47 protein-coding genes, 3 pseudogenes and 2 riboswitches are annotated in these 57671 nt (G+C 46.9%); of the genes and pseudogenes, 29 read left to right on the forward strand and 21 right to left on the reverse strand.

The window, feature by feature from the left end:
- The 4 genes and pseudogenes from ABF86_RS10465 to ABF86_RS10480 all read right to left on the reverse strand — a co-directional run.
- Nucleotides 1–232, reverse strand: a pseudogene (locus ABF86_RS10465) (IS481 family transposase); the annotation flags it as partial.
- A gap of 213 nt (nucleotides 233–445) precedes the next feature.
- Nucleotides 446–1405, reverse strand: a complete 960-nt coding sequence (speE, locus tag ABF86_RS10470; RefSeq protein ID WP_074684983.1) for a polyamine aminopropyltransferase — start codon at nucleotides 1403–1405, stop codon at nucleotides 446–448.
- The gene (speD, locus tag ABF86_RS10475; protein WP_011635434.1) at nucleotides 1405–1812 is read right to left on the reverse strand and encodes an adenosylmethionine decarboxylase; all 408 of its coding nucleotides are present in this window, start codon (nucleotides 1810–1812) and stop codon (nucleotides 1405–1407) included. The genes speE and speD overlap by 1 nt, the downstream gene beginning before the upstream one ends.
- Before the next feature lie 393 nt (nucleotides 1813–2205).
- Nucleotides 2206–5646 carry an acyl-[ACP]--phospholipid O-acyltransferase gene (locus tag ABF86_RS10480; RefSeq protein ID WP_083341437.1) on the reverse strand — a complete coding sequence of 1147 codons (3441 nt, stop codon included), beginning with the start codon at nucleotides 5644–5646 and terminating at the stop codon, nucleotides 2206–2208.
- Between the two features lie 246 nt (nucleotides 5647–5892).
- Here ABF86_RS10480 and ABF86_RS10485 point away from each other — a divergent pair, with 246 nt between their 5' ends.
- The 3 genes from ABF86_RS10485 (at nucleotide 5893) to ABF86_RS10495 (ending at nucleotide 11463) form a co-directional block, all read left to right on the forward strand.
- The gene (locus ABF86_RS10485) at nucleotides 5893–8766 is read left to right on the forward strand and encodes a ribonucleoside-diphosphate reductase subunit alpha (protein WP_143032847.1); all 2874 of its coding nucleotides are present in this window, start codon (nucleotides 5893–5895) and stop codon (nucleotides 8764–8766) included.
- Between the two features lie 51 nt (nucleotides 8767–8817).
- Nucleotides 8818–9951, forward strand: a complete 1134-nt coding sequence (locus tag ABF86_RS10490) for a ribonucleotide-diphosphate reductase subunit beta (protein WP_011635437.1) — start codon at nucleotides 8818–8820, stop codon at nucleotides 9949–9951.
- A gap of 147 nt (nucleotides 9952–10098) precedes the next feature.
- The gene (locus ABF86_RS10495) at nucleotides 10099–11463 is read left to right on the forward strand and encodes a transglycosylase SLT domain-containing protein (RefSeq protein ID WP_011635438.1); all 1365 of its coding nucleotides are present in this window, start codon (nucleotides 10099–10101) and stop codon (nucleotides 11461–11463) included.
- Here the strand turns inward: ABF86_RS10495 and uca are convergent.
- Nucleotides 11451–15071, reverse strand: a complete 3621-nt coding sequence (uca, locus tag ABF86_RS10500; RefSeq protein WP_074684984.1) for an urea carboxylase — start codon at nucleotides 15069–15071, stop codon at nucleotides 11451–11453. The genes ABF86_RS10495 and uca overlap by 13 nt on opposite strands.
- 262 nt (nucleotides 15072–15333) lie before the next feature.
- A riboswitch (guanidine-I (ykkC/yxkD leader) is annotated at nucleotides 15334–15437 on the reverse strand.
- 212 nt (nucleotides 15438–15649) lie between these two features.
- A riboswitch (guanidine-I (ykkC/yxkD leader) is annotated at nucleotides 15650–15750 on the forward strand.
- Between the two features lie 266 nt (nucleotides 15751–16016).
- Here uca and ABF86_RS10505 point away from each other — a divergent pair.
- From ABF86_RS10505 to ABF86_RS10525, 5 genes and pseudogenes are all read left to right on the forward strand, one after another.
- A complete protein-coding gene (locus ABF86_RS10505; RefSeq protein WP_011635441.1) occupies nucleotides 16017–17555 on the forward strand; it encodes an APC family permease in 1539 nt (512 codons plus the stop codon).
- Nucleotides 17556–17569: 14 nt separating this feature from the next.
- Nucleotides 17570–18298 carry an urea amidolyase associated protein UAAP1 gene (locus ABF86_RS10510; protein WP_011635442.1) on the forward strand — a complete coding sequence of 243 codons (729 nt, stop codon included), beginning with the start codon at nucleotides 17570–17572 and terminating at the stop codon, nucleotides 18296–18298.
- A complete protein-coding gene (locus ABF86_RS10515) occupies nucleotides 18295–18960 on the forward strand; it encodes an urea amidolyase associated protein UAAP2 (protein ID WP_011635443.1) in 666 nt (221 codons plus the stop codon). Before ABF86_RS10510 ends, ABF86_RS10515 begins: the two co-directional genes overlap by 4 nt.
- 98 nt (nucleotides 18961–19058) lie before the next feature.
- Nucleotides 19059–21347 (forward strand): annotated as a pseudogene (locus tag ABF86_RS10520) (5-oxoprolinase/urea amidolyase family protein); the annotation flags it as partial.
- A gap of 131 nt (nucleotides 21348–21478) precedes the next feature.
- Complete coding sequence (locus tag ABF86_RS10525; RefSeq protein WP_011635445.1) at nucleotides 21479–21922, forward strand: universal stress protein; 444 nt, start codon at nucleotides 21479–21481, stop codon at nucleotides 21920–21922.
- 70 nt (nucleotides 21923–21992) lie between these two features.
- Here the strand turns inward: ABF86_RS10525 and mltB are convergent, their stop codons facing one another.
- Complete coding sequence (gene mltB / locus ABF86_RS10530; protein WP_074684985.1) at nucleotides 21993–23066, reverse strand: lytic murein transglycosylase B; 1074 nt, start codon at nucleotides 23064–23066, stop codon at nucleotides 21993–21995.
- A 143-nt stretch (nucleotides 23067–23209) separates the two neighbouring features.
- On the opposite strand from mltB, the gene ABF86_RS10535 reads away from it, so the two are divergent.
- From ABF86_RS10535 to rpmE, 4 genes are all read left to right on the forward strand, one after another.
- Nucleotides 23210–23356: a hypothetical protein gene (locus tag ABF86_RS10535; protein WP_160803592.1), complete on the forward strand. Its 147-nt coding sequence runs from the start codon at nucleotides 23210–23212 to the stop codon at nucleotides 23354–23356.
- A 281-nt stretch (nucleotides 23357–23637) separates the two neighbouring features.
- Nucleotides 23638–23964 (forward strand): thioredoxin TrxA, encoded by a 327-nt coding sequence (trxA, locus tag ABF86_RS10540; protein WP_011635447.1) that lies wholly within the window; start codon nucleotides 23638–23640, stop codon nucleotides 23962–23964.
- Between the two features lie 214 nt (nucleotides 23965–24178).
- Nucleotides 24179–25438 carry a transcription termination factor Rho gene (gene rho, locus ABF86_RS10545; protein WP_011635448.1) on the forward strand — a complete coding sequence of 420 codons (1260 nt, stop codon included), beginning with the start codon at nucleotides 24179–24181 and terminating at the stop codon, nucleotides 25436–25438.
- 173 nt (nucleotides 25439–25611) lie between these two features.
- On the forward strand, nucleotides 25612–25824 hold the full coding sequence (gene rpmE / locus ABF86_RS10550; RefSeq protein ID WP_041353600.1) for a 50S ribosomal protein L31: 213 nt from the start codon (nucleotides 25612–25614) through the stop codon (nucleotides 25822–25824).
- 192 nt (nucleotides 25825–26016) lie between these two features.
- Here the strand turns inward: rpmE and ABF86_RS13125 are convergent, their stop codons facing one another.
- From ABF86_RS13125 to ABF86_RS10565, 4 genes are all read right to left on the reverse strand, one after another.
- The gene (locus ABF86_RS13125; protein ID WP_074456064.1) at nucleotides 26017–26259 is read right to left on the reverse strand and encodes a PP0621 family protein; all 243 of its coding nucleotides are present in this window, start codon (nucleotides 26257–26259) and stop codon (nucleotides 26017–26019) included.
- Nucleotides 26260–26318: 59 nt separating this feature from the next.
- Nucleotides 26319–26600: a cell division protein FtsB gene (gene ftsB, locus ABF86_RS10555; RefSeq protein WP_011635449.1), complete on the reverse strand. Its 282-nt coding sequence runs from the start codon at nucleotides 26598–26600 to the stop codon at nucleotides 26319–26321.
- Nucleotides 26597–27883 carry a phosphopyruvate hydratase gene (gene eno, locus ABF86_RS10560; RefSeq protein ID WP_011635450.1) on the reverse strand — a complete coding sequence of 429 codons (1287 nt, stop codon included), beginning with the start codon at nucleotides 27881–27883 and terminating at the stop codon, nucleotides 26597–26599. Before eno ends, ftsB begins: the two co-directional genes overlap by 4 nt.
- Before the next feature lie 288 nt (nucleotides 27884–28171).
- The gene (locus tag ABF86_RS10565; protein WP_011635451.1) at nucleotides 28172–29866 is read right to left on the reverse strand and encodes a CTP synthase; all 1695 of its coding nucleotides are present in this window, start codon (nucleotides 29864–29866) and stop codon (nucleotides 28172–28174) included.
- Nucleotides 29867–30047: 181 nt separating this feature from the next.
- Between ABF86_RS10565 and sdhC the strand changes: the two genes are divergently transcribed.
- The 7 genes from sdhC to ABF86_RS10600 all read left to right on the forward strand — a co-directional run bounded on the left by sdhC (nucleotide 30048) and on the right by ABF86_RS10600 (nucleotide 38116).
- On the forward strand, nucleotides 30048–30440 hold the full coding sequence (sdhC, locus tag ABF86_RS10570; protein ID WP_011635452.1) for a succinate dehydrogenase, cytochrome b556 subunit: 393 nt from the start codon (nucleotides 30048–30050) through the stop codon (nucleotides 30438–30440).
- A complete protein-coding gene (gene sdhD, locus ABF86_RS10575; protein ID WP_011635453.1) occupies nucleotides 30434–30787 on the forward strand; it encodes a succinate dehydrogenase, hydrophobic membrane anchor protein in 354 nt (117 codons plus the stop codon). The genes sdhC and sdhD overlap by 7 nt, the downstream gene beginning before the upstream one ends.
- Nucleotide 30788: 1 nt before the next feature.
- Nucleotides 30789–32552 (forward strand): succinate dehydrogenase flavoprotein subunit, encoded by a 1764-nt coding sequence (gene sdhA, locus ABF86_RS10580; RefSeq protein WP_011635454.1) that lies wholly within the window; start codon nucleotides 30789–30791, stop codon nucleotides 32550–32552.
- A gap of 77 nt (nucleotides 32553–32629) precedes the next feature.
- Nucleotides 32630–33604, forward strand: coding sequence for an ankyrin repeat domain-containing protein (locus ABF86_RS10585; protein ID WP_011635455.1), 975 nt, complete (start codon nucleotides 32630–32632; stop codon nucleotides 33602–33604).
- A gap of 216 nt (nucleotides 33605–33820) precedes the next feature.
- On the forward strand, nucleotides 33821–36127 hold the full coding sequence (locus ABF86_RS10590) for a DNA translocase FtsK (protein WP_011635456.1): 2307 nt from the start codon (nucleotides 33821–33823) through the stop codon (nucleotides 36125–36127).
- A 59-nt stretch (nucleotides 36128–36186) separates the two neighbouring features.
- Nucleotides 36187–36807 carry an outer membrane lipoprotein chaperone LolA gene (gene lolA, locus ABF86_RS10595; protein ID WP_011635457.1) on the forward strand — a complete coding sequence of 207 codons (621 nt, stop codon included), beginning with the start codon at nucleotides 36187–36189 and terminating at the stop codon, nucleotides 36805–36807.
- A complete protein-coding gene (locus tag ABF86_RS10600) occupies nucleotides 36800–38116 on the forward strand; it encodes a replication-associated recombination protein A (RefSeq protein WP_074456066.1) in 1317 nt (438 codons plus the stop codon). The genes lolA and ABF86_RS10600 overlap by 8 nt, the downstream gene beginning before the upstream one ends.
- Before the next feature lie 27 nt (nucleotides 38117–38143).
- On the opposite strand, the gene lolD is transcribed toward ABF86_RS10600, so the two are convergent.
- The 3 genes from lolD to ABF86_RS10615 form a co-directional block, all read right to left on the reverse strand.
- Nucleotides 38144–38818, reverse strand: a complete 675-nt coding sequence (gene lolD, locus ABF86_RS10605) for a lipoprotein-releasing ABC transporter ATP-binding protein LolD (RefSeq protein ID WP_011635459.1) — start codon at nucleotides 38816–38818, stop codon at nucleotides 38144–38146.
- Nucleotides 38811–40058 (reverse strand): lipoprotein-releasing ABC transporter permease subunit, encoded by a 1248-nt coding sequence (locus tag ABF86_RS10610; protein WP_011635460.1) that lies wholly within the window; start codon nucleotides 40056–40058, stop codon nucleotides 38811–38813. Before ABF86_RS10610 ends, lolD begins: the two co-directional genes overlap by 8 nt.
- A 138-nt stretch (nucleotides 40059–40196) precedes the next feature.
- The gene (locus ABF86_RS10615; protein ID WP_107818407.1) at nucleotides 40197–41588 is read right to left on the reverse strand and encodes a PEP-CTERM sorting domain-containing protein; all 1392 of its coding nucleotides are present in this window, start codon (nucleotides 41586–41588) and stop codon (nucleotides 40197–40199) included.
- On the opposite strand from ABF86_RS10615, the pseudogene ABF86_RS10620 reads away from it, so the two are divergent.
- Nucleotides 41571–42268 (forward strand): annotated as a pseudogene (locus ABF86_RS10620) (transposase). The gene ABF86_RS10615 and the pseudogene ABF86_RS10620 overlap by 18 nt on opposite strands.
- A 14-nt stretch (nucleotides 42269–42282) precedes the next feature.
- Here the strand turns inward: ABF86_RS10620 and ABF86_RS10625 are convergent.
- A complete protein-coding gene (locus ABF86_RS10625) occupies nucleotides 42283–43158 on the reverse strand; it encodes an alpha/beta hydrolase (RefSeq protein WP_011635387.1) in 876 nt (291 codons plus the stop codon).
- A 367-nt stretch (nucleotides 43159–43525) separates the two neighbouring features.
- Here ABF86_RS10625 and ABF86_RS10630 point away from each other — a divergent pair, with 367 nt between their 5' ends.
- The 3 genes from ABF86_RS10630 to ABF86_RS10640 all read left to right on the forward strand — a co-directional run bounded on the left by ABF86_RS10630 (nucleotide 43526) and on the right by ABF86_RS10640 (nucleotide 46052).
- The gene (locus ABF86_RS10630; RefSeq protein ID WP_240142311.1) at nucleotides 43526–44197 is read left to right on the forward strand and encodes an SH3 domain-containing protein; all 672 of its coding nucleotides are present in this window, start codon (nucleotides 43526–43528) and stop codon (nucleotides 44195–44197) included.
- A 211-nt stretch (nucleotides 44198–44408) separates the two neighbouring features.
- On the forward strand, nucleotides 44409–45071 hold the full coding sequence (locus ABF86_RS10635; protein WP_011635384.1) for an OmpA family protein: 663 nt from the start codon (nucleotides 44409–44411) through the stop codon (nucleotides 45069–45071).
- Nucleotides 45072–45098: 27 nt separating this feature from the next.
- Entirely contained in the window at nucleotides 45099–46052 is a 954-nt protein-coding gene (locus ABF86_RS10640; RefSeq protein ID WP_011635383.1) for a S49 family peptidase, read from the forward strand.
- 9 nt (nucleotides 46053–46061) lie between these two features.
- On the opposite strand, the gene rfbD is transcribed toward ABF86_RS10640, so the two are convergent.
- From rfbD to ABF86_RS13190, 7 genes are all read right to left on the reverse strand, one after another.
- Nucleotides 46062–46958: a dTDP-4-dehydrorhamnose reductase gene (gene rfbD / locus ABF86_RS10645; RefSeq protein ID WP_041353591.1), complete on the reverse strand. Its 897-nt coding sequence runs from the start codon at nucleotides 46956–46958 to the stop codon at nucleotides 46062–46064.
- On the reverse strand, nucleotides 46955–48016 hold the full coding sequence (gene rfbB / locus ABF86_RS10650) for a dTDP-glucose 4,6-dehydratase (protein WP_011635381.1): 1062 nt from the start codon (nucleotides 48014–48016) through the stop codon (nucleotides 46955–46957). Before rfbB ends, rfbD begins: the two co-directional genes overlap by 4 nt.
- 3 nt (nucleotides 48017–48019) lie before the next feature.
- Nucleotides 48020–49399 (reverse strand): tRNA lysidine(34) synthetase TilS, encoded by a 1380-nt coding sequence (gene tilS, locus ABF86_RS10655; protein WP_041353590.1) that lies wholly within the window; start codon nucleotides 49397–49399, stop codon nucleotides 48020–48022.
- The gene (locus ABF86_RS10660; RefSeq protein ID WP_011635379.1) at nucleotides 49368–50336 is read right to left on the reverse strand and encodes an acetyl-CoA carboxylase carboxyltransferase subunit alpha; all 969 of its coding nucleotides are present in this window, start codon (nucleotides 50334–50336) and stop codon (nucleotides 49368–49370) included. Before ABF86_RS10660 ends, tilS begins: the two co-directional genes overlap by 32 nt.
- Nucleotides 50337–50459: 123 nt before the next feature.
- A complete protein-coding gene (locus tag ABF86_RS10665; protein ID WP_011635378.1) occupies nucleotides 50460–50678 on the reverse strand; it encodes a heavy metal-associated domain-containing protein in 219 nt (72 codons plus the stop codon).
- 227 nt (nucleotides 50679–50905) lie between these two features.
- Complete coding sequence (locus tag ABF86_RS13185; RefSeq protein WP_309147360.1) at nucleotides 50906–51217, reverse strand: Bax inhibitor-1 family protein; 312 nt, start codon at nucleotides 51215–51217, stop codon at nucleotides 50906–50908.
- Complete coding sequence (locus tag ABF86_RS13190) at nucleotides 51196–51618, reverse strand: Bax inhibitor-1 family protein (RefSeq protein WP_309147361.1); 423 nt, start codon at nucleotides 51616–51618, stop codon at nucleotides 51196–51198. Before ABF86_RS13190 ends, ABF86_RS13185 begins: the two co-directional genes overlap by 22 nt.
- A gap of 483 nt (nucleotides 51619–52101) precedes the next feature.
- On the opposite strand from ABF86_RS13190, the gene coxB reads away from it, so the two are divergent.
- The 6 genes from coxB to ABF86_RS12925 all read left to right on the forward strand — a co-directional run bounded on the left by coxB (nucleotide 52102) and on the right by ABF86_RS12925 (nucleotide 57640).
- Nucleotides 52102–52944 carry a cytochrome c oxidase subunit II gene (gene coxB / locus ABF86_RS10675; protein WP_074456126.1) on the forward strand — a complete coding sequence of 281 codons (843 nt, stop codon included), beginning with the start codon at nucleotides 52102–52104 and terminating at the stop codon, nucleotides 52942–52944.
- A gap of 59 nt (nucleotides 52945–53003) precedes the next feature.
- Entirely contained in the window at nucleotides 53004–54581 is a 1578-nt protein-coding gene (gene ctaD, locus ABF86_RS10680; protein WP_011635376.1) for a cytochrome c oxidase subunit I, read from the forward strand.
- Nucleotides 54582–54715: 134 nt separating this feature from the next.
- Entirely contained in the window at nucleotides 54716–55234 is a 519-nt protein-coding gene (locus ABF86_RS10685; protein ID WP_011635375.1) for a cytochrome c oxidase assembly protein, read from the forward strand.
- Between the two features lie 192 nt (nucleotides 55235–55426).
- Nucleotides 55427–56272 (forward strand): cytochrome c oxidase subunit 3, encoded by an 846-nt coding sequence (locus ABF86_RS10690; RefSeq protein WP_011635374.1) that lies wholly within the window; start codon nucleotides 55427–55429, stop codon nucleotides 56270–56272.
- Between the two features lie 92 nt (nucleotides 56273–56364).
- Nucleotides 56365–57084 carry an SURF1 family protein gene (locus ABF86_RS10695; protein ID WP_011635373.1) on the forward strand — a complete coding sequence of 240 codons (720 nt, stop codon included), beginning with the start codon at nucleotides 56365–56367 and terminating at the stop codon, nucleotides 57082–57084.
- Between the two features lie 256 nt (nucleotides 57085–57340).
- The gene (locus ABF86_RS12925; RefSeq protein ID WP_240142312.1) at nucleotides 57341–57640 is read left to right on the forward strand and encodes a hypothetical protein; all 300 of its coding nucleotides are present in this window, start codon (nucleotides 57341–57343) and stop codon (nucleotides 57638–57640) included.
- Nucleotides 57641–57671 lie beyond the last annotated feature (31 nt).

Here is a 57671-nt window from a genome sequence, read left to right on the forward strand (position 1 = left end):
GTTTGCGAAACGCCACAACAGCGGCTTCTTCTTCCAGACTTAAAACAGTCGAGTGCGACTCTTTGGGGCCCATCGGTGCATCGTGGGTGAATTCCCGCTTCCGCCACTTCGCTACCGTTTTTGGATTAATCCCATGCCGCTTGGCCAGAACATTCAGACTCTCTTGACTATTTTGTATCGCTCGACGCACCGCCGCTGTCGTGCGGGCGCTTCCGTGTAATATCTGTCCCATAAATCATCCCTCCGTAGCTGGTTATATGTTACACCAGCACACCGTGGGACTAAACAGCTAGCTGCAGAAATACCGGAGCGAGAGAAAGTTTTAGAAGAAATTATTGCTTACCTGACGACTATGCAGAGGGTGAAGCACACTCCGCCTGCGAAAAACAGCAAAAAATGATTCTGTTACTGCCGCTGGTAACGATATACAGCACATCCAGTATGTTCAGTCCGGGATGACGGTAACGCCAGGCAATGATTCGGGGTCGTTGATTCCCTCAAGTATTTCACCCCGGTGAATTAATTTAACCGGTCGCTGCAGGATCTCGCGTACAAAATTAGGTTGTGCGAGCAGGGCATGGTGAGTCGCTCCGTTGTAGAGCTGCAAATCCTGCAATCCCTGTTTATCTAGACGTGCATTAACTTCTTCTGAGCTCAGAAGAAGAGGATCAGTCGTGTCGGAAGCCATGGCCATACACCATAACGTGCCGTAGAGCGGGACATACTGCAAATAGGGCCGAACGATGGCAAACACTTTCCGTAACGAAGCGGCAATTCTTGCCATGGGTATCTGCAAATGAATGGGTGATCCGATATGCAGCGAAATTACCCCACCGGGATTCAACAGCTTTTGGCAGGCACGATAAAATTCAACTGTGTAAAGATCGGTTGCTGGCCCGAACGGGTCGGTCAAGTCGAGAATGATCTGATCGAAGCGTTCAACGCTACTTTCAATAAAAGGCAGCGCATCGCCCAGGAGCAGCTCCAGGCGCGGATCATCAAATGCCCCGCGATGAATAGTTGGCAACCATTCTCGCGCCATCCGGATCACCTCACCATCCAGTTCAGCCAGTACCAGGCGCTGCACCCCGGGATATTTGAGTAACTCTTCTGCCGCGCCGCCATCGCCACCACCAACAATCAGGGCGTGGCGCGGTGCACCATGGCTGATGGCAGGCAAATGCACCATGGGTTCATGATAAAAAAATTCATCACGCTCCGAGGTCATGAAACAGCCATCGATGCGCATCACCCGGCCAAACAGTGGATTCTCAAAAATCTCAATTTTTTGCCAGGCTGAGTTTACCTTTGCCAGTTGTCGGCTTGCACGCAGATAAAAACCAAAATCCGGGCTCAGACGCTCTGCTACATAACGCGCTTTATAAGCATTGCCGGATTCTTCCATCACGCACGCTCAACCCGGTGCAGATGCGGATCAGCCGGATTGAAGGCTTCCAGAATGCTGTCGAACAGTTGCTGTGCTTTGGGGCGATTGTCGGATGAATAGTTACAGACATACACATCCAGGGTCACATAACCGGATTCCGGCCAGGTGTGAATGGATAAATGGGATTCTGCCAGTACCACTACACCAGTCACACCGCCTCCTTCGCCAAAACTGTGGAAAAGACTGCCAACGATGGTTAAACCAGCTGCAGTTACGCATTGCTTGCAGAACGTTTCCAGAAAATCAGCATCCAGCATCAAGCGTTCATCGCATGAACAACCGTATAAATCACCAATCAAATGCAAACCCATTGCACTGCGCTTAACGGTAGATGGCATGGATGTAACGGTAATCATAGTATTCATGGATATAACTCCCTTTTCTTTTACTTGGTCAGCAGAACCAGCAAGCTTTTTGCAGCACGAAATTCGTTATCCGCTTGCTATGTAACTTTTGTAGCATGTAAATAGACAGGAAGGCGTGTCGCCGGTCAAGTTGCCAAGCCTTCATTTCGTTGCTGTACAGCACTGTAAGCAAGCAACGCTGGCTGCACTCTGTCCGGCCAGGATTTTTTCAAGCCGCTGATTATAGCGCTCAAACAAGCTGAAACAAATAGCACTTGCCGGAAGAGCAGGTAGTACGGCCATAATTGGCCAGATATCTGTTGTTCATAGCATGATTCGCTATAAAACAGCTATATTCCCGACGATCCGGGCGTACCGCATAATGAAAGGATGATCTGTTTTATCAATAAATCTCTAACCAGGGCTTGTGCCTGGCTGCTGCACCCATTCGTGCAACAGTACATAATCGATTTTACCCGTCGCCAGTAACGGCAGTTTGTCAATGTACAAAATGTTCTGTGGGATTCCCAGTTCGCCCAGATCATTTTTGCTGAAATAAGTGATGATTTCACTTCGATCTGCTTGCTGGCGGGTGGTAATCAGCACAATCTGCTCACCTTTTTTCGCATCAGGACGCTGGATTACGGCATGACCATAACCTGGCCACAGCCGATTGATGGCTTCCTCCACCGCTGTCAACGAGATCATTTCTCCACCAATTTTGGCAAACCGTTTGGCGCGCCCCTTAATGAAAACATAACCTTCCTCGTTGATTTCAACGATGTCGCCTGTATCATGCCAGCCTTCGGCGGGCGGTACGATCATGCCGGGATTGGCGGCCAGATAATAGCCCAGCATCACATTCGGGCCAGATACCAGCAATCTGCCACCCTGGCTGATTCCCGCAACCGGTTCCAGTCTGCTGTGAATACCTGGCAACAGGCGACCCACTGAGCCGGGATGGTTATGCATCGGCGTATTTAAACTGAGGATAGGGGCAGTCTCCGTCGTGCCGTAGCCTTCAAAAATACGTACACCAAAATTTTCCGACCATAGTCTGCGTGTGCTTTCCCGCAATTTTTCAGCACCGGCGAATACATAACGAATGCTGTAAAAATCGTAAGCATTGGCATAGCGCGCATAGCCAGCAAGAAAGGTATCTGTGCCAAACATCAGGGTGGCGTTGGTATCGTAGATCAGCTCGGGAATGATCCGGTAATGCAGCGGTGATGGATACAAAAAGACCCGGATACCGGACAACACTGGCAGCAATGTGCCACCCGTCAAGCCAAAAGAATGAAAGATCGGCAAGGCATTGAATACCAGATCGCTCGGGCCGAAATCAATCCGGGCAGATACCTGAAAGCGATTTGCCTGTAGATTGGTATGGCTGAGTACAACCCCCTTGGGCGTATCTTCGGAGCCGGAAGTAAACAGAACCACAGCCGGTGCATCCGGATCGCGCCGGGAATCCGTCAGACGATAACTTATTCCGGGTAGCCAGCCTGCCACCAGTCCCATCAGCTTGTGCCACCAGTGCACCTGGTGCGGCAGATCTTCCAGATAAATCAGATTGATCTGCTGTGCTTTCAGACTGTCGATCTGCCTGCTCAGTTTTGCCACTTCGATAAATTTGCGTGCAGTAATGACTGTCCGGATTTGTGCAATCCGGCAAGCCATCACCAGATTTCTGGAGCTGGCAGAAAAATTCAGCATAGCGGGCACACGCCCGAAAGCATGTAGTGAAAAAAAGCAAATCAGGTTGCTCACCATATTGGGCAGCATGATCCCCACGTTTTCTTGCGCATGCGTACGGTGGCGCAAAATAGCACCCAGTATGAAGCTGCGGGTGATCAGTTGCGAATAATTCAGCGGATGACGTTCAACATCTTCTGCGATGGTATGTTTTCCGCCATGTGTAGCAGCAGCGTCGAGCAGAGACTGAAATAGGGTTTGCTGCATGGCATTGCTCTGAAAGACAGTGGTGGCCATGATGTCGTATAGCTTTAGCCCGGCTGTTCGGCGGCGGCGCCTGCCACGGATTGAGTCCGGCAGATTAAAGTTTTCTGGCGGCATGACGGTGATGGTGATCCTGGGAAACCAGCGTATTCTCACTTTGCCTTTCAATCTGGAAAAAGGCGTGTATTGTGGGCCTGACAGGCTAACTGGAAGCAATTTTGCATCGACTTTATCTGCAATCATGGCTGGGCCTTCGTAGATTTTCATGAGCGCTCCAGTCATTGTCATTCGACCCTCCGGAAAAATCACCACTCTTTCACCGTTTCTGACTCGTTTGATCAGCAGGCGTGTGGAAAGGGGATTGATCGGATCCACCGTCACCGTATCCGCCAGAAACAGGAATGGCCGAACCCACCATTTCCGGGCAATATCAGAATTGATGGCAAAACACAGGCGCTCAGGAAAACATACGCTTAGCAGTGCGGCATCCAGGAATGACAGGTGATTGGCAACGATCAATACCCTTTCTCCCGCCTGCTGATAATGTTCCAGCCCATTGATCTTCAGACGGTAAAAGGTATGAAAGACCCAATGCAAAATGGATCTGGCCAATTCATACGGCAACAATTTTGCAATGTAGATTGCCACCAGACCATTGAGCAGCGCGATCGTCAGGAATACCTCGGGAACAGTAAAATCCAGTGCCAGCATCACACTGATTCCCAGTGCAGAAACCACCATGAATAGCGCATTCATGATGTTATTGGCAGCAATGGCGCGTGATCGGTGGGAGGCTTCCGCGTAGTTCTGCACAATGGCATACAACGGCACGATGTAAAGCCCGCCACTGATCGAGATGACCAGCAGATCCAGCAGGATTCGCCAATGAGCGAATGATTCCAGAAAACTCAGTGCGCCGATGAGTTCCCCGCTTGCCGCAGGTGCAAGTGACGTGCTGGCAAAATACAGATCAGTTGTGAAGAACGTCATGCCCAGCACACCCAAAGGCACATAAGTGGCAGCCACTTTCCCCTTGAGCAACTTGTCGCACAGCAGGGCACCGATGCCGATCCCCACCGAAAAGAGCGTTAAGAACAGCGTAACAACCTGTTCATTCCCGCCGATAATTTCCTTGGCGAAGGTGGGAAACTGCGACAAAAATGTAGCACCAAACAGCCAGAACCACGATATCCCGAGAATGGCGTGAAACACTGTGCTGTTCTGCCGAGCTTGCTGAATGATTGTGCGCGTGTCTTGGAGAAGATGCCAACTGACTGTTGTATCCACTGCAGCCGGTTGAACCGGGGGAATAAACAGGCTGAATAACCAGCCTGCCAATGCCGCGCCAATTACGATACCGGATACAATCCATCCCCCTTGTTCAGCCAGAATAAGTAATCCACCTATGATTGTACCGAGCAGGATGGCAATAAATGTTCCGGCACTAACCAGCGCATTGCCGCCGATCAACTCATCTTCTTGCAACTGATCCGGCAGGATGCTGTATTTCAGCGGCCCGAAAAAGGCCGAGTGTGTGCCCATTAAAAACAGGATCATCATCAGCAGCATGACGCTGTCCAGATAAAACCCGGCGGCAGCTCCGCCCATCAGAATGATTTCGACGAATTTGACATAGCGGATCAGCCGCGCCTTGTCCCATTTATCCGCCAGTTGACCGGCAAGCGCAGAAAAAACAAAAAATGGCAGGATGAAAATACCGGCCGCCAGCGTAACCATGATCTGTGGGCTCAGGCCCGCGTTGTCCATAGCGGCATAGGTAATCAGGATCACCAGTGCATTCTTGAAAACATTGTCATTGAATGCACCCAGAAACTGGGTAACAAAAAAGGGTAAAAAACGTCTGCTTGAAAGCAGTTTCCACTGACTTGAATGCATGGCAAACCTTCTCGGATAGTGATCTTTTGATTATAGGGAACTCTTCCCGGAAACCATAGCCTCTAATACGGCATCATCTGCTGTTGACAATCGGCATGCACAACAGGTACCATTATTTAACCATTCATACCACAATATATTGTGGTTCAAGCTATTTGACGGTTATCGTCATTTTCATTGCAATTACTTGTTTTTAGTCATTTTTTCAATCAGCAGTACGCCCGGATTGAACAGGAGAAATTGATCATGCAGCTCGCTACAGACGCCCCTTCATCCTCCTCTATTCTCCAGAAAAATTTTCTGGGAGAGATGACCGATTCGCCAGCAACCCGGCAGGATTATTCCCAATATAAAGTGATCCGCCGCAATGGTGCTGTAGTGGCATTTGAGCCGGGCAAAATTTCCATCGCGATGACCAAGGCGTTTATTGCGGTACGAGGCGGACAAAGTGCGGCTTCCTCCAGTATGCGTGAGATCGTGGCACAGCTGACCGGCGAAGTGGTGCATGCGCTGACTCGCCGCCGCCCGGGAGGAGGCACGTTTCATATCGAGGATATTCAGGATCAGGTAGAGCTGGCGCTGATGCGCTCGGGTGATCATGACGTTGCGCGCGCCTATGTGCTGTACCGTGAGGAGCGGGCGCGGGAACGGGCAAGGCAGCAGAAAGAGCAGCCGACTTCTACCCAGGCAGCGGTGTTGCATATTGTGGAAAATGGACAAAGAATTCCGCTGGATCCATCCCGACTGACAGCACGCATTGAATCGGCCTGCCAGCATCTGGGGAATGTCGTCAATGCAGGGTTGATCGTCAAGGCAATGCTGAGAGATTTATATGATGGCGTGCCTGCGGAAGAAGTCAGGAAATCCGCCATTTTATCTGCGCGCGCCTTGATCGAAAAAGAACCTGCCTATAGCTTTGTGACAGCCAGGCTGCTGCTGGACAACATTCGCCATGAAGTTCTGGGTGAAGATGTTTCCCATGAGGCCATGCAGTCACGCTATGCCGATTATTTTCCAGGTTTTATCCGACAGGGGATGGAGGCCGGGCTGCTGGATGAGCGTCTGGGCCAGTTTGATCTGGCACGGTTGTCAGAAACACTGATGGCAGATCGTGATCTGCAATTTGGCTACCTCGGCTTGCAAACCCTGTATGACCGGTATTTTTTGCATATTTCCGAACGGCGTATCGAGCTGCCCCAGGCATTCTTCATGCGTGTTGCCATGGGACTGGCGCTGAATGAAATTGATCGTGAGGCGCGTGCTATCGAGTTTTATCATCTGCTGTCGACATTTGATTTCATGAGTTCAACGCCAACATTGTTTAACTCTGGCACACGACGCTCGCAGCTATCCTCATGCTATCTGAGCACGGTGCCGGACAGTCTTGATGGTATCTACGAAGCCATCAAGGAGAATGCCTTGCTGTCCAAGTTCGCGGGCGGGCTGGGTAATGACTGGACACCGGTCCGGGCAATGGGAGCGCGCATCAAGGGCACTAACGGCAAATCGCAGGGCGTGGTACCTTTTCTCAAGGTGGTTTCGGATACAGCAGTGGCCGTTAACCAAGGCGGCAAGCGCAAAGGCGCAGTCTGTGCCTACCTGGAAACCTGGCATCTTGATATCGAAGAATTTCTGGAGTTACGCAAAAATACTGGTGATGATCGACGGCGGACGCATGACATGAATACCGCTGTCTGGGTACCGGATCTGTTCATGAAGCGTATGCTGGAAGATCAGGAATGGACGCTGTTTTCACCTTCCGACACACCGGATCTGCACGAGAAATATGGCAAGGCATTTGAAGAAGCCTATATTGCCTATGAAGAGCAGGCGACGCAGGGCAGATTGGCGCTGCATAAACGTATCCCGGCCCGGCAACTGTGGCGCAAGATGCTGACGATGCTGTTTGAAACCGGCCATCCGTGGATCACGTTCAAGGATCCATGCAATATCCGCTCGCCACAAAATCATGTTGGCGTCGTACACAGCTCCAACCTGTGTACCGAGATTACGCTGAATACCAATGAAAAGGAAATTGCCGTATGCAACCTGGGATCGATTAATTTGCCGGCACATATTGTGGATGGCAAACTGGATCTGACTAAGCTCAAGCAGACAGTCGCCACGGCCATGCGCATGCTGGACAATGTGATCGATATCAATTTTTACGCAGTAGCAAAAGCGCGCAATGCCAATTTACGCCATCGGCCGGTCGGGCTGGGCATCATGGGATTTCAGGATTGCCTGCATAAACTAGGGATTTCCTATGCATCCCGCGAAGCGGTTGAATTTGCTGATAGTTCAATGGAAGCAGTTGCCTATCACACCTACTGGGCATCTACTGAACTGGCTGAAGAGCGCGGCACCTATGCCACCTATCACGGCAGTTTGTGGGAGCGCGGCATCCTGCCACAGGATTCGCTGGCGTTGTTGCAGGAGGAACGTGGTGGCCATGTGGAGGTTGATACCTCATCCACGCTAGATTGGACCCCATTACGTGAGCGGATCAAGCAATACGGCATGCGCAATTCCAATTGCCTGGCGATTGCACCCACTGCGACAATCTCCAATATTATTGGTGTTTCGGCCAGCATCGAACCCACCTACCAGAATCTATATGTTAAATCCAATCTTTCCGGCGAATTTACGGTCGTCAATCAATCGCTGGTTAATGACCTCAAGAAGCAGGATTTATGGGATGAAGTCATGATCGCAGATCTCAAACACTACGATGGCGCTGCCAGCAAGATCGACCGGATTCCTGAAAATCTGCGTGCTCTTTACGCTACCGCATTTGAGATCGATCCCCGATGGCTGGTTGAAGCAGCTGCCAGAAGACAAAAATGGATTGATCAGGCGCAATCCCTCAATCTTTATATGTCAGGTGCTTCCGGTAAGAAAATGGATGATTTATATCGATTGGCTTGGTTGCGTGGTCTCAAGACAACCTATTATCTGCGCGCCATGGGGGCGACCACTGCAGAAAAATCAACAGTGCATACCGGCACGCTGAACGCGGTCCCTGCACAGCAAAATGGGCATACGGACAGCTCAGGGCAAATCCATTCCGCCACAAAACAGTGCGCGATCGACGATCCTGAATGTGAAGCGTGTCAGTAAGTATTGAAAAATTTCCCCAGATAATTCAAAAATATAAAGAGGAATAAAAGGATGTTGAATTTTGAAGATGAAGTATTTCAGCCGAGAAATATCCCAGCAAGCGTCCCCACACAAAAAACAACTGCTGAACAGCAAGGGCTGCACGAAGAAATATCAGCAGAAAATCATCGCCGGGTTTCCGTAGAAGACAAGCGCATTATTAATTGCAAGGCGGATGTTAATCAGCTGGTGCCATTTAAATACAAATGGGCATGGGAAAAATATCTGTCAGCCTGTGCCAACCACTGGATGCCGCAAGAAATCAACATGACGCGTGATATTGCCCTGTGGAAAGATCCCAATGGGTTGACTGAGGACGAGCGCCGTATCGTCAAGCGTAACCTCGGTTTTTTCGTCACGGCTGATTCACTGGCGGCCAACAATATCGTGCTGGGAACCTACCGGCACATTACCAATCCCGAATGCCGCCAGTATTTATTGCGTCAGGCTTTTGAGGAAGCAATCCACACGCACGCTTATCAATATATTGTCGAATCGATTGGCCTGGATGAAGGCGAAATCTTTAATGCCTATCATGAAATCAAATCGATTCGTGACAAGGACGAATTTCTGATTCCCTTCATCGACACATTGACGAATCCCACGTTTCAGACAGGCACGCTGGAAACTGATCAGCAGCTGCTAAAAAGTCTGATTGTGTTTGCCTGCATTATGGAAGGGCTGTTTTTCTATGTTGGATTTGTGCAGATTCTGTCCCTTGGCCGGCAAAACAAGATGACCGGGGCTGCTGAGCAGTATCAGTACATCCTGCGTGATGAATCCATGCATTGTAATTTTGGCATTGATGTTATCAACCAGATAAAGCTGGAAAATCCACATTTATGGACGCGCGAGTTTCGGGAAGAAATCAGTGCACTCATGCGCAAGGCGGTGGAGCTGGAGTACCGTTACGCGGAAGATACCATGCCGCGCGGCGTACTGGGATTGAATGCACCCATGTTCAAGGAATATCTGCGCTTCATTATCAATCGCCGTAGCCATCAGATCGGGCTTGATCCATTATTTCCCGAAGCAGGCAATCCTTTTCCGTGGATGTCAGAAATGGTTGATTTGAAAAAAGAAAAAAACTTCTTTGAAACTCGTGTAATTGAATACCAGACGGGAGGCGTATTAAGCTGGGATTGAAATACTGATCAATCGATTGCTGATTGAAAAATGGTGTAGAATATTGGACGGGCCGGCTGGTTCACTTTAAAATTCAAAAATAGAGGTGACCAGCCTTTTTTATTTTCAGAAAAAAATTATGCGAGTGAACCGTTCGTTTTATTCCGGATGAAGACAAAATCGAATACCTTACTGGCATTGATTGCCGCAATAGTATTAACGTTTTCTCCTGTTACGGCGCAAGCCGATAGATCTTTAGAAAAAAATAACGGTATTACCGTTCTGGAAACAAAGCCGTATCAGGCACCATTACACAAACAGCAAGATGATCTATGGATGCGCGTACGGGCTGGATTCTCTCTGACCAATACACAAAGCCAGGAAGTTCGACTCCACGAAAGTAATTTCAGTAAAAACCAGCGGTTTATAGATCATGTCGTTGAACGCAGTCAGCGCTATCTGTTTTATATCATCGAAGAAGTGGAGCGACGACATATGCCGGCCGAGATTGCGTTACTGCCGATCATTGAAAGCGCTTTTGACCCGGACGCCTACTCCCACAGACATGCAGCAGGATTGTGGCAATTTATCCCCTCGACAGCAAAAGCATTTGGGCTGGAACAAAACTGGTGGCATGACGAACGACGCGATATTATCGCCGCCACTCAGGCGGCGCTGGATTACCTGCAGATGCTCCACAAAATGTTTGGTAACTGGAAGTTGGCGCTGGCCGCATACAATTGGGGCCAGGGGTCTCTGAAAAAAGCGATTGACGAAAATCATGGTGGGAATAAATCAATCAGCTACCAGCAGATCGACCTTCCCTCCGAAACCAGAAACTATGTCTCCAAGCTGATTGCCATCAGAAATATCATTGCCCATCCTAACCGTTACGGCATCAAGCTGAAACCCATCCCGAACCGGCCTTACTTCGAGCAAATTACAATCACCCAGCAGATCGACGTTCAACTGGCCGCCAGGCTTGCCGGAATTTCAGAAAATGAATTTAATGCCTTGAATCCGGCGTATCACCGGCCCGTCATCAAGGCAGAAGGATCTCCACGCGCCTTGCTGTTGCCCATCACCAAGGTCAAAACTTTTGTAGATAATCTTGAAAATTATGATAAAGCGCTGGTTTCGTGGCGTGTTTATCAGGCTCAGCCAGCAGATACCTTGCAGGATTTATCCAATCGGTATCGCATCCCGGTTGCGAAACTGGCCGAGACCAATGGTATCTCCGAGCGAGCAGTGCTGAAAAAAGGGCAGACACTGCTGGTGCCACGTGACGGCAACAGCATCAGGGAAAGAACCTATCTGGCGCATAACCTACTCAAGACATCAGCGCAGTCTCCCCGGCCAGAACACTTCGTATACACCGTCAGAAAGGGAGATACACTTCAGGCGATTGCCAGACGCTACGGAATTGATATCAACACCGTTCGTTCGTGGAACAAGGGAAGCGACCGGCTTTCTATTGGACAGAAATTGACGCTCAAGCTGACTGCACCCTTCAATAGCCCTTATTCCTCCTGAACAATCAGCAACAGCTGACCGGAACATACATAATCTCCCTGCTTGCAGCTGACTTGTTGCACGATCCCGCTGACAGGCGCACTCAGGGTGATTTCCATCTTCATGGATTCAATGACGATAATCGGATCTCCAATATTGACTGATTGCCTGGTTTCAATCAACAGCTTCCACACGGTGCCAGTCACATCCGAACTGACAGCGTGCGCACCATCCGACAAGCTGACCTCGTTTTCTGTGTGAGTGCTATCGAGCATATTTTCGCCAATATCATCCTTTATATTCTCTGTCTGCCAGCATTCACGCTCGGCCTCAAACGCTTTTTGCTGCCGGGATTTGAATGTCTTGATACTATCTGCATGCTGCTGGAGAAATGCCTGATAAGCGCGCAGACTGAAGACCGTATCCTCTGTGCGCAGCGTGAAGCGACCCGTAATAAAATCTTGACGTAATTCAAGCAGCTCATGCTCGGAAACAGGATAAAACCGGATCTGGTCAAAAAAACGCAGCAACCACGGTTTGCCAGCAGTAAAATCGAGCGTTTGACGATAACGGTTCCACATCTGCACCGTTCTCCCGACAAACTGATATCCACCCGGGCCCTCCATGCCATAAATACACAAATAGGCTCCTCCGATTCCAACTGCATTTTCCGGCGTCCAGGTACGTGCCGGGTTGTATTTGGTGGTGACGAGACGATGACGTGGATCGACCGGTGTGGCAACCGGGGCACCCAGATAAACATCTCCTAGCCCCAGGACCAGATAGCTGGCATCAAAAACAATACGTTTGACCTCATCAATATTCTCCAGTCCGTTGATGCGTCGGATAAATTCAATATTGCTCGGACACCAGGGCGCATCTTGCCGGACTGATTGCATGTACTTTTCAATCGCAAGTCTTGTAGCAGCGTCATCCCAGGAGAGTGGCAGATGTACGATACGCGAGGGGATTTCCATATCGTCAATGGCCGGCAAATCTTGTTCGGCAGCAATGAGCCTGTCCAGGAGCTGGTCACGCGCCAGTAGTCGCGAATCAAAATGGATCTGTAAAGAGCGAATACCGGGCGTAATATCAAGAATTCCGGACAAATTCCCTTGATCGATATGCTGTTGCAGCCAGGTCATCAAGGCGTGTGCGCGGAGATGCAATGTGATATCGAGTACCGCTTCACCATATTCAATCAACAGATATTTGTCTCCTGATTGTCGGTAAACAACCTGCACCTGCCTGTCAGTTGCAGGAATCCGGTGTAATATAGGATTCCCTTGATCAACCGGGAGCATAGGCATATTAGACGCCGCGAGTGCAAAGGCATCCGGTTCCTGAATCATCTTGTCCTGTTGCTGTTCCAGCAGCAGTGCATATTCCACTGTCAGCGGATAAAAGCGCACACTATCACCTGGTTTGAGTTGGCCGATTTTCCATAATTCCGCCTGTACAATCACGGCAGGACAGACAAATCCACCTAAACTAGGGCCATCCAGACCAAGAATGATGGGCATATCACCAGTAAAATCAATCGTGCCGACCGCGTAGGCATTGTCATGGATATTCGATGGATGCAGTCCGGCTTCCCCTCCATCCTTGCGCGCCCATTGTGGCTTGGGACCAATCAGACGCACGCCGGTGCGGCTGGAATTGTGGTGCACCTTCCAGTCCGTCGTAAAAAACATATCAATATCTGCTTCCGTAAAGAAATCCGGTGCGCCATGCGGGCCGTACAACACGCCAATTTCCCAATAGTTGGTGTAATGTGGAATACACTCGGCAGGCAATATGCTGGGTTCAGCTTCTTCTGCAAACCGAATATGCAGCACATCCCCGGTGCGTAGCGCACGCCCGGCATGTCCGCCGAACTGTCCCAGCGTAAAGGTAGACTTACTACCTAGGTAATCCGGCACCTGAATTCCGCCTTGAATAGCCAGGTAGGAGCGGCTACCAGCCTGGCGGATCTTGCCAAACTTTAACAGTGAGCCCGCTTTGATGAAGTGTGACTGCCATTGCGCCAGAGGTTTGCCATCCAAGCAAACATTGATAGGAGCGCCGCATACTGCAATGAGGCTGTTACAGTTGAAGCGCAGTGTGGGCCCGGACAGGGTGATTTCCAGTCCTGCAGTACCATCCGGATTTCCGACCAGCCGATTAGCCAAACGAAAAGCCAGGCTGTCCATCGGTCCGGAAGGCGGCACACCTACGTTCCAATAACCCGTTCTGCCGGGATAATCCTGTACCGTCGTTTGCACACCAGCGTTCAGCACATCCATGGAATGAGGCTGGTAGCGAAACCCGGCAAGGTATTGCGTGCTGACTTGTCCGCTGCGAAATGCTGTTCCGGATAACACCTGTCTGAGGTAATCCAGATTGGTTTCAATGCCATAAAGGGTGGTTTTATCCAGTGCGGTGACTAAACGATCAATGGCCTGATCGCGATCTGCAGCATGCACGATGATTTTGGCCAGCATCGGATCATAGAACGCCGATACTTCGCAGCCTGCGGCCACCCAGGTCTCAATCCGTGCAGTTGCCGGAAATTCGACTGCACTCAACAAACCACTGGAAGGCTGAAAATCTTTCGCCGGGTTTTCCGCATATACACGCGCCTGAATGGAAGTCCCCTGTGGTTGAATATTGAATGATTCCAGCGACGGTAATACATTAGCACCAAGCAGAATCATCCATTCAACCAGATCAATGCCGGTCACCATCTCGGTCACACCGTGTTCCACCTGCAGCCGGGTATTAACCTCCAGGAAATAAAACTGATCGGCAGCGGCGTCGTAAACATACTCCACTGTGCCAGCAGACTGGTATTGAACCGATTCACCCAAGCGCACGGCCGTTTCCTGCAGCGCTGTGCGAGTTACTGGCGACAGGCCTGGCGCAGGGGTTTCTTCGATTACCTTCTGGTTACGCCGCTGCATGGAGCAATCGCGCTCTCCCAGCGCAACCACTTTCCCCCGGCCATCACCAAAAATCTGCACTTCAACATGACGGGCCTGATCAATATATTTTTCCAGAAACAAACCGGCATTGCTAAAGTTGCTTTGTGCCAGATTCCTGACGGATTCGTATGCATCAACCAGTTCCGGTTGGCTGTGGCACAAGCGCATGCCAATACCACCTCCCCCCGCCGTACTCTTCAGCATAACCGGGTAGCCAATCCGAAGTGCTTCCTGACAGGCTATTTTGATACTTTCCAGTAATCCGGTACCCGGCAGCATAGGCACATCAAGCTGCTGTGCAAGCATGCGGGCAGTATGCTTCAGGCCAAAGATACGCATCTGCTCGGGTGTGGGGCCCAGAAAACAAATTCCTTGCGTCGCACATTGTTCTGCAAACCGGGCATTTTCGCTTAGAAACCCATACCCGGGATGGATCGCCTGGGCACCTGTCCGATACGCAGCATCCAGTATTTTATCGGCACGCAGATAGCTTTCACTGGCCAGTCCTTCGCCGATGAAAATACTCTCATCGGCATCCAGCACATGTTGTGATAACGCATCAGCTTTGGTAAAAACCACCACGCTACTGATTCCCATTCGGCGTAATGTGCGGATAATACGGCAGGTGATAGCGCCACGATTGGCAATCAGAATTTTTGTAAACATAGGTTCTCCTACTGTAGGCTCCATATGATTAAACAAGCCATATCATGGTACATGCTGACTATGTCAGCAAAAATAAATACCGGTGCTATAAAGGCAATCTAAAAGCACCTGATCATCAAGTAAATGGACGAGTTATTGGAAAGAAAACAGGAAGTGTGGAATAAAGCTGGAAAGAAAGGTAAAAAAAAGCAGGCGATACATATAACAAATCTCCAGACGGTCGGAAAATAACTAGAACCAATAATGCACCTGGCATTATGTAATCTCCCGGGCTTTTATCCCTCCGTGGCGCTTCGTTATGGAGAAGCCTCGGGCCCTCGGACCAGTCACTTCCCTTGGAAAGCCGGAACCCTAGCCCAAAGTAATTTCAAGTAGCTGGCAACAAATTCATGGCAGCAACCTTGTCCTGCTCGTCGAAACAAAAATACAACGTCAAGAGTAGCGAATCTTTGCTGAAATCACAATATTTCTCTTGTATTTCAAAAATCTTGATGTATATAATGAGATTGTGTTCTTGTTTGTCAAGATTGAATCCAATCAGGATTCTCACGGTAAACAAAATAATTAGAGGTACAGTTGCTTTACGAAACTAGGGTTCCGGCTTTCCAAGGGAAGTGACTGGTCCAAGGGTTTCGGGCCCTTTCAAGGGGTTCCACGGAGGGATAAAAGCCCGGGAGGTTATGTTTTTACATGAACTCCCGGAGCCCCCAATGGAAAAGTTATCGCACGCATGTACTTCTGTTCAATATTCAAATCCTTCATTCATTTATCCTTTTGCATCAACCGCTGGCTATTATTTAGCAGTTGGGGCGCTGTTACATATCCGTTTTCCCTGTTCAGATACTCCCAGGTTGCGGGCTTCCGCAGCTGCAATTAATTTCCCAGCAGTAAATTTTGTTGTTTCCAGCAGCACAAAATGCCCTTAACCTTCAAGAGAAGAACTATATGACAGCAGTAGAAAAGAAAGACTTATTTTCTGCAGCAGATAGCAGGTCGGCTGACGGAACTGAAACAGAATACGGAAACACCCGTGAAACAGGACAGCTTCGTCGCTGTATGAGTGTCTGGAACTGTTGCACCCTGGGATTCTCGGTCGTATCACCGGTAGTAGGGCTATACGCTATTTTTGGTGTCGAGAATCTGGTAACAGGCGGAGGATGGATTGCCGCACTTATTCTGAGTCTATTCATGCAGCTTACGGTAGCAACTGTCTATGCCGAGCTTTCATCACAATTTCCCATTGCCGGTGGCGCCTACAAATGGTCCATACATTTGATAGGGCCAAAGACAGGCCAGTATGCGGGAATCATTTATGTCAGCTCGGTAATTGCCATGTTGACCACGACTGCCTATACAGGAGGGATATGGCTTTCTGCAGTAGTCATGGGTGGAGACACACAAGGTGCCTCAGCAGTTATCTGGGGCGGTGTGTTCCTATTGATTTGTACACTGGTTAATATCGTTAACCAGCGAATTTACAAAATAATCAACTTACTCGGGGTCAGTGCTGAAGTATTGGGCTCGATATGTGTCGCACTGATCCTGTTTTTCTTCTTCCGTATCAATCCCGTTTCCGAATTGTTCCAGCATTTGGGAACGGGGCTGGCGCCTACCAGCATAACTGCTTTCCTGGCGGCATTAGCCATTGCAGGCTGGGCATTTATCGGATTCGATTCCTGCTCCACTATTGCTGAAGAGGCTCATAACCCCGAGAGAATTATTCCACGTGCAATCTTCCTGTCCCTGCTGGCGGTAGGCAGCGTGGTGCTTTTCAATTCTTCCGCATTGATGTTGTCGGTTAGTCACGCTATGTTAATCGAGTCCAGTGCTACTTCTGACCCCATTTCACCGATTATTGCCAGCACCATCGGCGTCTGGGCTGCCAAGCCATTTCTGATAATTGTGATGACAGCTTTTCTTTCCTGTGGATCATCGGTAGTTAATTACGCTGCACGCATCGTTTTCTCGATGGCGCGCGAAGGGAATCTGCCTACCTTCTTTTCGCATGTCACAAGAAAAACGCAACTGCCGCGCAATGCAATCGCCGGAACCGTGCTTATGGCCAGTCTCGGACTGCTTTTTGGGCTGAATGATGGCGCAGTTGCAACCATTATTGCTTTCGGAACAGGCGGGTTATATGCCATGTTTTCCATGACGACAGGCGTTGGTCTGTATGCACGGCTAACTGGCCGGTGGAATCCCACATTGGGCGCGCTTCGACTGGGGAAATGGGGATTGGCAATCAATATCATAGCTTTTGTCTGGGCACTATTCGAGCTGATCAACATTGGTTGGCCACGCGACTATATAGCCGCCCCGGGGGCAAGCTGGTGGCAGCTCTGGGCGGTACCACTTGTGTTGGGCACCCTGTTGATTCTAACAACATTGCATGTGCAAACAGGTTACAAGCGCGCGATAAAAAAGGTTTTGGACATTACTGCTCCGGGAGATATCCGGAAGCAGGTTGATAAAAACACACTGTAACGAGGAGTGAAGGTATGAATCAGATTGTTCAGTATCTTTGGGAAACACATATTCCCGGCGGGTGTCACTGGTCGGGAATTGTACGTCGAGGAACCACGTTGCGCCTGACAGACGCGGCAGGAGGCGCCAATGCCGCCGTTCTGTTTTACAACATGGAAGAAAAACTGGAGCGTTACAACATGGCAGATACGCTTAAAACACAGCATACATTCCACTTAACCAAAGGCCATGCCTGCCATTCCGATATGGGACGGGTTTTTTGTTGCATCACTGAAGATACGGCAGGCTGGAACGATACGGTTTGTGGTCTGAGTGACGCCGGGCTGATACGCCAGAAATTTGGCCTGGGCCGGTATCAGGAACTGCGTAACGATATGTATCGCAGCGGACTCGATGGCATGCTGATTGAGCTGGGAAAATGGGGGTTGGGCAGGCGTGACGTAGTACCCAACATCAATTTTTTCAGCAAGGTGACTGCTGGCCTGTCTGGAGAATTGCAATTTCATGTAAATCACAGCAAAGCAGGAGGCCATGTGGATCTGGCTTTTGTAATGGATACACTGATCGTGCTATCCGCAGCCTCGCATCCACTGGATCCGGCGGAAACCTATCACCCCGGTGCGATTGATCTGGCGGTATTCCCATCGTCTTCTACCGCAGAGAATGCATGTGCCCACATTGCGGAGAATGCACGCGCACTGGAAAACACCCGACGTCTTTATGCTTATGGAGGTGAAAAATGAGCACAAAAAATCTGGTTAAAAGCACACTAAATCCCGATCTTGCCGTTATCAATGAAATTTGTGCTGCAGGTGAGCCATGGGTCAAGGAAATAAAAAAGGGGCAAACATTCCGCATCGTTGATCTTGAAGGCAATCAGGCAGTCGATACGCTTTTTTACAATGCACAGGATGCAATGGAGCGTTACAGCGCATCCGACACCATATGCCGGCAACATAGTCTGTATCTGACAACCGGCAGCAAACTGTATTCCAATTTCGGTAATGTCATGCTCACCATTACAGCGGATACCTGTGGGCGACATGATACGGTAGGCGGTGCCTGCGCGGCCGAAAGCAATACCACTCGCTATGCGCTGGATAAATACCCGATGCACAGCTGTCGGGATAATTTTCTGCATGCCTTGGCGCATGATCCGGTGTGTGAACGACTCGGTATGAGCAAGCGCGATATCCCCGCCAACATCAATTTCTTCATGAATGTTCCAGTAACTGAAGAAGGTAACCTGGAGTTTGCCGATGGTGTATCAGCGCCCGGCAAATATGTGGAAATGCACGCCGAAATGGATGTGGTGGTACTGATTTCAAATTGTCCGCAATTGAATAATCCGTGTAATGCCTACAACCCCACCCCTATCCGTCTGCTGATCTGGCCAAGAATGTAACAATAGCCGAACCCTGCCCCCTGAGCCAGACATTACCGAGCATGGAGAACAGAATGTCCGATAAAACGTTAAGTACGAGTAAAGCCGCCAAACCTGTTATTGAAGTAGTCACACCTGGAATACAAACTACGATACAGGACTACCCTGGAAGACGAGGTTACTGGAATATCGGTGTACCACCTTCCGGGCCGATGGACAGCCTGGCATTCAGGCTCGCTAATCGCCTGGTGGGAAATGAGGAAGGGCAGGCTGCTATTGAAATCACTTTTTCGGGGCCGACTCTGCGCATTCATTACGACAGTGTCATCGCAGTGACGGGCGCTCCCGTCGAAGTAACCTTGAACGGAAAGCCATTAGCGCAATGGAAATCGCACAAGGTTAAAGCAGGGACATTACTTGTTTTTGGCGATGTGCTGGATCAGGGCAGCCGGGTTTATCTGGCAATACAGGGCGGTATTGACGTCCCGGATTATCTCGGCAGCAAATCCACCTTCATGCTGGGCCAGTTCGGCGGGCATGAAGGTCGCATCCTACAGGCAGGCGATATGTTGAACATCGCAGCAGACCTCTATGCAGAGTATGTTCCGCATGAACTGCCGCAAGCAGCTGTACCGCAATATACCCATCACTGGAAAATCGCAGTGCTATATGGCCCGCATGGCGCGCCAGATTTCTTTACAGAAAAAAGCGTCACGGGTTTCTTTGCTGCCGAATGGGTCGTGCACCATAACTCTGATCGTACCGGCGTGCGTCTGATCGGCCCGAAACCAGAATGGGCAAGGACAGATGGTGGAGAGGCTGGACTGCATCCTTCCAATGTGCACGATGTTCCCTATTCAATTGGCGCGGTGGACTTTACTGGAGATCTGCCGGTTATTCTTGGGCCGGATGGTCCCAGCCTGGGTGGGTTCGTCTGTCTGGTAACAGTTGCGTATGCTGAGCAGTGGAAAATGGGGCAACTCCAGCCTGGTGATCGCATTACCTTTCAGCGCATCACAGCCGATGATGCAACAGCACTAGAGGCATCTCAAGATGCATTCGTCCGCAGTTTGCATCTCCCGGAAACAATATCGGCGCCAACTACGATAAAGACAGCGACGTCAACATCACCCGATACTCCCATCTTGCATACCATTCCAGAAGCAGGCGAACAGGTGCAGGTTGTGTATCGGCAGGCGGGAGATAAAAACCTGCTGGTAGAATATGGCTCGATGACGCTTGATTTCAACCTGCGTTTTCGTATCCATGCGCTGATGGAATGGTTGCAGCAGGCTGTGGATGGCGGTGATCTGCCGGGAATCGTGGATTTGACGCCCGGCATCCGCTCACTGCATATCCGCTTTGATTCCAGAATATTGCCACGCAGCAGATTGCTGGACACGCTGATTTCTGCAGAGCAAAAACTACCTTCCGTTGAAAATATGGAAGTACCGACACGGATCGTGCATCTGCCGCTTTCCTGGAACGATTCATCCGTTCAGCTGGCTATGAAAAAATATATGCAATCTGTGCGTAAGGATGCACCATGGAATCCGGACAATATCGAATTTATACGACGAATCAATGGATTGAACGGTATTGATGAAGTCAGGAACATTATTTTTGATGCCAGCTATCTAGTGATGGGATTAGGGGATGTCTATCTGGGTGCGCCACTGGGCACGCCTGTGGATCCAAGACATCGCTTGGTCACGACCAAATACAATCCAGCCCGTACCTGGACACCAGAGAATGCGGTAGGGATTGGCGGCGCCTATATGTGTGTGTACGGTATGGAGAGCCCGGGTGGTTATCAGCTGGTGGGACGTACCATACAGATGTGGAACAGCCATATTCAGACAAAAGATTTTAAAGAGGGCAAACCTTGGTTGCTCCGTTTCTTTGATCAGGTGCGCTTCTACCCTGTGACAGAGGCAGAGCTGGCCAAGATACGCAAAGATTTTCCGAATGGAAGATTTAGTCCGTACATTGAAGAAGATCGTTTCAATCTCAAACAATACAACAACTTTCTGAAAGAACATGCTGTATCGATTGATGCCTTCAAAACAAAGCAGAAAGCTGCCTACATAGCTGAGCGTGAACGCTGGAAAGCGGATGGGCAGGAAAATTATACGACCAGTGAACCCCCGGAAAACAACTGCGTACCGTACAATATCACCATACCTACAGGAACTTGTGTGGTAAACACACATTTAACCGGTATTGTATGGAAATTGCTGGTAAGTGAAGGACAGCATGTGAACACGGGTGATGCTTTAGCGGTATTGGAATCAATGAAGATGGAATTTACGATCAAGGCACCTGTCAGCGGCGTAGTACACCAGATATTCAGCCCGGCGGGAAGCAAGGTCTCCGCCAGACAGATATTATTCCTAATCAGAGAATGAGCGCAGAATAATGCCTGTTGAGCTATCTGTTTTAATTCTAATGAAACATAATATCGCTAGTTTTGAAAATTAATGATGGTTATTGGTACGGAGATTCCTTAACTCTGCTTTATTAACTTGTCAGGAAAATCATGTCTGTTTACCAACATATTTTACTTGCCGTGGATTTTTCACCACAGGACAGCCAGGTTGCGCAGAAAGCTAGGAGTTTGGCGCTGCAAACTGGGGCAAAGCTCAGTCTTATTCATGTTCTGGATAATATTCCCATGCCTGATACGCCTTACGGCACCGTGATTCTGTTGGATACCAAAATATCTTATGCAATGCTGGAGACAGAGAAACAAAAATTGAATGAAATAGGTGATGAGTTGGAAATCAATCCTGGTTGCCGCTGGCTGATTTGGGGAGAGCCCAGACAGGAAATTATTCGTATCGCTGAGCAGGAAAGGATTGATCTGATCGTGGTTGGTTCGCGTGGAAGACACGGACTCGCATTGTTATTGGGTTCCACTGCGAACAGGGTGCTTTATCATGCAAAATGTGATGTGCTTGCGGTACGCTTACAGGACGATTAATCGTCGCCAGTGAGACTATCATCTTGGGCACCGCCTCGAAGGGTCTATTTGATGGTTATCAACCTGCTGGCTATGAAGATCTGGCAACGCGAATTGCTCTGGCCAGCTCAAAAACGGACATGGCATAAAAAGTGCTGCGGTTGTAGCGTGTGATTGCATAAAAATTTCTGAATCCCAGCCAGAACTGGCGGTTACCTTGGCTGTTCAATTCCAGCAAGGCTGACAGAGTGTCATCTGTAATTGAATCGAGTGGGATGATGCCGGCTTCGCGTAATTTTTTAACTGAATGTAACGGTTCTATGCCCGCATCCAGAAACTTCTGAAAGTTTTCTGATCTGATCCGCGCACGAACAGCAATCGGCTTGCCTGCTTCCCATCCATATTCCTTCAGATAATTACCTATACTGCCAATCGCATCGGCAGCACTCCCGGATAAATCAATTTTTCCATCATGATTAAAATCAACTGCGTAGCGCCTGTAGCTTCCGGGCATAAATTGAGGGATGCCAATTGCCCCGGCATAAGAGCCTTTGATGTCCAGCAACCCAAATTTTTGCTCCCTTGCCAGCAATAAATACTGCTCCAGCTCTTCACGAAAATAGTCTGCTCTTCTGGGGAAATCGAAAGCTAGTGTTGTCAATGCATCCAGGATGCGGTAGGTGCCGGTTGATGAACCATAAGCAGTCTCAATACCGATAATCGCGACGATGATTTCCTCAGGGACACCGTAGATTTTTCTTGCCTGTTCCAATTCGCTGGCGTGCTTGTTCCAGAAATTAATTCCACCTCTAATGCGCTGCATATTGACAAATCGTTTCCGATATTCATCCCAGGTAATTGCTGAGGCCGGGGTAGAGATCAGCTTGAGAATATCGGGCCGGAAATTTGTCTGAGAAAATATTTTTTCTAATTCGTCTATTTCATATTGATGGTGGTTCACCATATACGTTATAAAATTTCTGACTTCTGAGCGCGAAATGAGAGTTGGTTGTGCGGCTAAACAAACTGAAGAATAAGCAATCAGGATTATTGGCATAAATAAAAGCAGGCGATCCGGAAAATAACTGGAATTTATCAGCCTGAATAGATTTTTAACCAAGAAGTTCAGGAATGCCGGACGAGTTGAGCAGAAATCGTAGTTCATTTGTAAAAATCCTGATAAATGTTTCAGAGTGCTGCGAATCAGTTCGAAGTATTTGCTTTGATCAGGTAAAGAGAGGTGTTTCATTGAAAGTTGTCAGCTTAAAATCAGGTTTTCATATGGGTTAATCTAAGTGCGCAAACATAATGAATAAAGGAGTAATTTACAGACTTGCAGTATTATTGGACTTATTACAAGATGATTCAAAGTCTGCTTGTGCCGATAATCCCCGGGATTGTCCTGCTGGAATACTTGCAAAAAATTCAAAAATGTTGACAAATTTATTGATTTGAATGTTATTGTAAGTATAATATATAAAATATTCAGATCTTTTAGTTTTGCCTCACAGTTACGGTAAAAGCTACATTTTTAAAAAACAAAAACACTGCATAGTTTACTTATTACCCGCCCGTTCTTTCTGTAGTATACAAATATAGAGTCATTTTAGAATTCAAGTTGTCTTTAGTGGCTGTTTAGGACACTATCATTTGAATTCAGTTAATTGGTCAGTTGCAACAGACTGCAACTGCCGTCAGCGTTCACTTTGATCCAGCAAACTTTAAAAGAGGATTTCATGAGCCAACACATCCATTATGTTACAGATGCAACTTTTGAGGCAGAGGTATTGCAATGTCCCCTCCCGGTACTTGTCGATTATTGGGCTGAATGGTGTGGACCATGCAGAATGATTGCACCCATTCTGGATGAAATTGCAAATGAATATAATGGTCGCCTTAAAGTAGCTAAACTTAATATTGATGAAAATCAATCAACTCCACAGAAATACGGTATTCGTGGAATTCCGACCTTGATGCTGTTCAAGAACGGGAATATTGAGGCCACAAAGGTTGGGGCCTTATCAAAATCGCAGTTGATAGCGTTTGTTGATGACCATCTGTAAAACCAGATTTTAAGTACTGATACAGGCCGAGTGAGTTACGTGCAATCTTTACATTCGGCTGACTCTATTTCATTAGAGCGTGAGCGGTCTTTACAAATCGCGATTTTATTATCCGATATTGAGTAAGCCGGCAATAATTTCATACATCTCATAGCACGCTCTGAATATTCCCTCCATTCACCTGCACTTTTTTTGATCTTCAAGAGTCACTTTCATGCGTTTATCTGATTTAAAGAGCATTCATGTTTCAGAGTTGGTAAAAATGGCTATCGCGAATGATATTGAGGGTGCCAACCGAATGCGCAAGCAAGACCTGGTTTTTGCCCTCCTGAAAAACCAGGCACGTAAAGGTGAGAGCATATTCGGAGAGGGTACATTGGAGATCCTGCAGGATGGCTTCGGGTTTTTACGCTCTCCAGACACATCCTACCTTGCCGGGCCTGACGATATTTACATCTCCCCCAGTCAGATCCGTCGTTTTAATTTGCATACGGGGGATTCAGTCGATGGTGAAATACGACCCCCGAAAGAAGGAGAGCGTTATTTTGCACTGGTCAAGATAGACAAGGTTAATAATGAGCCACCTGAAAACTCCAAGCGCAAAATACTATTTGAAAATCTGACGCCACTTTTTCCAACTGAGCGTCTGACGTTGGAGCGCGATAATAAATCCGAGGAAAATATTACGGGTCGGATTATTGATTTAATTGCACCCATTGGGAAAGGTCAGCGTGGGTTATTGGTGGCCAGTCCAAAATCAGGTAAAACGGTGATGCTTCAGCACATCGCACATTCTATTGCAGCCAATCATCCGGATGTGGTGTTAATGGTGCTCTTGATTGACGAGCGCCCTGAGGAAGTTACAGAAATGGTACGTTCCGTGAGGGGGGAAGTCATATCATCAACTTTTGATGAATCGGCTGCTCGTCATGTTCAGGTAGCCGATATGGTGATCGAAAAGGCTAAACGATTGGTTGAGCACAAGAAAGATGTCGTCATCCTGCTTGATTCAATTACCCGCCTGGCGCGTGCATATAACATGATCGTACCTGCCTCCGGCAAGGTGCTGACCGGTGGGGTGGATGCAAACGCATTACAACGTCCCAAACGCTTCTTTGGTGCTGCACGCAATATTGAAGAAGGGGGGTCACTTACCATTATCGCCACTGCGCTGGTGGATACCGGTTCACGTATGGATGATGTGATCTATGAGGAGTTCAAAGGAACTGGTAACATGGAAATTCATCTTGATCGGCGCATGGCAGAAAAGCGTATTTACCCTGCCATCAATGTGAATCGTTCAGGAACTCGTCGAGAGGAACTCTTGATATCCTCGGAAATCCTGCAAAAAATATGGATTCTGCGTAAATTGCTTTACCCGATGGACGAGATGGATGCAATGTCATTTCTGCTGGATAAAATTAAGGCCACAAAAAATAACGCTGATTTTTTTGATTCCATGCGGCGCGTGTAATACCACGAAGACCACGTTGGCCAATTCAATTTGGGTGGAAATTTAATACCTTACTACTTGTGGGGAGGTTTTTATTTCAGTTAACGCAGCTGTAGTTAGTTGCAGCCATACTTATCTTAAGTGATAATAGCTGCCTTTTATTTAGCTCTTACAAGATAAAATAAGGATATCAAATGAAGGAAGGCATCCACCCGGAGTACCATGAAATAATCGTAACATGCAGCTGCGGCAGCGAATTCAAGACACGATCCGTTTTGAGCAGGCCTTTGCATATTGAGGTTTGTTCGTCCTGCCATCCGTTTTACACAGGTAAACAGAAAATCGTAGATACAGCAGGCAGGGTTGAGAAATTCAATCAGAAATACGGAAGATATTTACAGAAGTAATATCAGGGGAAATCAGCAAAGCATTTTTTATGCCGGGCTGAGAGTTTCTCTGTTGCAAATACCGTACCGGCTAAATATTATTAGCCGGGAGCAGCATTTCTAGTTGTTGTCTGTACTGGAGTATCATTACCCATATATCAGAAACATCATTGATCTGCTTGAGTTTCAGATCATGAATTCCCCTGTCTTTTTCTACTTGTGACAAGACCTGGATTGTAAATATAATTGACGGTGCTCCACACAACAGAAATGCTGACCATCCCCAATAATACCTTCGCTCTCTGGAAGGTGTACACCGCAATACGTACAACGCACCATATCTTCAATTGCTCCTGGGGTTGTATCCACTGAGTGTTTTTGTTTCCCTCGGAATGGTTTGAGCAACCAGAAAACTAAAAAACCAAGAGCGATTAGAATTATCCATTTGAAGATCATGAATCTTCACCTTCAAGCTGTTTTACTGCGATAAATATCAAGTTATTATGACGAGATGTTTATTTATTCTCGTACTCTACTACATGAAAAAACAGTTCATTCCTGCGAATCATTCCCAGCTCACTTCTTGCAAGCTCTTCGATCGCATCAAGCCCTTTTTTTAAATTATTAACTTCTGCTTCCAACACTGTGTTTCTATTCTGAAGGCTCTGGTTGGTTTCATGCAATGCAATGATTTGTTCATGCATTTCCATAATTTCCAACCAGCCACCCTTGCCGAACCATAATGGGTATTGCGTCAACGCAATCATAAGAACCAATAGTCCGGTTGTGATTTTCATGGTTTTAACTGGTAAAACGCTGACCTTCCAGCGTATTGTGCGACATCACCCAAATCTTCCTCAATACGTAACAGCTGGTTGTACTTGGCCAGTCGATCCGAGCGCGAAAGTGAGCCTGTTTTGATCTGTAAGGCGTTAGTGCCTACTGCTATATCAGCAATCATTGTATCCTCAGTTTCGCCGGAACGATGAGAGACTACGGCAGTATAGCCTGCGCACTTTGCCATTTCGATGGCATTCAGCGTTTCAGTAAGCGTACCAATCTGATTGATCTTGATCAGGATAGAGTTGGCGATATTGCGATTGATACCTTTCTTCAAAATTTTTGTATTGGTGGCAAATATATCATCACCGACTAGCTGAACCGTTTGTCCAAGTCTTTCAGTCAGCAGTTTCCAACCGTCCCAATCTTGTTCGCTTATGCCATCTTCAATGCTGATGATCGGATATTTTTCCACCCAGGACGCCAGATAATCTATGAATTGAGCCGAAGTAAGACTGAGGCCGTCTACAGCAAGGTGATATTTACCATCCCGGAAAAATTCTGAACTGGCACAATCCACTCCGATTGCCACCTCTGAACCAGGCTGATAACCCGCTTCGTCTATGGCCTGTACAATCAAGCCCAATGCTTCTTCATTGTGTGCGAAACCAGGGGCAAATCCACCTTCATCACCAACCGTCGTTGGCAAGTTTTTTTTGTGGAGCAATGTTCTGAGTTTGCCGAATACCTCTGCACCACAACGCACAGCTTCCCGCAGGCTTGGCAAACCCAGCGGTATAATCATAAATTCCTGCATATCCAGGCGATTATTTGCGTGTACACCACCATTAATCAGGTTCATCATTGGAACAGGCAACCACTTGGAGTTAGTCCCACCCAGATAACGATAAAGGGGAAGGCTGGATTCTTCTGCTGCTGCCTTTGCTACTGCGAGTGAAACGGCAAGGATCGCGTTGGCACCAAGTCTGGATTTATTTTCACTGCCATCAAGTTCAATTAACGTTTTATCAATGAAACATTGTTCTGTGGCGTCCAGCCCCATGATTTCTTCAGAAATTTCACCGTTGACGTTTTCAACCGCTTTTAGTACACCTTTTCCATAATAGCGTTGTGTATCGCCATCACGCAGCTCGACAGCCTCTCGTGTCCCGACAGATGCACCGGATGGCACTGAAGCACGCCCGAGCACACCCGATTCTAGCAATACATCGGCCTCTATGGTCGGGTTGCCGCGAGAATCGATAATTTCACGGGCGATTACATCTACGATTGCACTCATGCTGCTTTCCTTGTGTTATTCATTAGTGATGGGAGAATTTTTAGAATATACAAACTACCTTGCTGCTATATGTTCCGGGAGCATTGTTATTATGACGTACTTCATGATTTTTTGAGATTTCACAAAATGACAGCGTAATTGCGCTTATTTTACTTATCTTGTTTACTGTCGGAAACAGGCTGTTTCATTCAACTGGAGAATAAGGTTGATAGGTTATTGCTGCTTATCTATTTAAGATAAAAGGGGTTGTCAAAATAAAATATTCATGCAGCCATTTTCTTTGATGAATCAGTGTGTACTGTCTGTTGCGACATTTTTCTGCATGTTATGGTCACGAAGTTTTGCGTGGCCGGATTTATCGGCAAAACTGATGGCAGCCCGGACATAGTCGTTAAATAGAGGGTGGCCGTTTCTGGGGGTAGAGGTGAACTCCGGGTGAAACTGACAAGCAACAAACCAAGGGTGTCTGGATTGTGGTAACTCAATCATCTCACAAAGATTTTCAGCAGCAGATAGGCCGCTTACCTGCAGGCCGGCTTGTTCCAGCTGCGGAATAAACTCGGCATTAACCTCATAGCGATGCCGGTGACGCTCAATAATTTTATCTGTTCCATAGATTTTGCGCGCCAGGGTGTGTGGTTTCAGCAGACATTCCTGCCCTCCCAGGCGCATGGTTCCTCCCAGATCCGTCTGGGGAGAACGTTTCTCGATTTGCCCGCGACGATCACGCCATTCAGTGATCAAACCGAGAACAGGATAGGGTGTATCCGGGTTGAATTCAGTGCTGTGAGCATTTTCAAGCTGCAGGCAATTGCGGGCAAATTCAATGACTGCAAGCTGCATTCCGAGGCAGATGCCTAGATAAGGAATCTGATGATTGCGGGCATGGCTGATTGCCATGATTTTACCTTCCACCCCGCGTTTACCAAATCCCCCGGGCACCAGGATTGCATCCATGTTTGCCAGGCAGCCGGTTCCATGTCGTTCGATATTTTCCGAATCGATGTAATGAATATTTATTTTGCAGCGTGTATGGATCCCCGCATGGATCAATGCTTCCGACAGCGACTTATACGATTCGGTCAGATCAACATATTTTCCGACTAACGCTATAGAAACTTCATGTTCCGGATGTTCCAGTGCGTGGATCAATTTTTTCCAGGTTGTCAGATTGGCTGGTTTTGCCAGAATACCCAGTCTGTGACACACAATTTCATCCAGCATTTGTTCGTGTAATAGTGCCGGAATTTTGTAGATATTATCCACATCAATGGCGGAAATAACCGATTCCTCGCGAACATTGGTAAACAGTGCGATTTTTCGCCGCTCGTCCAGTGGAAGCGGGCGATCGGAGCGGCAAAGCAACACATCCGGCTGAATGCCGATTTCACGGAGCTCCTTGACCGAGTGCTGAGTAGGTTTGGTTTTAAGTTCGCCGGCCGAGCTGATGTAAGGCAGGAGTGTCAGGTGAATGAAGCAGGTATCGTGATGCGGGAGCTGGACTGACATTTGCCGGATTGCTTCCAGAAACGGCAAAGACTCAATGTCGCCAACTGTGCCGCCAATTTCTACAATTGCAACTTGTGCATCGGAAACACCATTGCGAATAAACAGTTTGATTTCATCCGTAATGTGCGGAATCACCTGCACAGTCCCGCCAAGATAATCTCCGCGACGTTCCTTGCGAATTACACTTTCATAAATCTGCCCGGTAGTGAAATTATTGCGCCGGGTCATTTTGGTACTAATGAAACGTTCGTAATGTCCCAGATCCAGATCGGTTTCAGCACCATCGTCTGTTACAAATACCTCTCCGTGCTGAAACGGGTTCATAGTCCCGGGGTCAACATTGATATAAGGATCCAGCTTGAGTATGGTTACCCGGATACCACGGGTTTCAAGCAAGGCTGCCAGAGAAGCGGCAGCAATTCCCTTGCCCAGGGAAGACACCACGCCACCAGTCACAAAGACAAATTTAGTCATGGGAGGTGATTTTAACAGTATTGATATATCGAAACAATGCGCACACCAGCTCTGGCAAAGGTAAATTTCCAGCTGACAGGTTAAGTTGTCTGCTGGCATGGAACGGATTAAACTAGAAAACTTGAGTAGCTGCTGGGGTTATCCACCCACCGATAAATTTATCTGGTCTGATTGATTATTTATGGAAACTCAATATCCGGGGAGACGACGCCCCAAGTATCTGAATCTGTTTAAAATCAGAGAACCTCTTCCCGCCATCGTTTCCATTCTGCATCGCATTAGCGGCGTATTGCTTTTTTTTCCGGGAATCCCGTTATTTCTCTGCGGGCTGCAAATGATGTTGGAATCACCGGAGAGTTTTGCCCGCTTGCAATCAATTCTAATTCATCCGCTGAGCAGGCTGTTTCTGCTGTTCGCAACCTGGTTTTTCCTACATCATCTGTTTGCCGGTATTCGTCATCTGGGGCTTGATATGCATTACGGCTTGCAATTACAGCACGCTCGCCTGAGTAGCAAACTGGTGCTGATTTTCGGGGCGATTTTAACAGTATTGGCGGGGATATGGTTATGGTAAAACCTGTAAACCGTATTATAACCGGGGCACATTATGGTTTAAGGGACTGGCTTGTGCAGCGAGTGACCGCTGTAATAATGGCGGTCTATACCGGATTACTGATTGTACTTGTGGTTGTTTACCAACCTGAAGGTTACGAAGAATTTAAATCGCTATTTTCCATTCAGTGGGTAAAAATTGCTTCATTGCTTTGTTTTGCCGGTCTATGCTGGCATGCTTGGGTGGGCGTGCGCAATGTCCTGATGGATTATGTTCACCCGATGTTTATTCGTCTGACACTGCAAGTCATGTGTATCGTGGCATTATTGGGCTATCTGATATGGTTCTTGGATATTTTGTGGGGCTGACGTGAAAGTTAAACAAAGGAAATTTGATGTGGTCATTGTCGGCGCGGGCGGAGCAGGTATGCGTGCCGCATTGCAGTTGTCCGAGGCTGGATTCAAGGTTGCGGTTTTATCCAAGGTTTTCCCGACCCGGTCACATACCGTGGCAGCACAAGGGGGGATTGCTGCAGCATTGGGCAATATAACTGAAGATGACTGGCGGTGGCACATGTATGATACCGTCAAGGGTTCGGATTATCTCGGCGACCAGGATGCGATTGAATTTATGTGTCGCCACGCTTCTGAAGTTGTATATGAGCTGGAACATTTTGGAATGCCATTTGACAGATTGGCGAATGGTAAAATTTATCAACGCCCGTTTGGCGGACAATCCCTACACTTTGGTGAAGAGCAGGCCAGCCGTTCCTGTGCAGTTGCTGATCGTACCGGCCATGCCATGCTGCATACTCTGTATCAGCGTAATGTCAGCTCCAACACCCAGTTTTTCGTGGAATGGTTGGGGCTGGATTTGATCCGCGATCATGAAGGCGAAGTGTTGGGAATCACGGCACTGGAAATGGAAACTGGTGAAGTCATGATCTTGCAGGCTCGTGCAACGCTACTAGCCACGGGAGGAGCTTGTCGCATTTTTGAGGCCAGTACCAATGCGCTCATTAATACGGGCGATGGCTTGGGAATGGCTGCGCGAGCAGGTATTCCACTGGAAGACATGGAATTCTGGCAGTTTCACCCAACAGGCGTGTATGGTGCAGGCATGCTGATTAGTGAGGCAGTGCGCGGAGAAGGTGGCTATCTGCTGAATGCTGAGGGTGAACGTTTTATGGAGCGTTATGCACCCCATGCCAAGGATCTGGCCAGCCGGGATGTTGTATCGCGTGCGCTGGTTACGGAGATTATGCAAGGCAGAGGGTGCGGCCCGGACGGTGATCACTTGCTGTTAAAGCTGGATCATCTAGGTGCAGAAACCATCCAATCCAAACTTCCCGGCATCCGGGAAATCTCGCTCAGATTTGCGCATATCGATCCTATTGAGGCACCCATTCCGGTTGTCCCGACTGCGCACTACATGATGGGGGGTATTCCCACTAATTATCATGGCCAGGTGGTCGCTCCCTATAAAACCAGTCCGGAAGAAGCCGTGCCGGGGCTTTATGCGGTCGGCGAATGCGCCTGTGTGTCAGTACATGGTGCAAACCGGCTGGGTACGAATTCGCTGCTGGATATTGTCGTGTTTGGACGTGCTGCCGGTAATCAAATTATTGAAGATCTGACCAAAAATAGTCATCACAAATCATTGCCACAGGATGTAGCAGAACAAACACTGACAAGGCTTTCACGTCTGGAAACCCAGAAGAATGGAGAAAGTGTTGCTGCAACGAATGCGGCACTGCGTAAAACCATGCAGACGCATTGTGGTGTCTTCCGCTTTTCTGACGTATTGAAAGAGGGTGTGGAAAAAATTAACGAAATCGCCGAACGGGTTAAGTACACTGAAATTCAGGACAAAAGCAGGGTGTTCAATACCGCCAGAGTGGAAGCGCTTGAGTTGGATAACTTGATTGAAGTAGCTGTAGCTACCATGATTTCAGCGGAAGCACGCCATGAAAGTCGGGGAGCGCATGCTCGTGATGATTTTCCCGAGCGGGATGACCAGAAATGGCTCAAGCACTCTCTGTTTTTCAGCAAGGATAAACACCTGGATTATAAACCGGTACGACTAAAGCCGCTGACCGTTGAATCTTTCCCGCCCAAAGCGAGAACCTATTGAACAACCATCCTCTGAAAAGCAACCTTGGCTTATTTATCAACAGAACCTATTTCTTTATAAAAAATACCAACATTCAAATGAAATCAACGGAAAGCATATTATTTTTTGCCGTATTGAAACAATCCTGCTTGGCAGGCATTGCAGCTTTATTCCTTCTCCTGTTAATCCCGCATGCGTATGCTGATACTGACAAGGATGTAGAGTTTCTTAAGGCGGCCTTGACGGGAGATGTCGCAGGTGTGGAGAAGATGTTGAGCGAAGGCATCAAAATAGATCTGCAATCCCCCGAGGGCTTTACTGCATTATCAGTTGCGGCACAGAATGGCCATCAGGATGTCGTCAAGCTACTGCTGGAACGAAAGGCTGGAGTTGACCTGGCCAATGTCCAGGGAGGAACTGCTCTGCTACTGGCCAGTAAAAATAATCACCAGGAGATTGTTGATTTGTTGCTGGCAAAGGGTGCCAATCCCAATTTGCAGGATAAAAGTGGACTGACGCCTCTGATGTTAGCGGCCGTGAAAGGTTATGCCGGTATAGCCAAATCCCTGCTTGATCACCAGGCTCAACCAGATTTGCAAAACGACGCCAAGACTACGGCATTACATATGGCTGCAATGAACGATTATGCGGATATCGTTGACATGCTGCTGGCAAAGGGCGCCAAAATTGACCTGCAGGATGCCAACGGGGCTTCTGCATTGATTCTGGCTTCATTATCCGGTCATTTAGCAATTGTCCAGAAATTGCTCGATCAGGGTGCGCGACCGGATCTGAAAGCTTCCAATGACTTTACCGCACTGATCTTGGCGGCGCAGAATGGTCAAAATCAGGTTATCGAAGCGCTGTTGGATAAAGGTGCTCATATCGATTTTCAAAACAAGGATGGAATGACTGCACTGATGTCGGCCGTATTGAATGAAAATATCGATACAGTCAAATTGCTGCTGGAAAAAGGGGCAGATACACAACTTAAAACTGCCACCGACAAAACTGCGTTGGATATTGCTAAACTTCCTGACATCATTGAATTGCTCAAGGCTGCCAAAAATTAATTTTTTGTATTCGGAATTGAATAAACCTTGATCCGATCCCCAGGAGCAGATGGTATACAGACAAGTCATAAAACCACTCACGATCATCTATACTGGTGCCGCTGTTAAAACATTCAGAAAATCGTTCTCATAGCGGCGTAGTTTTTTCTGTGGCACATAAAAGCACAGCTGGTTTTGTGAACCGGCCTGAATTTTGAAGTTAAAGATGATGTATACATGAGTTTCACGGACAAACCGATGGCGAAAAAAATTGCCAGCAATCCTTTGCCACCCAGAACCAGCCGATTGTTACGTGAAGCAGTTTCTCTGGTGTTGGGTGGAATCGCACTTTACCTCACCCTGATTTTAATCAGCTTTGATCGTACCGATCCAGGCTGGTCGCATAGCGGCACATTCCAGCAGATCAGTAATGCAGGGGGTAGTGCCGGTGCGTGGCTGGCAGATATGATGCTTTATTTTTTCGGTATTTCAGCATGGTGGTGGGTAATATTTTTTTTCGCCACTGTCTGGTGGGGTTATCGACGCATTGATATTGCCAGCGTATATGATCCACGTGTACTCATGCTGTCTTTTACAGGATTTATCACTTTACTGACCGCCAGCAGTGGAATTGAGGCGCTGCGTTTCCATACGTTGCGCCTATCACTTCCGCTGGCTCCCGGTGGCCTGCTGGGAGAAATGCTCAGCAAACAGCTATCGTTATTGCTCGGTTTTACCGGCGCGACACTGGCTCTGATGATTATTTTTGCAATCGGGCTCAGTTTGTTTTCCGGACTGTCATGGGTGCGCCTGTCCGAAAAAATCGGTGGTGCAGTCGAGGCCGCCTGTTTTTCTGTCAGGGATGCATGTGTGAGATGGCTGGATCAGCGGGCTGGAAGGGTTTTGTCCGGTGTGTCGGAGTTTCAGACTGGCGAGATCAGGAAGCAATCCCTTCCCTCCGTTCCGCTGCATATTGAAATGCCTGAAACTGCTATTCCCAAATCTCAGCGGGTCAGCAACAAGGAAAAACAGATTCCGTTGTTTTCCAATTCACCCGATGCGATTCTCCCCCCGCTTTATTTGCTGGATGAACCGCAGGATAACGTTGAAGTATTATCCAGTGATAAACTGGAATATACCTCGCGCCTAATTGAACGCAGGCTGATGGAGTTTGGTGTGGAAGTCAAGGTGGTAGCTGCCTACCCTGGCCCGGTCATTACACGTTATGAAATCGAACCGGCTGTTGGCGTCAAAGGTAATCAGATCGTCAATCTAGTCAGGGATCTGGCGCGTGCCTTGACGGTCGCCAGTATTCGTGTTGTGGAAACAATTCCGGGTAAAACCGTCATGGGACTGGAAATCCCCAATCCGAAACGCCAGATGGTTCGCCTGCATGAGATTCTTGCATCCAAAGTCTATGCGGATAACTCGTCTCCTCTGACCATTGCGCTTGGCAAGGATATCAGTGGGCGCCCTGTGGTGTCTGATCTGGCTAAAATGCCGCATGCCCTGGTGGCTGGCACGACCGGTTCCGGCAAATCTGTCGCGATCAACGCTGTCATTCTAAGCCTGGTCTACAAAGCTTCACCGGATAATATCCGCCTGATTTTGATTGACCCGAAAATGCTGGAATTATCCGTCTATGAAGGTATTCCGCATTTGTTGACCCCAGTAGTTACCGATATGCGTGATGCTGCCAGTGCGCTCAACTGGTGCGTTGCTGAAATGGAGCGACGCTACAAGTTGATGTCGGCTCTGGGCGTGCGCAACCTGGCCGGTTACAACCAGAAAGTGCGAGAAGCGGCAAAGAATGAGGAGCCGCTGACCAATCCGCTCAGCTCGGTACCCGATTCTCCCGAACTGCTGGAAGAAATGCCTTTGATCGTGGTGGTGATCGATGAGCTTGCTGATCTGATGATGATTGTGGGTAAGAAAGTCGAGAAGCTGATTGCACGGCTTGCCCAGAAAGCACGCGCTGCCGGTATCCATTTGCTGCTTGCGACACAACGCCCGTCGGTGGATGTGATTACGGGGTTGATCAAGGCCAATATCCCAACACGTATCGCATTCCAGGTTTCCAGTAAGATTGATTCCCGGACCATTCTTGATCAAATGGGGGCAGAAGCACTGCTTGGACAAGGTGACATGCTTTATCTTCCACCTGGCAGCGGCTACCCCCAGCGTGTACATGGTGCATTTGTGGCAGATCATGAAGTGCACAAGGTGGTGGAATACCTTAAACAGCATGGTGAGGCGAACTACGTTGAGGAAATTCTTCAGGCTGGTGAGGAGGGAGGAGGCACTGATGAAAATAGCAGTGATAACAGCAAATCTGCTGGTGGAGAAGCGGACCCGCTCTATGACGAAGCAGTCGGTATCGTGATCAAATCCCGTCGCGCCTCAATTTCACTGGTGCAACGGCAGTTGCGTATTGGGTACAACCGTGCTGCCCGGTTGATTGAAGAAATGGAGCGTACCGGTCTCGTTTCCAGCATGCAAAGTAATGGTAACCGGGAAGTACTGGTTCCCGAGCGAAATGAATAAGTAAAATCTGGTTCATACAGTTTCGTTTCCGATCAATCAACTTAAACAGATAATTTATCATGTCCCGTTTACTGTTCGTTTTCGCGTTATCAATCTGTCTGTTACCCGTGTCAGCAAAGGCAAGTGCCGTTGAAAGCCTGAAAGCTTTCGTCAATAAAGCGCTGACCTTCCGAGCCGATTTTTCACAGACACTACTCGACAAAAACTTCCAGGTCGTTAAAAAAGCCAGTGGCAGCATGATGTTTGAGCGCCCTGGTAAATTTCGCTGGGTATACGACCAGCCCTATCAGCAGCTGATTGTCGGTGATGGTAAGCAGGTGTGGTTTTATGATCAGGACCTTGCGCAGGTTACAGTACATCGGCTTGATCAAACTTTGGGTAGCACCCCGGCTGCACTGCTCGCAGGAGGTAATACCATCGAACGTGATTTTAATCTGCAGGAAATCGATGTGCAGGGCGAAACAGAATGGCTGGAGGCAATTCCCAAAAATCAGGAAAACGCATTTGAGCTGATCCGGCTGGGTTTCTCACAAACAGGCATGTTGCGTGAAATGATTTTGCGCGACAGTTTTGATCAGGTGACATGGTTAATTTTTTCCGGGACAGAACAAAATCCAGTACTCACGCCTGATTTATTCCAGTTTACGCCGCCTGAAGGGGTGGACGTGATCAGTGACTGATTTTTGTTCTACGCATAATCCAGCAGCTCCGCTGGCAGAAAGGTTGCGCCCGCAGACCTTGGATAATGTTATCGGACAACCTCATCTGTTGGGTTCCGGCAAGCCTCTGCGACTTGCTTTTATATCTGGCAAACCACATTCCATGATTCTCTGGGGGCCGCCTGGCAGTGGCAAAACTACGCTAGCGCGACTCATGGCACAGGCATTTGATACCGAGTTTATCGCTATTTCTGCAGTATTGTCGGGTGTTAAGGATATTCGGGAAGCAATTGAGCGTGCTCGGTTTACGCTGCAGCATACTGGCAGATCGACATTGTTGTTTGTGGATGAAGTCCACCGATTCAACAAGGCTCAGCAGGATGCCTTTTTGCCCCATGTGGAACAGGGATTGATTACGTTCATCGGTGCAACCACCGAAAACCCTTCGTTTGAGGTCAACGGCGCGTTGTTGTCCCGTGCCCAGGTATACACACTGAATGCATTGACTGATCCGGAGTTGCATCAGCTGTTTGAACGAGCCTGCAAGATCGCGATCTCCAATTTACAGTTTGATCCAGACGCTGTTGAATTATTGGTTAAATTTGCAGATGGTGATGCGCGCCGCCTGCTGAACATGCTGGAGCAGGTAAAGCATGCCGCAGATACTGAAAAAACTGTAAAAATTGATATTGCTTATTTAAACAGAGTGCTGATGCGCAATGTACGCCAATTCGATAAAGGAGGGGATGCGTTTTACGATCAGATTTCGGCGCTACATAAATCTATTCGCGGCTCTTCTCCCGATGCTGCACTGTATTGGCTGTGCCGCATGCTCGATGGCGGTGCTGATCCACGCTATATTGGCAGAAGACTGGTTCGCACGGCTGCCGAAGATATCGGGCTGGCGGATCCGCGTGCATTAACGCTGGCACTGAATGCCTGTGAGGTATTTGAGCGGCTGGGCAGCCCCGAAGGTGAATTGGCATTGGCCGAAGCTGCACTTTATCTGGCTTGTGCGCCGAAAAGCAATGCTGCCTACACTGCTTATAAGCAGGCGCGGAGCTTCATAAAAGAGAATAGCTCTCATCCTGTTCCGGTCCACTTACGTAATGCGCCTGCCAAGTTAATGAAAGAGCTGGGTTATGGGCGTGAGTACCGCTATGCCCATGATGAACCGGAATCTTATGCTGCCGGTGAAAACTATTTCCCCGATGATATGTCCGCCGTTCGGTTCTACCGGCCTACTGCTCATGGTCTGGAAATCAGAATAAGCGAGAAGCTCTCTTATTTACGCTCACTCGACGAAAAAGCGAGGAAAACACAGGATTGACGTAAGAATTACCGCAGATTGATTCTATTATTGCAGCGTACCATCCATCAAATGTAATACTCGATCTGCCCGGCTAGCCAGTTGGGTATCATGGGTGACGATCACCAGTCCTGCATTGGCTTCGTGGTTAAGTTCCAGCATGAGATCAAATATCGCCCCGGCTGTGTGCCGATCGAGATTGCCAGTTGGTTCATCAGCCAGTACACAGGCCGGCCGGGTAACCAGTGCACGGGCAACAGCTGCTCGCTGGCGTTCGCCCCCAGACAATTCCCCGGGAGTATGGGTTAGCCGATGGCCCAGACCCACTCGCTGCAGTATCTCGGCTGCCTGTTCCATTGCTGCTTTTTTGTCCATGCGGCGGATGAACAGCGGCATGGCTACATTTTCCTGTGCGCTGAATTCGGGTAGCAGATGATGAAATTGATAAATGAAACCGAGTGCATGGTTGCGTAGCGTGCTTCGTTCTACTTCGCTAATCGCGGTGAATTCCCTGTCCAGCAAAAGTACTTCCCCGCGCGTTGGCTTATCCAGGCCGCCCAGCAAATGTAGCAAGGTACTCTTTCCCGAGCCGGAAGCACCAACAATGGCAACCATTTCACCTTCATTTACTTGTAGATTGATACCGTGCAGCACAGGTACTTCAAGATCACCCTGATAGTAACTTTTATACAAGTTGCGACAGGCAATGATAATTTTACTCATAGCGCAATGCCTCGGCCGGATTGACTTTTGATGCCCGGTAGCTGGGATAGAGCGTGGCCAGCAGGGTCAAAATCAGGGAAACAACCGCAACGGTTGCAATATCGGCCAATTGTGGATCAGAAGGAATCTTGCTGATGTAATAGACTTCCTGCGATAAAAACTGAGTGTTGGACATATGTTCGATGAATGCAACAACGTCCCCCACATTATAGGCCAGTAACACCCCCCCCAGTAATCCCAGCAAAGTTCCCAGAATACCGATCAGTGCACCCTGGATGATGAATATTTTCATGATGCTGCCAGAGCTTGCTCCCAGTGTACGCAAGATTGCGATATCCGATTGTTTATCAGTTACCGCCATCACCAGCGTGGAAACAATATTGAATGCTGCCACTGCGATGATTAACGCAAGAATCAGCGATAGCATACGTTTTTCAATCTGGATCGCCCGGAAATAGTTGGCGTGTTGTTGTGTCCAGTCGGTGAAATAGAGATCGGGGGGTAATATCTCGGCCAGATCCCGGATGACTTGTGGTGCGTCAAACATATCGTGCAGTTTGAGCCGGATGCCGGAAACCTGATTAGGTGCCATGCGGTAAAGCTTTTGTGCATCTGATAGATGGATCAATGCCAGCCCGGAATCGTATTCAAAGTGTCCGACTTCAAAAATACCTATGACAGTGAACTGTTTCAGGCGTGGGAGTATCCCGGCTGGTGTGATTTGCCCTTGGGGCGAGATCAGCACGATTTTGTCACCTGGAAAAACATTCAGATTGCGTGCCAGCTCCCGGCCAATAACGATACCGAACCCTCCTGGTACCAGCTGATCCAGTTTGCCCATGATCATTTTGTCGCCAAAATCAGCAACTTTGTTTTCATCATCCGGCAAAATACCTCGTACCATTACCCCGTGCACCATATTGTCGTGGGAAAGCATGCCCTGTGCATCAATGTAAGGCGCAGCCGCGACAATCTGCGGATTCCGAGTGACGATTTCCTCAATTTTTTCCCAATCGTACAGGCTCCCTTCATAGCTACTAATCTGGGCATGTGATGCAACGCCAAGAATTCGGGCACGCACTTCCTTATGGAAGCCATTCATGACCGACATGACGGTGATCAGTGCCGTCATACCCAGTGTCATCCCTAGTAATGAGATCAGTGAAATAAAGGAAATAAAATGATTGCGGCGCTTGGCGCGTGTGTAGCGTAAGCCGATCAGGAATTCATAGCTGGCCACGAAAAAACACTCCTCCGAAACAGAGTAAAGTAAAGAAGGAGTATGACATATCTTTCAAGCAGATTTGTGTCATTGACCCGGCAGATATGTCTGATGCATATCTACCGGTATTTGAATATTGGCACGGCTAAATCAGTTTCAGGTACTACGTCGGCGCGCCCATAGCAATATCATACTGCCCAGCCCGATCAGAAAAATGCTGACAGGCTCGGGGATAGGTCTAGCTGCAGTTTCGCCAACTTCTCCAGACATTCCTTTATCGATGTAACTCGGATGATCATTTCCTGCAGTGGGGGTGTGCGGCTGGGAGGGATCATACGGCTCATTGCCGGGAGGGCCATCGTAATATTTTGGAGTTTCTGTATCTGGCGAGCTGAAACCGATCGGCTTGTCATCGTGATCGTTGTCACTAGGCCTATCACCTTGTTCTGAATTATCCTTATCTTTGTGCTCTGGATTCAAATCCCTTATATTTGGCGGTGGATTGCCCTTGTTATTATTGGGCGCGCTACCTTGGTCAGAGTTGTTTTTATCTGCAGTATTGTCCTGATTCGGATTTGCACCGGTACTCGTGCCAGCAGCGTTACCAGAGTATTCTTTGTTGGCATTGTCATTGCTGCCCGTATTTTTTCCATCTTTCCCAGTATGGGGGGCAGCACCTCCACCTATACTACCCCTGCCTGGAAAAAAGCTGCCACCGCTTCCTGGAGGTGAATCTGCTGTTCTGCGGCCAATACCTGCTCCAATGCCCGCACTTGTGCCTGAACTGGCATGGTTAGAGTTATTGTTGTTGCGGCCGGAATGACCCGTAGTTTTTTCACCGGCTTCAGCGTGATATATGTTATTGGTATAATCGTTGCCGATAACGTCATCTTCATTCTTATGGACAGAATCTTCATCAGTACTAGTAAAGGCAGTAGTGTCACTTTCAACAGCAGAGCTGCCGATGCTGTCACCAATATTGGTTATTTCCACACTATTATGGGCACTCAACCTGTTTCTGCTATAGCCATCACCGATCTCACTGGCAGTGAGATCGGTGCGAGCGTCAGCCTGATTGCTAGCAGTGATTTGATTCTCCATAAACATTTTTTGTCCGAGGGCCAGTGCAGCAGCCAGAAATATTCCGGCACAGACTATTCTGGTAATTGTTTTCTTCATTTCAGAATTTCCATAAAAATACAATAAATATCGATAAAGCATTTTTAATGTCCTGCTGCTGGCCCTCCCGGTATTTGCCGGCAACCTGTCGGCTTCGACAGGCACCACAGCAACACTGAAATAACCTGGTAGTGTTCTGATGAGGTGCCTGGATTTGCCTTTGCTGCTATCGCAACAATATTGAGGAATTAATACCTCATGCATTAACGATGCAATTTTTGTGCCATTAATCGCATCTATCTGATTTAAATTAAGTAATAATGGAATGACCCTTACTACCTTGAGCGCCATGTAAGAAAAATCGACAAGCCGTCCAGATGATCTCAGAACCTGTTCGAAGTTTCGGGAAGTATGAGAAGCTTGCGGCATGAGAAAAATTATCCGAGCGACATCAGTCGTGAACAATTTGAAATTATCAAGCTGTTGCTGGAGCGCTTGTGCTGGAAGACCTATCCCAGACGCATAGACTTGTCTGAGGTATTTAGAGCGGTGCTCTGTATTTATTTAGGAGTGCCTGCCAATGGCGCATGCTGCTCGAAAAGTTTCCCAAATGGCGCAAGTACACCCGTACTTTTCCATCTGGAGCGAATTACGCGAAGGTGGCAGCTCTGCTAGAGCAGGCTTTAAAAAATCAGGTTGGCGTCGCTGGAGAGAAACTGGGTCGCACCGCTAGCAACATGTTCTTGATTGTGGACGCGCAAAGTGTCAAAAATACCGACACAGCACGGTTGAAAGGGTTATGACGCGGGTAAGAGAGTTTCGGGGATTCAACGCCACATTGCGGTAGATACCCAGCAGGAATTACCTCATGCAACCGCAGCAGTCACTATGACTGAGGTGACAGGCCGTAAGGGAGCTTTGCTGGCGGCTGCGTCGTTGCAAACAGGGGTTGCAGCAGCAGGTTCTCTAAGGTCATATGGATTATGGGGCGTAGTTTCGTGTGGCTAGAAAAGAATCGGCGGCTGTGGAAAAACTGTGAGCGATTGCTCAATACCAGCTTACAGTTCATTCATTTGGCATTTCTGGCAATCCTGCCAAAAAGCGTTTGAATGAGTTCTAAGAATTATCGTCTTTGCAGATAAATCGAAAGAAAATCAGCGATATGTTCTTCGTAACTTTCACCTGCATAGGTATGCATATTATAGTGACCCGCACCCTCGACAATCCAGAGCTCCTTTGGAGGCAGCGCTGCGTCGTACAGCCTTCTTGCTTCAGACTGAGTTGTATGTTCGTCAAGCGTTCCCGTGATGAACAGCACGGGAACGGCGAGGTTGCCAATCCGTTCGACGGGATTTAAGTTATCCACCGGCAGCTCAAGCAAAAAGGAAAAATAAGGAAGCAGCAGAAACTGAAGGCTTTCCCCAAATTCACCCAAATGCAATCTAAGCCGATTTGCAACTGCTTCCGTGAAAGTGGGGTGTAATGATTCTAGTATCATGGCATTGAGTTTCAACGGAGGATCAGCCAGCACAATAGCTGCTGCGCCAAGTGTTGCGCCAATGGCGCCGATGCAATCATGCGGAAAAGTGTCCCGGAGATAGGTTACTGCAGCAGCGACATCTGCTGACTCGCGCGCGCCGAAGGTGATGCGATCTCCCGGCGTCTCTCCGTGTGCCTGCAGGTCGATCATGAGTATATGGTAGCCTAGGCTATTGAGAAATCTCGCACGGCCCAGCATTTCAAGCCGGTTACTGCGCATCGAGTGTACAAGCAAAACGGCACCATGCCCGTTTATCCCACGTGCCAGCCAGCCATGTACAACATAATCATTATTCACAGGGATCTGGATCGCTTCCACCGGGAAATCCGGGAGCAAGGTCTCCACGGCAGTAGGTGCCGATCCAGTCACAATCTCGCCCAGTATGATAATTGCAGCAGTAACAATTACCAATACCGAGACAAGCTGGATTAATATCCAGCGAATTATCTGATAGCGCATTTCAAGCTGTAGTGGTTAAAAATTAGAATGATGATAAAAATTGATGTGTTGTCTGAAAAACACGGCAAACTTTATGTAAATAATATTTGGGTCAGAAATATTTTCTATTTTCTCGCTAAAGTTTAACTTCAGATAGCCGATTTAGATGAGTGGGTCCATCAGCGCTTTTCGTTATATATTAATTTAAAGAGATTAAGCAAAGATGCCAAGGTTTTGTCAATCCCAAGACAAACAATTACTAACTGTATTAATTTTGATATCCGTGGGATCGGGGATGGGAGGGTGTGCATCTTATCTGCAGCAAAAACCTCTTGTATCAAGACAATCTATTAATCTTAAATCAGCGAATGCAGAAAAAACAGAGAAAATGGAAATTATTCCGATCCCGGAGAAGTTACCCTGCCATCGGCTGTATCAAGAAGAAATTGTTGTTCTAAAACAGATGCTTGAAGAAAGAGATGAGTTGATCCGGAAGCTAAATGCCCGCGAGCTGGATCAAGTGCAGGCTTTGCAGGAAACAGCCAGTGAAATCAGTCGTGCCAAACACAAGCTGCACAGACTGGCTACACAACCAGAAACTGCCTCAAAAATAGCTGAGGTTGAGGTGGCCATGGCTGCGCTTAAACAAACCAGGCAAAGTGAAGCAGATATTGCTTTCCAATCCCTGGCACAACGCTCGCTGGATGCGGCGATGGAAGCCTACAGACAAAAAGATTACAGCAACGCAATGAATCACGCAGCACAATCTGGCGAATTTATTGATGCTATAAGCAATTCAGCAAGAAGAAATCTGGAGTCACAAGATGCTGTATTATCTTTTCACGCCCCAATTCTCTTGCTTGTCACCCAGGACAGCAGCCTGCGAACAGATCCAGACAGCCATTCCAAGGTGATCAGCTTACTGAAAAAAAATACACATCTAACCGCCACTTCCTACCACGGTAATTGGCTTCATGTACAAACTAAAGACAATCTGTCCGGCTGGATTCAGAGTCTATCGGTGGATATACAGATCAACGATCAGAATTTTGAAAAATAGATGTCTTTCCAAATACAGATTTTTTTACCTGGACTGTACCATTCCGGATAATAGCTAGCTAGATATTTAGTGAGGATCTCAAGCTGGTGGTTTTATTTTAGTAATTCCGGGTCAAATAACCAGACTGAAAGAAAAAATGATAGTTAATTATTTTTCCAATTACTTCTGTTACAGTACAACTAGATTTTCTTTCAAAAAGAGAGGTGGATTTATGTATAAAGCAATAGTAATAACAGCATCTTTGGTTGGATTTATTGTTTCTGGATGTGCCGACATGACCGCAACCCAGCGAGGATCCGGCACAGGTGCATTGCTTGGCGCAGGCACAGGCGCAGCAATAGGAGCATTGGCCGGAGGTGGAAAAGGTGCCGCGATTGGTGCCGGTGCTGGTGCTGCATTAGGAGCTGGTGCCGGTTATTTGTGGTCTAAAAGAATGGAAGAACAAAAAATTCAGATGGAAAATGCCACTGCCGGTACAGGTGTGATGGTGTCGCAAACAGCAGATAATCGACTGATGTTGAACATCCCCAGTGATATTTCATTTGATACAGGGAGTGCCCAGATCAAACCAGGTTTTCGTCCAATTTTGGACAGTTTTGCAACTAGTTTATTGAATAATCCCGGCACTCACGTAACTATCGTCGGGCACACCGACAATACTGGTAGCGATGCTGTCAACAATCCTCTATCCGTAAATCGTGCGGCCAGTACGCGTGAATACCTGGCAGGTCGTGGCGTTCCTTTTCAGAGAATCCAGATTGATGGCCGCGGCTCGTATCAGCCGGTTGCTTCGAATAATACCGCCGCAGGTCGAGCAAGAAATCGCAGGGTAGAGATCTACGTTTCGGAAACACGGGGTGGATCAGTTCAATAAATTGACCGGGGTGAGTGACTAATATTTATGGCTGATACAGAAAATACCAACAAGGAAAAATGGGAGAGAGAAACACTGCGGGATTTGGTGTTTTCCTCTCTGAAGGAGCAGAAAAAAGCACGCAACTGGGGTATTTTTTTCCGCTTGCTAACCTTTTCTTATTTATTTACGCTACTTTTTTGGGGGTTAGGTTGGTTAGATACCGAAGCAACAGGTGGTTTTGGCAAGCACACTGCACTGGTTGATTTGCGCGGTGAAATTACTGCGGATGGTTTAAACAGCGCAGAAAATATTAATACCGGACTGAAAAAAGCATTTGAAGATAAAAATACAGCTGCTGTGATATTACGGATTAATAGCCCTGGTGGCAGCCCGGTTCAGGCTGGCTCTATTAACGATGAAATTCATCGGTTGCGTACACAGCATCCTGATATTCCCTTATATGCCGTAGTTGAAGATATTTGCGCTTCGGGAGGTTATTACATCGCTGTTGCAGCGGACAAAATTTTCGTAGATAAGGCCAGTATCGTAGGATCAATTGGCGTACTCATGGATGGATTCGGATTTACCGGGACGCTTGAAAAATTGGGGATAGAGCGTCGCTTGTTGACAGCTGGAGAAAACAAGGGGTTTCTTGATCCTTTCTCGCCTTCCGACCCTGGACAGAGAGAACACGCCAAGAAAATGCTGGTGGAAATTCATCAGCAATTTATCCAGGTCGTTCAGGATGGCAGAGGGGATCGCTTGAAAGACAATCCTGAGATTTTTAGCGGTATGGTCTGGACAGGAGCTAGAAGTATAGAGTTGGGTCTGGCCGATGCCTTAGGCAGCATGGATTATGTTGCTCGCGAAGTGATTCAGGCAGAACGTATCGTTGATTATACCGTTCAGGAAGGGATTACAGAACGCTTTGCCAAGCGGTTTGGTCGGGTCGCAACAGATTTACTGACCGATACTAGATTTGCGTGGCTTATCCGCTGAGTGCTGGTTTTACTGTGAGTAAATTTCACTTAGCATACGAGTCACTCCGGTTTGCCAGTGTGGGAGATAGAGATTGAAAGTATTGCGCAACTTATCTGTATTCAAACGCGAATTTAAAGGGCGTTTGGCAGACGTTACAAAAGCCTTGCTGTGAATCGGAGTGACTGCACTTGGGCGGACCTTGACCAGAAGATTGTGTTCACAAGCAAAGTTCAGCAAAAATTGTGCGTAGTTGCACCAGGAAACTTCTCCATTAGCCGTAACATGATAGATACCTGATTTTTCAGGATGCCTCAGTAATTGTGGAATGGCCTGAGCTGTTACATCAGCCAGTAGTTCCGCACCTGTAGGCGCTCCGATCTGGTCATCAATAATTGTCAGCTGCTCTTTTTCTTGCGCGAGTCGCAAAATGGTTCTTATGAAATTCTTTCCGCGAGCTGCGTAGACCCAACTGGTGCGTAAAATCAGGTGCTTGCAGTTTGATTTCCGGATTGATTCTTCACCCCGTAATTTACTCTGGCCATAAATATTAACGGGTAAAGTTGGATCTGTTTCCAACCATGGGCGCTCACCACTACCATCGAATACATAATCGGTAGAATAATGAATCAGCCAGGCACCCATTTGTTCAGCCAGTTGCGCTAGTAATTCAGGCGCCTCGGTATTGATGCGAAAAGCTAGTTCTGGCTCATTTTCTGCCTGGTCAACCGCGGTATACGCTGCTGCATTGACGATAACGTCAGGGCGAATAGCCTGCAGCGTATGTGTCATTCCTGCCAGATTTGTCAGATCGCCGCAATAGTGTAAATCCCGTCGATCCAGCGCAATCAATTTGCCCAACGGAGCCAGGCTACGCTGTAGCTCCCAGCCGACCTGGCCATTTTTACCAAAGAGCAATATTTTCACTGTGATCGCCCGGTATAGTTAATTTCAACCCATTTCCGGTAGTCGCCCGATTGCACTTCTGCAACCCAGTCATGATTTTCCAGATACCATTGAATAGTTTTACGGATACCAGTCTCAAATGTTTCCAGCGGCCTCCAGCCAAGTTCTCGTTCTATTTTATGTGCGTTGATCGCATAGCGACGATCGTGGCCAGGGCGATCAGCCACATGAGTAATTAGTGCGCGATAATCTTTTTGTTGAAATTGCTGAAGTACGTCGCAAATGGTGTGTATGATTTCAAGATTACTTTTTTCATTCCAGCCTCCAATATTGTAGGTTTCCCCTGGTTGTCCTTTTTCCAGAACAACACGAATAGCTTGGCAGTGATCATTTACATACAGCCAGTCGCGGATCTGCTGGCCATCCCCATAAACAGGCAGCGGTTTGCCTGCTAGAGCATTGACGATCATCAGAGGAATCAGTTTCTCAGGAAACTGATATGCCCCATAGTTGTTGGAACAATGTGTAGTCAGTACCGGCAGGCCATAAGTATGGTGGTAGGCACGGACAAGACAGTCACTGGAGGCCTTGCTGGCGGAATAAGGGCTATTAGGTTGAAAGCAGTGATTTTCAGTAAATGCAGGAGCATCCTTGGTTAATGTGCCGAAAACCTCATCTGTAGAAACATGCAGGAATCGGAAATTTTCCTTGCGTGAGACAGACAAATCTCCCCAGTAATGACGAGCTGCTTCCAGCAACCGGAATGTGCCGGTGATGTTGGTCTGAATAAAATATTCGGGCCCATGGATAGAGCGATCCACATGGCTTTCTGCCGCCATATGAATAATGGCACGAGGTTGATAGCGTTCAAGGAGAGTGGATATTCTCTCACTATCGCAGATGTCCCCCTGCACAAAGATATGCTGAGGATTATTGGTGAGTGAAACAAGATTATGCAGATTTCCAGCGTAGGTCAATTTGTCAAGGTTAACGATATTCTCATCCGTATTCTTGACCCAATCCAGTATGAAATTTGTTCCTATAAAACCGGCGCCGCCGGTAATCAAGATCGTTGACATATATCAGTGAATTGAAGATTGATTGGTCTGATCGGGGCGCCATGTTACCACTAGCCCGGCTCTTCCCATTGGTGCCTGAAAGTTACAGTCGATGCCGATTCCAGCTACCCAGACAAGCTGATCCCCACAGAAAAGTAACGGCAATGTGTTGCGCTTCCACGGAGGAAGTGAGGCTTCCTGTAGAATTTTTTTCAGGCTGCGACGAGGACGTTTACAATCTGGCTGGAATCGTTCTCCACCGGATCGTGAACGGATTGTAACAATCTGCTGATCCAGTTTGGCCAGGTCAATTCCCGCGTTGTCTTGCCGAGTAAACTCAAGTATGCCTTTCAATGGTTCAATAGCCAAGCGTTGCTGGCCTTGCCAGATAACAGGCGATATTGATTCCGACAGGGAATCAGCAGGCAGAAATTCGATTAGTCCACGGTAGCAGCGAATTTCCAAAGCATCTACCTCGAACTGAAAATGGGTATCAGCTTGTATGTTATGCAGCTGACGCAAAATCTCTTCCAGTTTTGCGGAACTTGGCAACCGCACCATTTGCTGTGCTAACAAATAACGCAGCAAATTCCCAGCACGGGCTAGATCAAGCTCACGCAGCCCTCGCAAGCTCAATTTATCTACGATCATAGTATTTTCAGCATCTATTTTTGCCAGTTCATCCAGTAAATGAGCTGCTTCACCAAGATGTCGGGCAGATCTGGACAATATCTTGCGGTAAGAGGGGTAGCGCTGTTCTATTAAAGGTAAAATCCGGTGCCGTAAAAAATTACGGTCATAAGAAACATCCAGATTGCTTTCATCGGTTACCCATGACAAACCATGCAACTTTGCATATTTCATGATTTCTGAGCGCGGAACATTAAGTAAGGGTCTGAGTAATTTGATGGCTTTGCCTGATTCAAATAATCTGACTGTCGGCATAGCACTGAGCCCTTTAACACCTGCACCACGCAATAGCTGCAGTAGCAATGTCTCAACCTGATCATCCTGATGTTGCGCCAACAAGACATAATCTGCCTGAATTTGCCTGAATATTTGATAACGAGCTTCTCTGGCAACCGCTTCCAGGCTTTCCTGTGGCTGCTTACTGATCTTTAATCGATGAATTGATAAGGGAATAGCAACACTGTCGCAAAGTGTTTGGCAGAAAGCACTCCATTGACCTGAATATGTGCTGATACCATGTTCAACATGAATTGCAGATACATCCAGTGGCATTAATTTGGAAAACTTTATAAGCAGGTGTAGCAATACCACAGAATCTACGCCACCACTCAGAGCAACTACCAGACAATCACCAGGCCTGATTTGTGCATTCAGATTATGGAAAAAACAGCTGGTTATATCATTAATCGGGTTTATTGATTTTGAATCTGCCATATCCAAGCAGCCGATCAAGGCGTTTCTGCAGTAATGTTTCCAAAGGAATATCCTGCAATTTCCGTAGTGATTCTTGCAATGCCTGTCTGACGGATTGCATCACAGCCGGGTAGTCACGGTGTGCACCACCAACAGGTTCGGGAATGATGGTATCGATTAGGGCCATTTCTTTGAGGCGGTCGGCAGTAATACCCAGTATCTCAGCTGCATCGGATGCCTTGTCCGCACTTTTCCATAAAATAGATGCACACCCTTCCGGCGAGATTACTGAATAGACTGAATATTGCAGCATCAGACTGGTATCACCCACAGCAATAGCCAGTGCCCCCCCTGATCCACCTTCGCCGATAATAATACAAATAATAGGGATCCTAAGCCCTGCCATAACATAAAGATTTTTACCAATAGCTTCAGATTGCCCACGCTCTTCGGCATCTATACCTGGATAGGCGCCTGGTGTATCAACAAAGGTGATCAGTGGAATCGAGAATTTTTCTGCAAGACGCATGAGTCGGAGTGCTTTGCGATACCCTTCCGGCTTGGGCATGCCAAAATTACGATAGATTTTTTCCTTGGTATCGTGTCCTTTCTGGTGCCCAATCAGCATAACAGTCTGACCGTTAAAGTGCGCCAGTCCACCAACAATAGCCCGATCATCCGCGAAATTTCTATCGCCATGCAATTCTTCAAAATCTGTAAATAGATGTTTTATATAATCAAGCGTGGACGGGCGTAGAGGATGACGTGCCACTTGTGAAATCTGCCAAGGTGTTAGTTTTGCATAAACACTTTTGGTCAGTCCTTGGCTTTTTGCTTGTAAGCGAGTGATTTCAGCCGAGATGTCCAATGCAGAATTATCCTGGGCAAAGCGCAATTGCTCTATTTTTGCCTCAAATTCCTCAATGCCTTTTTCAAAGTCCAGAAAGACGTTTTTCATGCAGATTGATAAGATTGAAAGAAGTGAAAAAGCGCGATGATACAGGATTAACCTGTATCACTCATTGATGTCTAAAAGAATCGAGCGGGCATGTAACACCGAAAGCCAATTACCTCTATATTATTATGACAGTTGCTGTCTGACCACTTCAAATCCGGCGCCTTCAATTACCTGGCTAAAAACTATATCTTCGCGCGAACCATCATGCTGAACGATTGCCTGTCCATTAATAAGAGATACCTCAACATTGTTTACCCCGGGAATCTTTTCTAATACGGCCTTGACACTGCTGACACACCCTCCACAAGTCATTCCCTTGATATGAACAATAGTCGTTGGCATAAAAAACTCCTCTTGCTAAAAGATAAAATGAACAAAGTTCCTGCTTGCCAGAATTTTTAACAGTGCTGAACTGAGATTGCTGATACGGCCAAATCAAGATCACATACGCCCCCACACAACTCTTACAGATTATTTTTGGCACATGCGGTAAACCTCGTCCTCTCAACAAACAGCGCTTCAGTAATTAATGCAGACAGTTTATTTGTTTTTTTATCAAGCCATTAACTTCAGTCTCTTTCACCCAGCAAGGCAAGCAATAACTGCACCAGATTTATTATAAACAAATTAGATAGACTGAGATAAATACCCGGTGCCGCCATAACGTAGTTGGTTTCACCGCTATTTATGATCCGGCTTACATCGAACAGGATAAACCCAGAGAAAACCAGTATTGCTACAGCTGGAATAGCCAGTGAAACTGCCGGGATTACCAGAAATAAATTAACCAGAGAAGCTAAAATAACCAATATCAGTCCGGCCAGCAAAAAATTACCAAGGAACCCGAAATCCTTACGAGTTACCGTTGCCGCGCTTGCCAATGTAAAAAAATGATACCGGTTCCTGCAGCAGCAAGACCAATCAGCTGGGTACCATTGTTAAACTGTAACGCATACTGAAGCAAAGGGCCCAACCACCACCCGGCAACAAAGGTAAACAAGGAAAGAAGAATTACGCCTCCAATGCTGTTGCGTGTAGCACTGGCAGCAAACATTAAACCAATCATTGCGGCCAGCATTATATGTGAACCCATAATTGGAGATTGTGCCAAGAACGAAAAATCTGTATTAACGCCAATAGCTGAGCCAGCTATGGTTGGAATCATGGTTAATGCACGCATCAAATAAGTATTTCTCAACACCTTGTTATGTATACTTGGACTTAATGCCTTTAATACAGGAATCAGGAATACAGGAACTGCATATTTGGAATCAGATTGCATATCCTTTATCTTCACTAAAAATTAAATGAATGTGAGCAACTTAGGCTACCTTGAGGAGACAAAAGTTGCAATTCGATTCTCAAGCTGCCGCATATATCCACTTTATCACAAGGGTTTTAGTAAATTATTTATCAAATTCTCTATATTTGTAGACGAACAAACTCCATACAAAATGACAAAATAAAAAATATCTCAAGGCAGCAAAGGGTATTGGGATACAAGAAGATAAAAAGAGCAATATCCATGATAATTACATGGATATTTTTTCTATAAAAATCATGCATCTTCCTTCTTGTGCAAGCAGCGTCTGGATGCTAAGATTGCCCCAAAAAAATCGTCACTCGGCTCCTGCTTCTGTTTGTTGGTTCGGCTAAACGGCTAGGCAAATATTCTTATGAGCAGCTAATTGTGAGGCGTGGAGATGCTACAGGATCACAGGCGAGCTGCTGAAATTGATTTGGTAATTAATGTGGGGGGTAAGATATGAAGGGTAGTAAGTTGATGGCGTTGCTATCAAGTTTTGTAGTTCTTGGTTCTTATTCAGGGCTGGCGATATCAAGCAAGTATAACCTGCCTGAACCACAGACTCCGATTGCACAGGAGATATATGATCAGCACATAATGGCTTTATGGATCTGTCTGATAATATTTGTCGGTGTATTCGGTGTGATGGGTTATTCCATTGTCAAGCACCGTAAATCGGTTGGCTATAAAGCAGCAAATTTTCATCACAGCACGGTTGTTGAGCTGGTGTGGACAGCTATTCCTGTATTGATCTTAATCGCAATATCATGGCCAGCAACCAAAACAATTATTGCAATGAAAGATACAAGTGAAGCAGACATTACCATCAAGGCCACCGGATATCAGTGGATGTGGGGATATGACTACATTCAAGGAGAAGGTGAGGGAATCAGTTTTTACAGTCAGTTGTCTACTTCTCAGGATCAGATCCGTAACCAGGCGCCTAAGGGGGAAAATTATTTGCTGGAAGTGGATAATCGTGTGGTAGTACCAACTGGCAAGAAAATTAGAGTACTCATGACAGCCAATGATGTCATCCATGCTTGGTGGGTACCTGCGCTTGGCGTAAAGCAAGACGCTATACCTGGATTTATTCGTGATGCATGGTTTAAAGTCGAAAAGCCAGGTATCTATCGTGGCCAGTGTGCTGAGCTTTGTGGCAAGGAACATGGATTTATGCCGGTAGTCGTAGAAGTAATGGAACAGGAAAAATATAGTCAGTGGGTTGCGGAGAGGCAAAAAACCGCATCAGCTGCAGTTGTGAATACAGCGCTCGTTAAAAATGAGGCGAGTAAAAACTGATATATCCAGATACGGTTAGTCGGGATATAGATCAAATTAGATTAAAAAAGGAGAAGATAATGGCGGTAATACAAGATGTACATGGCCATACACATGATCATCCGACCGGTATAATGCGTTGGCTAACCACTACCAACCATAAAGATATCGGAACGCTTTATTTGTGTTTTAGTCTGGCTATGTTGTTTGTTGGTGGTTTTTTGGCCATGGGTATCAGAGCAGAACTTTTTATGCCTGGTATTCAGATATTGGAGCCTGAAGTATTTAATTCATTTACCACATTGCATGGCCTGATCATGGTATTTGGTGCCGTAATGCCAGCGTGGGTGGGATTTGCGAATTGGCAGATACCATTAATGATAGGTGCCCCAGATATGGCTTTTGCTCGTCTGAATAACTGGAGTTTCTGGTTGTTGCCGATTGCAGCATTGTTATTAATAACTTCATTTTTTGTGCCCGGCGGGGCAGCGGCCGGTGGCTGGACATTCTACCCACCACTATCCACACAAGGTGGTATGGGGACGGACATGATGTTGTTTGCAGTGCATGTCTTTGGAATGTCTTCAATTATGGGTTCTATCAACATCATTACAACCATCTTGAATATGCGCGCACCAGGCATGACATTGATGAAGATGCCAATGTTCGTGTGGAGCTGGTTAATTACTGCATACCTACTTGTATTAGTAATGCCGGTATTGGCTGGAGCTGTGACAATGGTCCTTACAGATCGTAACTTTGGTACAAGCTTCTTCAATGCTGCTGGCGGCGGTGACCCGGTTATGTTTCAACACATCTTCTGGTTCTTCGGACACCCGGAGGTATATATCATGATATTACCGGCGTTTGGTGTGGTTTCCGAGGTTATTACAACATTTTCACGTAAACCTTTGTTTGGTTATACATCAATGGTTTATGCGATTGCCGCAATTGCATTGTTATCTTGCTTTGTATGGGCGCATCACATGTTTACTGTTGGTATGCCTGTTACTGGACAACTGTTCTTCATGTACGCAACGATGTTGATTGCTGTACCAACCGGCGTTAAGGTCTTTAACTGGACCGCAACCATGTGGCGAGGCTCTTTGACCTTTGAAACACCGATGTTGTTTTCAATAGGGTTTATCGTTCTGTTCGTTATTGGTGGATTCAGCGGTGTTGTTTGCGCAATAGTCCCAATCGATGTGCAAGTACAAGATACATACTATGTCATTGCGCACTTCCATTACGTGTTGGTTTCGGGGGCATTGTTTGCATTATTCTCAGGTGCATACTACTGGTTACCAAAATGGACTGGTCATATGTACAACGAAACATTGGGTAAGTGGCATTTCTGGCTGTCAATGATTTTCTTTAATGTAGCATTCTTTGTTCAGCATTTCCTTGGATTAGCTGGTATGCCTCGTAGAATTCCGGATTATGCACTCCAGTTTGCTGACTTCAATATGATTTCCAGTATTGGTGCATTTGGATTCGGATTGACACAGTTGCTATTTGTATACATTGTTATTAAATGTGTACGTGGTGGAGAAAAGGCTGCAGATAAAACATGGGAAGGGGCACATACTTTGGAATGGACGCATTTGCCTTCACCAGCTCCATACCATAGTTTTGAAACACCACCTGTCGTTAAATAAGCAGGTATAGAAATGACTGAAAATAAGGATACAGAATTACAACGCAGAAAATTACGTACTGCATCAATTCTAGTTATCTTGGTAATAGTAGTTTTTATAGTAACCGCTGTATCTAAATAGGAATAAAACAAGACGTGACCAAGACCAGCAACATAGATATATTAAAAAAATTACTTATTTTTAGTGTGGTTATGTTTGGTTTTGGTTACGCGCTTGTACCTATATACAAGAAATTCTGTGAAGTAACCGGTATATACGAGCTAGAACGTCCGGACACAGTATCTAAAAAGATCAAAGTAGATATTACAAGGGAGATCAATTTACAGTTAGATGCAAATATACGTGGACTTCCCTGGAAATTTAAGCCACTGCAATCTCATATTCGTTTACATCCTGGCAAACTTACAGAAGTTATGTATGAAATCAGTAACGAATCTGAAGAGCCTCAAATTGGGCAGGCTATCCCAAGTTACAGCCCCAAAAACCTTGAAAGATATTTGAAAAAAGTTGAGTGTTTTTGTTTCTCACAACAGGAACTCGGTGGTAAGGAGACCAAGCAATTACCAGTCAGATTTCTGATAGATCCAGAAATGCCTGACGATATTCATACCGCGACAATTTCATATACCTTTTTCAAAGTTAAAGCTAATTAAACAGGGGTGTGCACAAATAAAGGTATTATTAAGTGGTACTCTTCTATTTCAAGTTACAGAGATTGTTTGGCTTTATTTATACCAAGTTCAACAATAATCAGTAACTTTGCATAGCATGCAGTTTTATTTTAAATTAATTATCAATAGTCGGGCTTGTAGCAGGTTAAGTTTAATAATGAGGAGGAAGATTATATGAGTCAAGGAACGGGTTATTATGTACCCTCTCCATCCAAGTGGCCAATCATAGGAACAGCGGCTCTCTTTTTCATGGCGTTTGGGGCGGCATTTACTATGAGTAAATTGCCTCTTGGATATGGCATGTTGCTCACTGGGTTGGCCATACTCGCCTTCCTGATTTATGGCTGGTTCCGAGAAGTTGCACTTGAAAGTGAAGCAGGCAAGTATAAGGTTCAAGAAGATAAATCCTTCAGATGGAGTATGGGATGGTTTATTTTCTCCGAAGTTATGTTCTTTGCATCATTTTTTGGTGCATTGTTTTATATGCGTGTTCTTTCAGTACCTTGGCTGGCTGGATCCGGACAGGAGCTGCTTTGGCCTGATTTTGCCGGAGGATGGCCTACAGCCGGGCCGGGATTTGATGAGAAATTTACCCCTATGGGAGCATGGGGAATCCCTGCCATCAATACGACGTTGTTGCTGACTTCTGGTATCACTATCACTCTCGCACATTGGGCATTAAAAAAGAATGACCGCGGTGCTTTAAAGCTATGGTTATTTGCGACTATAGCATTGGGTATCACGTTCCTTGGTTTCCAGATATATGAATATGGACATGCATATGCTGATCTGAACCTCAAGATGACCAGTGGTGCATATGGATCAACTTTCTTCATGTTAACGGGATTCCATGGATTCCACGTAACGGTTGGCACAATTATGTTGATCGCAATCTTCTTCAGAAGTTTGAACGGCCATTTTACGCCGGAACACCATTTTGGATTTGAAGGGGTAGCCTGGTACTGGCACTTCGTTGACGTTGTTTGGTTGGCATTGTTTATATTTGTCTATTTACTGTAACTCGTAGAAGTAAATAACGGAGAAAAGGTTCGATTCTGTCAGATAAAGAATCGAACCTTAAAAATTTATATGGTTGTGTACAAGGCTATCTGATGCCTGGTTTTCTACAACAATTCAAGCCATCGCTATGGTCAACAATAGTTACTATATTTGCGATCGCTGTCTTTTTGAAACTGGGTTTTTGGCAATTATCCAGAGCAGAGGAAAAAGATAATCGTTTTTCTCTTATAGAATACTATGCCCAGCAACCACCCGTTATAATTCCAGAATCACTTGTAAAGCTAAACGATTATTTATATCGTCGAGTTGAAGTTGATGGGTATTTTGATCCGGAGCGGAGTATATTTCTTGATAACAAAATTCATCAGGGAATTGCGGGCTATCATGTACTTACGCCCCTACGATTAGCGAACAGCTCAATAGATATATTGGTCAATCGGGGCTGGGTAGCTGTAGGTAATGACCGGTCAGTTTTGCCCAATATTCGCACCCCAAAAGGATTGGTTCATATCCTCGGAATCGTAGTATCACCATCAATCAAAACGCTATCGCTTTCAGACGATGATATTAAAGGTAACGTTTGGCAAAATTTTGACCTGGATACTTATCAAGGCATGACCGGTCTTACCTTGCAACCTTTGTTACTATTGCAGCAAAATGATGCAACAGACGATGGTTTAATTAGGCAATGGGGAAATCCGGATTCCGGTTCTTCAAGAAATACAGGTTACGCTCTTCAGTGGTTCTCATTCGCCGCAATGACTTTTATCATCTACATTGTATTAAATGTCAAACGAAAAAGTAACGCGTAGTCGACTTACTCTAATTATATTAATACTGGTGATATTATCGCCAATCGTAATCTCATCCATCTTGCACCGATGGGATTTCCGTCCGGACCAAACCGTAAATTATGGTGAGTTACTGGAAGTCAAACCATTACAGGGGACAGCAACAAATCTCAAAGACAACACAATCTTCCGAAGTCGTCAATTAAAAGGCACGTGGAGTTTATTGACGATTGACTCGGGAAAGTGTGATGGATATTGTCAGGAAAAACTTTACATAATGAGACAAATTCGCTTGGCTCAGAATGTTGATAAGGATAAGGTTCAGCGAATATGGTTAATTAATGACGATATCAAACCTAATCCTGAAATAATGGATAAATATGAAGGTACTAGATTGGTTCTTGCACAGGGAAGAAATCTATTGGATGAATTCCCCTTTGTGAGCAGACAGGATGATCACATCTATGTTATCGATCCGATGGGGAATTTAATGATGAGATATCCCAAGGATCCAGATCCAAAAAAGATGATTGGAGATTTGAAAAGATTGCTAAAACTTTCACATCCCGAGTATTAGCTGAAGATTCCCAGATAGCATATTAGTGAAA

It is taken from the genome of Nitrosomonas sp. GH22 (assembly GCF_009833115.1).
GTDB classification, from domain to species: domain Bacteria; phylum Pseudomonadota; class Gammaproteobacteria; order Burkholderiales; family Nitrosomonadaceae; genus Nitrosomonas; species Nitrosomonas eutropha.

Excerpts from the sequence above, each read along its gene's own strand:
- speE (WP_074684983.1), bottom strand. The coding sequence starts at position 1,405 with ATGGAAGAATCCGGCAATGCTTATAAAGCGCGTTATGTAGCAGAGCGT.
- speD (WP_011635434.1), bottom strand. The coding sequence starts at position 1,812 with ATGAATACTATGATTACCGTTACATCCATGCCATCTACCGTTAAGCGC.
- ABF86_RS10480 (WP_083341437.1), bottom strand. The coding sequence starts at position 5,646 with ATGCATTCAAGTCAGTGGAAACTGCTTTCAAGCAGACGTTTTTTACCC.
- ABF86_RS10485 (WP_143032847.1), top strand. The coding sequence starts at position 5,893 with ATGCAGCTCGCTACAGACGCCCCTTCATCCTCCTCTATTCTCCAGAAA.
- ABF86_RS10490 (WP_011635437.1), top strand. The coding sequence starts at position 8,818 with ATGTTGAATTTTGAAGATGAAGTATTTCAGCCGAGAAATATCCCAGCA.
- ABF86_RS10495 (WP_011635438.1), top strand. The coding sequence starts at position 10,099 with ATGAAGACAAAATCGAATACCTTACTGGCATTGATTGCCGCAATAGTA.
- uca (WP_074684984.1), bottom strand. The coding sequence starts at position 15,071 with ATGTTTACAAAAATTCTGATTGCCAATCGTGGCGCTATCACCTGCCGT.
- ABF86_RS10505 (WP_011635441.1), top strand. The coding sequence starts at position 16,017 with ATGACAGCAGTAGAAAAGAAAGACTTATTTTCTGCAGCAGATAGCAGG.
- ABF86_RS10510 (WP_011635442.1), top strand. The coding sequence starts at position 17,570 with ATGAATCAGATTGTTCAGTATCTTTGGGAAACACATATTCCCGGCGGG.
- ABF86_RS10515 (WP_011635443.1), top strand. The coding sequence starts at position 18,295 with ATGAGCACAAAAAATCTGGTTAAAAGCACACTAAATCCCGATCTTGCC.
- ABF86_RS10525 (WP_011635445.1), top strand. The coding sequence starts at position 21,479 with ATGTCTGTTTACCAACATATTTTACTTGCCGTGGATTTTTCACCACAG.
- mltB (WP_074684985.1), bottom strand. The coding sequence starts at position 23,066 with ATGAACTACGATTTCTGCTCAACTCGTCCGGCATTCCTGAACTTCTTG.
- ABF86_RS10535 (WP_160803592.1), top strand. The coding sequence starts at position 23,210 with ATGAATAAAGGAGTAATTTACAGACTTGCAGTATTATTGGACTTATTA.
- trxA (WP_011635447.1), top strand. The coding sequence starts at position 23,638 with ATGAGCCAACACATCCATTATGTTACAGATGCAACTTTTGAGGCAGAG.
- rho (WP_011635448.1), top strand. The coding sequence starts at position 24,179 with ATGCGTTTATCTGATTTAAAGAGCATTCATGTTTCAGAGTTGGTAAAA.
- rpmE (WP_041353600.1), top strand. The coding sequence starts at position 25,612 with ATGAAGGAAGGCATCCACCCGGAGTACCATGAAATAATCGTAACATGC.
- ABF86_RS13125 (WP_074456064.1), bottom strand. The coding sequence starts at position 26,259 with ATGATCTTCAAATGGATAATTCTAATCGCTCTTGGTTTTTTAGTTTTC.
- ftsB (WP_011635449.1), bottom strand. The coding sequence starts at position 26,600 with ATGAAAATCACAACCGGACTATTGGTTCTTATGATTGCGTTGACGCAA.
- eno (WP_011635450.1), bottom strand. The coding sequence starts at position 27,883 with ATGAGTGCAATCGTAGATGTAATCGCCCGTGAAATTATCGATTCTCGC.
- ABF86_RS10565 (WP_011635451.1), bottom strand. The coding sequence starts at position 29,866 with ATGACTAAATTTGTCTTTGTGACTGGTGGCGTGGTGTCTTCCCTGGGC.
- sdhC (WP_011635452.1), top strand. The coding sequence starts at position 30,048 with ATGGAAACTCAATATCCGGGGAGACGACGCCCCAAGTATCTGAATCTG.
- sdhD (WP_011635453.1), top strand. The coding sequence starts at position 30,434 with ATGGTAAAACCTGTAAACCGTATTATAACCGGGGCACATTATGGTTTA.
- ABF86_RS10585 (WP_011635455.1), top strand. The coding sequence starts at position 32,630 with ATGAAATCAACGGAAAGCATATTATTTTTTGCCGTATTGAAACAATCC.
- ABF86_RS10590 (WP_011635456.1), top strand. The coding sequence starts at position 33,821 with ATGAGTTTCACGGACAAACCGATGGCGAAAAAAATTGCCAGCAATCCT.
- lolA (WP_011635457.1), top strand. The coding sequence starts at position 36,187 with ATGTCCCGTTTACTGTTCGTTTTCGCGTTATCAATCTGTCTGTTACCC.
- lolD (WP_011635459.1), bottom strand. The coding sequence starts at position 38,818 with ATGAGTAAAATTATCATTGCCTGTCGCAACTTGTATAAAAGTTACTAT.
- ABF86_RS10615 (WP_107818407.1), bottom strand. The coding sequence starts at position 41,588 with ATGCCGCAAGCTTCTCATACTTCCCGAAACTTCGAACAGGTTCTGAGA.
- ABF86_RS10625 (WP_011635387.1), bottom strand. The coding sequence starts at position 43,158 with ATGCGCTATCAGATAATTCGCTGGATATTAATCCAGCTTGTCTCGGTA.
- ABF86_RS10630 (WP_240142311.1), top strand. The coding sequence starts at position 43,526 with ATGGAAATTATTCCGATCCCGGAGAAGTTACCCTGCCATCGGCTGTAT.
- ABF86_RS10635 (WP_011635384.1), top strand. The coding sequence starts at position 44,409 with ATGTATAAAGCAATAGTAATAACAGCATCTTTGGTTGGATTTATTGTT.
- ABF86_RS10640 (WP_011635383.1), top strand. The coding sequence starts at position 45,099 with ATGGCTGATACAGAAAATACCAACAAGGAAAAATGGGAGAGAGAAACA.
- rfbB (WP_011635381.1), bottom strand. The coding sequence starts at position 48,016 with ATGTCAACGATCTTGATTACCGGCGGCGCCGGTTTTATAGGAACAAAT.
- tilS (WP_041353590.1), bottom strand. The coding sequence starts at position 49,399 with ATGGCAGATTCAAAATCAATAAACCCGATTAATGATATAACCAGCTGT.
- ABF86_RS10660 (WP_011635379.1), bottom strand. The coding sequence starts at position 50,336 with ATGAAAAACGTCTTTCTGGACTTTGAAAAAGGCATTGAGGAATTTGAG.
- ABF86_RS10665 (WP_011635378.1), bottom strand. The coding sequence starts at position 50,678 with ATGCCAACGACTATTGTTCATATCAAGGGAATGACTTGTGGAGGGTGT.
- ABF86_RS13190 (WP_309147361.1), bottom strand. The coding sequence starts at position 51,618 with ATGCAATCTGATTCCAAATATGCAGTTCCTGTATTCCTGATTCCTGTA.
- coxB (WP_074456126.1), top strand. The coding sequence starts at position 52,102 with ATGAAGGGTAGTAAGTTGATGGCGTTGCTATCAAGTTTTGTAGTTCTT.
- ctaD (WP_011635376.1), top strand. The coding sequence starts at position 53,004 with ATGGCGGTAATACAAGATGTACATGGCCATACACATGATCATCCGACC.
- ABF86_RS10690 (WP_011635374.1), top strand. The coding sequence starts at position 55,427 with ATGAGTCAAGGAACGGGTTATTATGTACCCTCTCCATCCAAGTGGCCA.
- ABF86_RS10695 (WP_011635373.1), top strand. The coding sequence starts at position 56,365 with ATGCCTGGTTTTCTACAACAATTCAAGCCATCGCTATGGTCAACAATA.
- ABF86_RS12925 (WP_240142312.1), top strand. The coding sequence starts at position 57,341 with ATGAGACAAATTCGCTTGGCTCAGAATGTTGATAAGGATAAGGTTCAG.